This window comes from Burkholderia sp. Ac-20345 (assembly GCF_017104825.1).
Classification (GTDB): Bacteria; Pseudomonadota; Gammaproteobacteria; order Burkholderiales; family Burkholderiaceae; genus Burkholderia; species Burkholderia lata_B.
Genome location: NZ_JAAGPO010000041.1, coordinates 1 through 54,442, shown reverse-complemented (window position 1 = coordinate 54,442; position 54,442 = coordinate 1). Strand labels below are relative to the sequence as shown.

The window sequence follows — 54,442 nt, the reverse complement described above, 5'->3', positions numbered from 1 at the left end:
CGCAGGTGATGCCGGCGTCTGAATATTCCGCAATCCGTGTGCAGTGTGGCCAGTCGGTGCACACGCAGCCGTGCATGTGGAAAGCAAGAAGCCCGCTTGCTTTCGCAGAGCGGGCTTCGGTATTGGTTGCGGGGGTAGGATTTGAACCTACGACCTTCGGGTTATGAGCCCGACGAGCTGCCAGACTGCTCCACCCCGCGGCGCGAAGTGTACTAGGGCTGATGTGGAGAGTCAATCGATTCCGGAAGACGGTCGACATGCACGGTATTGGGTGGCGCGCAGGTCAAGAAGTAAATCCCGGTCGTTGCGGTACGCGAGAGTGATCTTGAGGCGCCTGTGGAGCGTGATTCGCGTCACTACCGGCATTTCGATTCAGTCTCGACTTGCTTCGATGATCTGTTCCAGCGCATTGGCATCGTCAGTTGGCTCCTCCGTTCCACGAAAAGTGCAAACCTCGGTGTGCCCATCCGGGAACACGTCTACTTCGACCCGCATCCCAACCACGGTAACCGAAACCAATACGGTATCTGGTCGATTGCGGCTCAGCGTGTAGTGAATTTTTGCGGAGTCGAGCCGGTCGAGCAGATCAAACAATGTATGTGTGGTCATATCGTGCTCCTATTTCTTGAAGCGGTTACGCGCCAGACGGAACCGGGCGGGCGGCTGCCGATAATCTTGCCGCCACCGTAACAATCCAGCCCGGTTTATCTCCAGTATCTCCAGCGTTCTCCAAATCGTTTGGAGACACGCGAAGCCTTACCCCACAAGGCTTTGCGGCCGATTCAGGCGCTTATCTCCAAATCTCCAACTCGTTTTGCACTGAGCGGACAGGCGTCGACCGACTGTAGCGACCGTCAGCCAGACGGGGCGCGGCTCTCCGGGATTCGAAGGGCATCGACGACGTGCTTTCGAGGGGGGGCCACGATGCGCCCCGATCAGGTATTGTCGCGCCGGTCGCAAGTGTCGGGGTGGCCGGAAATCGGGGGACCCTGCGTCTAGGGCAAAGACGCGGGGGCTCACACCGGCGTGTTTTTCCTACTCCCGGCCCGCCTAAGGGGGGGCATATTCATACCGAAATGCAGGGAGTCGGCAGTGCGATGCCAACCCTGATAAATCGGTGGGAGGCGCGCAGCAACGGGGGCATAACCATGAGGGGGGCGGTAGCGGGCTCGTCGTTCGCGTTCGACCCGTTGGAGGTCTTCGACACCATTACCAAAATCGTCCACAATCTGAGCGCGATCACCGCAAACACGCGTAACAAGAAAATTGGGTTGCCTTCGCACAGAGACCTGTCAATCGGCAACGCACAAGACGAAGCGGATAAATCGGGGGATGCATGACAATTTTGAGCGCAGTTGTCAGAGCGGCTGCATTAGCGGCGGTGCTGTACGCCGCTAATCGCCATATGGAGCGGCGAAACGTGGTGGACATTTCTCCCGCGCCAAGGAAAGTCACGACGCAGCGTGTCGCAGGCATTGTTACGGGCTTGGCTTTGCTTGCTTTGTACGTCTATTTCGAGCGACATGTAATCGCCGCGACGTTTCACATTCAGTGACAACGGACGCCCACTCCCATCGCTGGCAGTGACGCGGGGTGGGCGAACCGGTGAGGACGACGTCAACCCGCTATCGGACCGACGCGATACGAACGACCTCCGCTCCTGCCTTGAGGCGGTCGAGATGATCGCCCCACGCCTGCATCATTTGCCTGCGCTCCGGCAGATACTCGGCGTGGACGTAGGCGGCCGTCACCCGATTGCGTTCGGCGTGTGCCATCTGGCGCGCTACAACGTCCCGCCCGAAGCCGAGTTCACGCAGAGCTGTAGCCGCCAGCCCGCGAAACCCGTGCCCCGTCATTCGCGACTTGTAGCCCATGCGATAGAGCGCATAGAGCATGGTGTTGTTCGAAATGTGGCTCCGGCCTTGCACGCTGTAGAACACGAATCGATGCTGGCCATTGAGCGCTCGGAGTTGGGCGAGCACATCGAGCGCCTGCAGTGATAGCGGCACTATGTGCGGGTCGCGCATCTTCATGCGCTCCGGCGGTACGCGCCATTCTGCGGCGACTTCGTCAAACTCCGACCACTCCGCACGGATCATTTCCGTTGTCCGCACGAAGGTCAGCGCCATCAGGCGCAGCGCGAGCCGGGTGACTAGGTCGCCTTGGTAAGCGTCGATGTCGCGCACGAGTTGCGGAATCTCAGTCGCCTTAACGCGGGCCATGTGCTGCACGCCGGGACCTTTCTTCAAGACCGTCTGCGCATCGATGTCTGCCGCCGGATTCCTGGAGCATCTACCGGTCATGATTCCGTACTGGAAGACCGCGCGGGAGCGCTGGAGGATTCGCTTCGCCGTCTCGCGCACGCCGCGCGTTTCGATCTCACGAACGATACTGAGCATCTGTGGCGAATCGATCTCCGCGATCGGGCGAGGGCCGATCTTCGGGAACACGTCGACCTCAAGGGAATTCAGCACCTTCTCCGCGTAGCCGTCGCTCCAGCCCGGACGCTGGGAGTCGAACCACTCGCGGGCTACCGTTTCGAACGAGTTTGCCGCCGCAATTTCGGTGGCCCGTTTCGCGTCCTTCTTCGCCTCGCCCGGATCGATGCCGGCCGCGATCTGCTCGCGGGCTTCGTCGCGCTACTTCTGCTTGCCAAGGAAGCGGTAGGACAAGCGCCTGTACTTCGCGCCGTTCGGTTGGACGAGCAAGAACATTCCATTGCCGTCCGTGAGTTTGTACGGGGCCGCGCTGGCCTTCGCGTTCCGTACCTGCACGTCAGTGAGAGGCATTGTTGGTATCTGTGTTGTTGGTATCGGCTGATACCAACAAAAATTCCAGCACTTTCTCCGGCTGTCACTGAGCAACCTTGGGTAACGATGTGAGCTGGAGGTCCGCCAGACGGGCTTGAGCGGGGGATTTCTTGTGAATCTTGGGGATGGTTTGGGGCTTGGCTGGTCCCCCCGACAGGAATCGAACCTGTATCTAGCGCTTAGGAGGCGCTTGTTCTATCCATTGAACTACGGGGGGCGGATAGTTTGAGCGGGATGGATCAAAGCCTTTTGAATCAGGCTCTTGGCCTTGTCCCGCTTGCCTTTCAGGGATTTTGGCCCGCTCGCGAATGACGCGAAATGACGGGTCGTGAAGCATAGTTTAACGCCCCGCCTGCTACAATTCTGCTACAAATCGACCCTGTAGCAGCGTATGTGGATGACGCATTGCTACAGTCCACATGCGGGGAATTTCATGGCTTCGATCCTCAAGATCGGCGACCGCTGGCGGGCACAAGTCCGCCGGCGGGGACAGAGTATAGCAAAGACGTTTCGGACCAAGGGTGCGGCCGAAGCATGGGCGCGTGAGATTGAGGGCGGAATTGATAAGGGGCAGGCAGCCGTTGACGAGCAGACGATCACGGTCGGCGAGTTGGTTCGCTTGTATCGTGCCGCTCGGGAGGACTCCGGGCGGGCGGTGGCCGACAAGTCGAACGAAGACTACATGCTCAAGCGACTGCAAAGTCACTTTGATGATGAGGTGGCAGCGAAGCTGTCGACCAAGCGGCTAGTGAAATTTGCGCAAGAGCGGAAGAAAGAGGGGGCGGGGCAATACACGATCGACATGGATATTTCCAAGCTCGGGACCGTGTACAAGCATATGGCGTCGCTTCTCGACTTGAGATTGCCGCATGCACCTAGCATCGCGCGGCCGACGCTCGATCACCTCCAGCTTATCGGCCCTGGCAAGCATCGGGACCGCCGGCCGACTCGCGACGAGATCGTGAAAATCTTCCAGTGGTTTGCGGAGCATCCGGAACGGGAGCAGGCGGTGCCGGATGTGATCCGGGTTGCGATGAGGAGCGCGTTTCGCCGTGGTGAGCTGTTCCGGTTGACGTGGTCGGATCTTGACGTCGAGCGGCGGCTCGCTCTCGTCCGCGATCGGAAGCATCCGCGACAGAAGAAGGGTAACGACGAGTGGGTGCCGTTGATCGGTGACTCGCTCGAAGTGTTGCTGCGTCAGCCGCGTTATCCGGTGCCCCCTACGTACGAGGCAAAGCGTAAGGCGGACCCTGCGACCGAGCCGCACCCGAACGAGTACATCTTCCGGTTTGACAAGAGCACGGCCAGCAAATACTTCAAGCTCGCGTGTGACGACAAAGGGATCGTCGACCTACGGCTGCACGACATGCGGCACGAAGCGACGAGCGCGCTTTTTGAGGGCGGGTGGGACATCCCGGAAGTGGCGACGGTGACGGGACACAAAGATTGGCGCAACCTGAAGCGGTACACGAATCTGAGCCCTGAAAAGGTTGCAGAGAAGGGCCGCTTGAGGGCGATGCCGGATATGACACAATCGGACATCTCGTAACCAGCTATCGTCACGGGGGCAAGAATGGCGAAGCATTATCCGGCAGAGCATCGGGCAAACCAATTTAATTGCGTGCATTGCGGAGTGTTTTCGGTGCAACACTGGCAGTCGTTCCAGTGGCGGCCACATGGCACTCTGGTCGTTAATCAGAAGTGGGACGTCTGCATATGTGGGCACTGTAGAAAAAGCTCGTATTGGTACGAAGAGAGGATGCTAGTCCCGTCGACGTCGAGCGTGTCGTTGCCGCATGAAGATTTCCCTGAGGGGCCACGCAACGATTACGACGAGGCGCGCGATATCTTCGGGCGATCGCCCCGAGCGGCGGTTGCCCTGTTACGTCTCGCGTTGCAGAAGTTGCTAAAGGAAGTTGGGCAGAAAGGTACCAACATCAACGATGACATTGCGGCACTCGTCAAGGTCGGCCTGTCGCCTCACGTACAGCAGGCGCTCGATTATTGTCGCGTCGTAGGTAACAACGCTGTCCATCCCGGTGAAATCAGTTTGGACGATACTCCGGAAATGGGAGTGGTGTTGTTTGAGATGCTTAACTTGATCGTTGAGCAGTTGATTGCGCAACCTAAGCGAGTCGAGAGCTACTACGCTGGTTTGCCGGAGGGCGCTCGGGCGGCGATTGAGAAGCGCGACGCGCCGGCTCTCGAAAAGCCTGCGCGGGATGGCACGGGGCCGGCGAAGGCTGCCGGCCCTGAAAAGTAACTATGCAGCACGCTTTCGAGCCTGCGCGGACATTCCGTCCAAGTAGTCGGCGACAGCATCATAGGCGGCGAATCGCCCACCTCCTTCCTTGTAAGTCGGGATCGGGAACGTCTCGGCGCTGATCTGATTGCGGATGGTTCCTTCGGACATCAGCAGTAGCTGTGCGAGCTGCGCGAGCGTCATGCGTGGACCGTACTTTTCAAGGATGTAGGCGCGGGTCAGCAGGCTCAAAGCGCCCCCCCGTTCAGGTTGTCAGGTGCGGAGTGAAGTCGCGCTTCGGCGCGCATGTTGAGTAGGTGGTTGATGACTTCAGCCAGCGCCTCGTCGGAGGTGTGTGACGGGATCGTCGGTGACAGCAACTCGAAAAGCGCGCTGCCGACGTTCGCGAGACCTGCGATCGTCCGCTGATCATTCGGCTCGAAGGCTAGGTCGGCATCGTAGACGGCGTGGAAATGGTCGATCGCCCGTGTCGCATGAAGGTATCGCTCTGCCTGCTCCATCAGATCGATGCAGTCGACGTGAGCGGCACGCAGGCGCTTCACGGACGCGACCACGATCTCCCGAGCTTTGGCGATGTGTGCGGCATAGAGGGCTTGATCAGTCATGTTGAGTTTCCAGTGTGACGGGGTTGGGGAACGCGCGTGCGAGTTGCATGAGGCCGGTTTCGAGCGTGATGCCGGCGGTTGCTGCCCAGGTGCGCGCGTCCTGCGCCGCTTTGTGGCGAGCGAACGAACCGATCTCGTCGGCCATCAGGTCCAGCAGCTCGACGTCGGCCGCGTGCGAGATCTCGATGACCAGCGCGCGGATCTCGGTGCGAAGGGCGTCGAGGCGCGTGAGCCTGCCTTGGCGGGCATCCGCCAAGGCTTCGTTCGTCTGGATAGGTTTGCGCCGCGTGAGCGGCGCTTCGTTGCTCTGGATCGTTGTTGCGGGCGTCAGCCCGCCGCTGTTCAGCTGCGTCGAAGTACCGTTGACGCTTACCAGTGCGATAGCCGAGCGCTTCTTCGCGTGTTCCCGCTTTCGCGGCAGCGGACGTGGGGTAGAAAGGGCCGGGCGAGAGGTCATTTAGCTGCCTCCTGCGCCATTTCCGACGTCCAGTCGGGGTCGGGTGACTGGAGGATGTCATCGAGCCATTGCACGGCGAGCGGAAGGTCTTTCTGGCGCTTGACGTTCTCGCGGTCGAGCGTCTTTCTCAGCCACCGAGCGCCTTCCTGTGCAGCTTGCATTCGCGTCGGGTAGGTCGTAGTGCCTGCGCCGAACTTCAGTGGCGTCGATGCGAAGCTGTCCCCGAAGTTGTACATCGCCGCGCAGATCCACTGATCTGCCTTCGGTTGAGCTACGTAGATTTCCGCCATCGGCTTTTTCGTCCGCTTGCTGACGGGGGCGCGAAGAGTATCGGCAGGCACGCAGCGGCCGTCTTGATCCGGTGCTGTTACGGGGTAAATCCGTGCCTTCTTCGGAGAGTCGAGGAGGTCGGCTACCGGCAAGAGTGCCGCGTGTACGGCGCGAATCGTTCCGGGAGATAGTTTGCCGAATACGGGGTCATGCAGTACCGCCTGAAGCGCCTGCAAAAGTTGCTTTGACTGCTTCTCGTTGATCTTGGCGGGGGTGCCTTGGCGCGGGGCGGCCGGTGTTGGCGCCTGCGTGTCGGCCGTGCCTTCCGCGTCCGTCGATGTGGCGACAGGCTCGGCGCTGTTGGTGGCGGCCGCGGATGTTACCTGCTCCGTTGATGATGCTGGGTCCGGAAGCGTATCGAGCAGGGGCGCGGCTTCGAGATATTTCTTCGTTACCTTCGACTTGCCGGCCTCTGCTGCTTTGGAGATCCCGACGACGATGCGTTCGAGCGCCTTGTCGCCGCCGTGCAGGCGGATCTGTTCGATCGCCAGTGTGCCGGTGCATTGTCCGTCTCGTACGAGCTGATGCAGTTCAGCCGGTGCCCGTTCGAGCAGGCCGACGTCGCGGATCGTTTGGTCGGAGACATTCAGGCGCTTGCAGATTGCGGCAAGCGTCATGCCATGAATGTCGCGTAGCTCTGCAACAGCAGCGGCCAGATCAAGCGGCGACGATTGTTTGCCGTTGTTGCTGAGATAGCCGTCGATCACCATTTCGGCGCGGTTGACGTTTTTGGCGTCGCGGACGACGACCGGAATCTTCCCCAGACTCTTGCCTGTTGCAATCACGTGCCCGGCAGCGAGATAGCGGTGCTGCCCTTTGTAGACGTAGAGAAGATCCTTGCCGTCGACCTTCCGAGCATAGCAATGGAGCGGGGAGCCTTTGTCGTATCCGTTTTCCCGCATCAGCGCCGCTAGGTGCGCCACCCATTCGGTGTCAACCGCACGGATGTTGTCCGCCGGATCATAGTGAAGCTGGTCATAGGGGACCATCCACAGGTCCGCCGACGTTGCGCCGGCCGCTGCGGCTGCGGCCTTGATGTTGCCGGTCGGGATGGGCGCGGTCAGGTCGAGCTGTTGCGTGCGATCGTCCATTACGCAACCTCCCGCGTCGCTGCTGTGCGGACCTTGCCGGGCTTCTTCGCCTTGTCGATCGCCCTCGATGCCTCGATACCCGCCGCGCGCTTCGCCGCACGGAGACGTTTGATCGCGTCGGCGCAGTTGCCTTCGTCCGGGATCGAAATCTGCTTGCCGGCGATCTCGGTGCCGTCGAGGATCAAATACTCCGTATGTACGCTGTCCGCCAAGGGGCGGCGACCAACAACGTATTTGCCGACGAGGATCGGTGTTGAGGGGCGTCGAGCGTTCGGGTCATAGCGGACGATCGTGCGAAGCGAGAGGGTGTCGCGACGCTCGACGTCGACGAGGGGGAGGGTTCGGGCTTTGATTCGCGGCATGGTGGTCTCCATGACGCCGGGAGCGCATGCCCCGGCAGGATCGGGGTGGATTAGACGGCTACGCGGTAGGCGGTCGGCGGTACGACGACCGGATCGTCTTGGAACACGTTCACGGCGACAAACAAGAGGCCGGCGACGACCGTCCAGCGAAAGATCGGCGACTTTTCAAAGTTGCTTTGGCGGGCAGGTTCGGAAGGCGTGATGCGGGGCGTTTGTTCGTCGCGGAGCCAGTCCTGACGGGCTTCCGCATTCAGATCGGTAGGTTTCATGGTGGGATCTCCGGTTGAGCGTCGGGCGACGCGACAGCCGGAGTATCCCCGTTAGGATATTTCCGTGTCAATCCCTATCGGGATATTTTGTGCGGAGAATACCCCGTAGGGGATGGTGGAGTGTTGTGGCTATTTGCGTGGAGTGCGCTTGCGGGTGCTAAACGGGGCGAGAAGCTGGCCCGCGAGTACGGTGACGCAGTCGAGCCACGGCGTCTCGTTGACGTACGCGAACGCGAGCAGCGCAATGGCTGCCATTAGGCCAACTGCGGCATATCCGCCTTGCCGGCTCCCGAGTTTGGTTTTTCCCTTGGTGTGATGGCGAATGCGGGCCGACAGGTGCCCCAGTCCGTCGAGCATGTCGTCGGCGAGGTCGGCTTCGATTCCTTTGGCGGAGATGTTGACCGTCCCATCTGCCTGCATTGTCACGCAGGCGATTGCGACGATCGACTCTTCGGCGTGCCGGGCCAACTGGTCGCGAAGGTGCTCGCGAATTGCCCGGTGCCGGAGATTGAGGTCGTGATTCGAAAGGTGGTAGACGTTATCGGCGCTGTTTTCTGGTCTCTCGGAATGCTGCTTCGCGGCGTGGTTTCTCATTGCTCACCGTTTCATTTGATAATGGACGTTGAGCAGCCACACCCGCACGGCGTCTGGATTCGCTGGTTGCAGGGACTTCTTCCGAGATACTGAGGGAGCCGTCGCTTTCGATGTGAACGGCTTCCGTCTGGCTTAAAACGAATTCGATGTAGCTCTCGATCTTGGCTTTCTCAGAGGCGGGTAGTGCGGCCACGAGCGATCGATTGAATCGAAGCAATTCCTGCTCGACTTCGTCATCCATGAGGAGCGACCCAGGTGGCACGCCTATCGCCTCGGCGATCGCTTCAATAACGAAAAGCTGGGTGTCTACCTCGCCCTTAAGCACGCGGGCAATACTGCTCTGTGCCACGCCAGCGGCTTTGCCGAGCTGCACTTGCGTGCGGATGTCTTCGTTCGCCTCCATGTGCCGGCGAATGTTCCGCGCCAAGATTTTCCGAAGCGGCATCTTATTCATGGCTGCATATTGCCGGGAAAATACAATCCCTTGCGAGATATTGGGCCAGCCGTATGCATTGAGAGAATATCCCGAATGGGATATTATTTGGGCGGTCATCATCCAAGGATCGTCCAATGCGGAACAACAATGAACCGATGCTCGCTACCGTGCTGCGCAACCTCGACGCAGCCAAGGGTGCGTGGCCGGAAATCTCCCGCCAGTGCGGCATCCCCTACCAGACGCTGACAAAGATCGCCCTGCGCATCCATCGTGATCCGCGCGTTTCGACCGTCCAGACCCTTTACGACCACTTCTCCAATCACCCGGTCGCGGGCGCTGCACAACCTGCGGTGCATTGACGTCGTCCATTTATCCATCCGCTGAATCGTAATCGTGGCGTGTGCGCCGCGACAGGATGAAAGCCGCTTCCGCTCAATACTCAACATGACCTGCCGATACGACAGTACCGAATGGCTGGACGTCCTCTATACGTCCGTTCGCAACACGCCCGGCGGTGTCGCCGACGCGGCGAATCACCTCACGATCCGGCGCGGTAAGAACATCACGGCGGAATCGCTTCGCCTGCGTCTGCGTGGCGTCGGCGACAGTCGCTTGTCGATGGAAATGTTCGAGCTGCTGATCGAGTGGATGCAGGAAAAGGCAGAGGGCGAGGTGTACGCGCTCGACGCGCTGCATGCGCTGAATTCGCGATTCGGTCTGGTGGCCGAACACGTCGACGATCACGTCGCTGACGACGTCAGCGAACCCGGCACGCTGCGTCTCGTTTCGACGGCGCTGCACCTGCAGGCGCATGTGGGTCTCGTTGCTGACGACGTGACACGGGCATTGGTGGATCAGCGGATCGACGAGCAAGACGCCGAGAAGATCATTGCGACTGGCCGCAAGGGCCAGCGTCTGTTCCAGCGTCTGATTCACGCTGCTCGCAATCTCGCCGCACGTCGCCGCCGTCGTCATGGAACGGTTTAAGTCCGGCATGGGGTGCTGCCGGCCCGAACGTGAACATATCGGCCTCTGTTGCTCACCTGAGCAGCGTTTGGCCTGCGCTGTAACGGCACTCGCATTCCGCTTCGAGTGTGCTCCCGCAGAAGCGGGGCGCTTGCTGTCCGAATTGATCGCCACGTTCCCCGATCGCCTCGCTTCGATTCTTGCGGAAGCAATCGCGGCGGGGTGTGCGCGCGTGTTCGTCGAACGAGCTGCGCGCGCATGCGCCGCGCTCGCAACCAAGGCGGAGCGTCATGCGTTCCGCGACCAGCTTACCGATCGTCTCTGCGCGCAGGATCTTGCCGCGTTCGACGATTCCATGTCGGCGGAATGGCGTCGACTGCGCGGCAAATAAACGGAGACCCCTGTGAACGTGAACGGAATCAGTAGCGCGTTGCGACGTGGCACATCGCAGTACAGCCGCTCGCCGAGTGGACGGCAGTCCTATGCAGCCGGGCGGGGCGCGTGGCGCAGCTTCTCTCACAAGGTCGCACGCGACCGCCGCCTCGCCGAGCTGGATCTGGCCCGACGTGCGAGCTAACAGGGCGTAGCTCAACGAATTGTGATCTGGCCGCGACATGCGGCCAAAGTGACTTTGATAGAGGAATTTTTCATATGGCGACACTGGACCAGATCATTCAGCAATTGCGCGCGGCGGGGCATCCCGACTTGCCCGCCGGCCATCCGGTAGCGGACGGCAAACATCATCGGTATGGGCCGCGCAAGAAATACTGGTATCAGCTTCGTGAGGTTGTGAGCAAGGGCGCAGTGATCGGCTACGGCGGTACGTTCGGCCACTTCGCGGGCGACGATCCCGGCACCGAGCGCTTCGAGTGGAGCGGCGCACCCATGAGCGAGGAAGTGCTCGCGGAGACGCGTCGACGGCAGGAGGCGGCCGAGCGCGAGCAGGCCGAACGTGATGCACGACAGGCGCAGCTCGCCGCGAACCGCGCGCGCGATCAGTGGAACCGTGCAGCCGAGCATGGCGAATCCGCGTACCTGGGCCGCAAGCGCATCACGGCCGAAGGCGTGCGCTTCGACGCTGACGGCACGATCTTCGTGCCGATGTATCAGTATGGCGACGACGCCCGTCTCGTCGGCCTGCAGAAGATCACGCCGGACGGCGCGAAGCGCTTCAACAAGGGCATGCAGAAGAAGGGCGCAGCGTACTTGCTCGGTGACATCGAGCCGGACGACAAGATGGTCATGGTGGCCGAAGGTTATGCGACCGCCCGTTCCATTCGCATGGCAACACGCCGAGCATTTGCGTTGTCCGTGTGCTTCGACGCCGGTGGAATCCTGCCGACAGTGCAGTATCTGCGCGCGGCATATCCGGACGTACACATTCTTGTTTGTGCCGACGACGACTGGAAGATCGAGCAGCGCATGCGTGATTGGCTCGCCGACGAATTCGCTTTCCGTGGCGAGCTGGTGTTTGGTGCCGACCCGGTGCGGATCGAGGCGAAGAATACGTGGTACATGATTGCCGTGTCGCGACGTCGTGACGACAACGGCGTTCCGTACGTCGAAGTGAGCTACGGCAACGACGTGATGCCGCAGCGCCGTAAGCGGTTCGAGAACACGGGCCTGAAGCGCGCGTACGAGGCGGCAGCGACGGTCGGCGACGTCAGCGTCGTCTATCCGGTATTCGCGAATCGCGGCGAGCGCAAGCTGACCGATTTCAACGACCTGCACGTCGAAGAGAGTTTCGAAGCTGTCGAGGCGCAGGTGCAGTCGGCAATCTTGCGCGTCATCGCGCCAGCGAACGAAGAGATCCGGCCGGCGACGGTCGACGTGTCGACCGCGGACGTCACGCCGTCGAAACCTGTCGCGACGTCCGCTGCCGCAAAACAGCCGGAATGGGATGGCCGCGAGGCAGAGAACGGCGCACACACGTGGGAGCAGGATCTGGCGCGGTCGGATAAGGGCACGCTGCTGCCGACGCTCGGCAACGTGCACATGATCCTGTCGAATCACAAGGCATGGCAGGGCGTTATCGAGCAGGACGATTTCGGTGGCCGCGTGATGAAGCGCAAAGCGCCGCCGTTCGTGCAAGGTGTGAAGGGCGAGTGGACCGACATGGACGACCAGCGCTGCGCGCTCTGGTTGTCGCAGCGATACGGCCTCTCGGTGCGTACCGATGTCGTAATGAACGCGGTCCTGCTGGTGGCGGACGCGACCCACTTCCATGACGTGCGTGAATACCTCGAAGGGCTGAAATGGGACGGCGTGTCGCGCGTGCGATCGATGCCGTCGACATACCTGCGCGTGGCCGACAGCGACTATGTGCAACTCGCGTTCATGAAGTGGATGATCGCGGCCGTCGCGCGCGTGATGGAGCCGGGCTGCAAGGTCGACAACGTCCTGATTCTCGAAGGCAAGCAGGGGCACCGCAAATCGACGGCGCTGAAGGTGCTGGCCGGCGCTCCGTGGTTCACCGACACGCCGATTCAGATCGGGAACAAGGATACGTATGCGGTGCTGGCCGGCAAGTGGGTGATCGAGCTGGCCGAACTGGACTCGTTGAACAAGGCCGACTCGTCGGCGGTGAAGAGCTTCTTCGCGACGGCCGTCGACCGCTTCCGCAACTTCTACGGCAAGCGTGCGACCGACGTCCCGCGTCAGTGCGTGTTCGCGGGTTCCGTCAACTTCGACACGTACCTGAAGGACGAGTCGGGCAACCGGCGCTACTGGCCGCTGCGTGTCGGTGGTCTGGTCGACATCGACGGCATTGTGGCCGTTCGTGAACAGCTTTGGGCGGAAGCCGTGCATCTGTACCGCTCGGGCGTCGTGTGGCACGTAGAAGAGCATGAGCGCCCGCTGTTCGAGATCGAACAGGCGGAGCGATACGAAGGCGACGTGTACGAAGACAAGATCGCCAAGACCCTGGAATTCGTGTCGCGCACGACGATGGAAGAGATCCTCGCGGACATCCTGAAGCTCGATACGTCGAAGTGGACATTGGCGGAACAGCGCCGCATCGGCAAGGCGTTGAAGTCGCTCGGTTGGGTGCGCAAGCGTGAGTCGACCGGATCGCGCGGTTGGTACTACGTGAAGGAAGAGCAAGAGCTGGAAGCAGAACGCGAACTGGTCGCGGCGGGTGATGACGACAGTCCGCTTTGATCGCGTGGCGCGCTGTGCCTGCACGGTAAGCGCGCCACTTGCCCCGCCTTGGCGCGCTGCGGACGTCCCATGTCCCAATGTCCCAAGGCGCGGTCTCGGGCGCGGGTGCAGGGGCGCGACATGCGCGACGTGAGCGGCGCATGTCGCATGTCGCAGGCGCGCACCCCTGCAAGCCTTATCCCTTGGGACATTAGGACATTAGGACGAATAGGAGAGAGTGATGATCGATTTGAAAGAGCGGGTAGGCGTTGCTGTGAGCGTTCGTGGTCAGTTCACCGACCCGATTGCCGATCCTAAAGTTACTTTGGGCGCGCTCGCCTTTGCGAACGATCTCGGTAGCTCGCTTGCCCGAATCAAGGCCGGGCCGCTGCCGACGCCTGCAATGATTCGACGTGCAACGTTGCTGTTGGCGCAGATGATCCGGACGTCGGGCCGTTTCAAGCGTGCGCGGTTCACGGGCCTTTCACGCGACGAGCGTCGCGAACAACGTGCGGGGCATGCTGTCGAGCGATCGAAGGTCGACATCGTCGAGCGGTTCGCGCTGCGGTTGCTGGACGAGTGGGTGAACGACCAGTGTGTCGAGTGCGAGGGGCGGGGCGTCGTGCGCCGTGCGCGTCCCGTCACGACGTCGACGCGTGCGTGTGATGTATGCGGTGGCAGCGGGAAGGTGTGTATATCGGAGGAGCGCATCCCGTTCTTCGAAGGCCGTAACGGGCCGCTGGTCTTTCGGGAATACGAACCATGCGACGACTGCGGCGGGATGGGGCGGATCGCCGCGTCGCCGGTTTCGGATGCTAAGGGCCGGCACATCTGCCCCGACTGTTCCGGTTCGGGTAAGCGGCAGGTCGACGACGCTGGCCGTGCGCACGCGCTCGGCGTATCGCTCGACGAGTATCGGCGGAACTGGTCGTGGCGCTTTCACGACATGCTCGCGTTGCTGGATACGGTAGATGGATCGGTGTACGACACATTGCGTCGGCAATTGCGAGGATGAAACGTATTCCATTTCAAGAGCGGATCGCTTACACTCTGCACATCCTTTACCGCGTCACTGGATACGTGAGCGACCGCACACTCGTGTCGCAACAATCGCCCGACAGGCGTACTGAATCGCGGGAGCGCCGCGACCAACAACGATAACTGTCAGTCGGGATCTGTTGGGAGGGCGCACGCCCTTACGAAATGAATATCGAAGCCCTGAGTGCGAAAGCTCTCAGGGCTTTTTGCATTGGGGCGCTGAAATGCGAATCGAGTCGACGAGCGCCGGGCCGAGCGAGGTCTGGTCGACGTGGGATGAAGATCGAAGCATGGGGCGCGTCACCGCGCGGTGCTTCGTGTTTGACGATGCGATGGACCGTGTCGTGTGGGCGATGGACCGCGCGGGCGACGGCGCGAGTGCCGATGTCGCGATCGGGGCGGGTCTGCCCACTTTTTGAGCGGGCGGGGACCCTACGGGCATCGCCATACGCGGGGGCTCGCACCCGCGCTTTTTCTCTACTGGCGAGTTTCCATAGGGGGTCATATTCATGCCGACTCAGCAGCAGATCGCCGACCATCTCGACCTTGATCAGTCGGCCGTTTCGCGGTTCGTCGACAAGGTCCGGCTCGATTACCGTGCGGTGTCGATCGACGAGATCCGCGTCGCCTACATTCGGCACTTGCGTGAGGTCGCGGCCGGCCGCTCCAGCGAGACCGGGATCGATCTCGTCGCCGAGCGGGCGATGACGGAGCGCGTCGATCGCGAGATCAAGCTGTTGACGCTGGCCGAGAAGAAGGGGCAGCTCGTCAATGCGGCGCAGCTCGAACAGGCGTACGGCCTGATGGTCGGCGCATTTCAAACCGAACTGCTGTCGCTGTCCGACAAGCTGGTGCTGGAGCTGCAGACGCTATACGGCGTCGAGGTTGACGTCGAATGGTTGAACGAGCACATATATGGATGCCTTGAGCAGCTTTCTGAATACGACCCAGACAGTCCGCGCGGTGATTCGCCGGATCGCGACGATGCTGCGCCCGCCGGAGAAGATTGGGACGACGGAATGGGCGCGCAAACGTCGTAGGTTGAGCGCCAAGGGATCGGCCAGTCCCGGCCGGTATAACCCGAATATCACGCCGTGGGTGTTCGGTATGCACGAAGCGCTCGACGATCCGACCGTGCAGAAGGTTGTGTGCATGAAGTCTGCGCAGGTTGCGTGGACCGATGGCGTCCTGTTGAACTACATCGGCAAGCGGATCGACGTCGACCCGTGTCCGATGATCATCATGTTCCCGAAAGAGAAGACGGCGAAGAAGTTCAACCTGGAGAAGTTTGAACCGATGGTCGAGGTGACGCCTCGCCTGTCGGCAAAACTGCCGGTTCACGCGGCCCGCGACAAAAACAACTTGTGGGATCACAAGACGTTCGCGCGGGGCTTCCTGAAGTTCATCACGTCGAACGCACCGGATGATGTGAAGTCGACGCCGGCCCCGGTCGTCGCGGTCGAGGAGCCGGACGACGCGAACACGAACGTGCGCGAGCAGGGTGATTCGATCACGCTGCTCGAAGAGCGGAACAAGAGCTATTCGGACCGGCGGCGCAAGATGATCTTGGGCGGCACGCCTACCGTCGACGGCCTGTCGCGCATTCAGCAGGGTTACGCGGCATCGGATCAGCGCGTGTATCTGGTGCCGTGCCCTGATTGTGACGAAGAGCATGAGCTGGCGTGGGAAAACGTCACCTGGAGCGAAGGCGCCGATGTCGCGCATGAGGTCTATGGCCGTGCGCAACCGGAGTCGGCCCGCTACACGTGCCCGCACTGCGGGTCGTTGTGGGATGACGCGACGCGCATCCGTGCTGTCCGTCGTGGTCGATGGGTTGCGACGGCACCGTTTCACGGTGTTGCCGGCTTCCGCATCAACGAGCTGGTATCGCCGTTCCCCGGCTCGAACATGGCGGCACTGGTCAAGAAGTGGCTGACGGCCGACAAGGCGTTGCGCGAGGGCGACGACACGAAGATGCGCTCGTTCGTGAACAACTCGCAGGGCCGGGCGTACAAATACAAGACGGATCTGCCCGAACTGGACGTGCTGGCGGAACGTGCGCTGCCATACGAGGAGCTGACGGTGCCGGTCGGCGGTCTGCTGTTGACGCTGGGCGTCGACGTGCAGCACGACCGGCTCGCGATCGTGCTGCGCGCGTGGGGGCGCGGAGAGGAAAGCTGGCTCGTCTTGTGGGGCGAGATTTACGGAAACGTGACGGAGCAGCAGCAAGACCCGATGACGGGCGGAGTATGGGGCGCGTTGACGATGCTGCTGTCGCACGCGTACCGGCATGAGAACGGCTGGCTGATGCGCGTACGTGCGATGTCGATCGACTCGTCGGACGGCGCAACGTCGGACGCGGTATATAAGTATGTGCGCGCGGCGCAGCAGGCCGGTTACAACGTGATGGCCGTCAAGGGCAGTAGCAACGTCGACGCGGAGATCTTCAGCGTACCGAAGGCGTCGATCGACTCGACGCGCAACAACAGCAAGGCGGCGAAGTATGGGCTGCGGCCGTATATGGTCGGCGTGAGCCGTGCGAAGGATCTGATCCTCGAAAACCGCCTGAAACTCGAAGGCGACGGACCGGGCCGCATGCACTGGTATAGCGGCGTGCGCGGCGACTACCTGTCGCAGCTCACCGCAGAGGTAAAGGTGCCGGGGCCGCGTGGTGGTAAGCGCGTATGGAAGAAGGTCAGCCCGAGAAACGAGGCGCTGGACTGCGAAGGGTACGCGTTGCACGCGGCCCGCAGCGTGAAGGTGCACCTGATGACCGAGGCGCACTGGCAGGTCGAGCAGCATCGTGCGTCGCAGGTCTCGCTGTTCGATGCGGTTCCGGTGCTGGAGGCTTTGCCTTCGGCGCTGCCTGTCGAGGTGCCGCCCGAACCTCCGGACGTGCCCGAGGTTGTCGAGATTCCGCGGCCGTCGCCGCCTACAGTAAAACCCGCCGAAACCCCGCCACTGAGCGGGGTTTCGCGCATTCAGGGACGTCGTGTTGCTCGGTCGACGTACCTGAAGCGCCGCTAAACGAGGGAATCGCATGGCATACACAAAGCAGGATCTGGAGCGCATCCAGTCGGCAATCGCGAAGGGTGAGCTGGAAGTCCAGTATGCCGACCGGCGAGTGAAGTATCGCTCGATTGGCGAACTGCGCGAAGCGCGCACCGAGATCATTCGCGCTCTGAACGGCGCGGCCGGACGCTCGTCGATTGTCCGGATTCGTCACGCCGGCAAGGGGGTGCGATGAAACAAGGCTTTCCGTCACTCGCGCGGCGCGGATTCGTGGTGCCTACGCGGCTGAAGGCGGCGGCGTACGAGTCGGCGAGCACAACGGGCGCGCGGGCGAAGTCGTGGCGGGCGTCGAGCGCGGGACCGAATGCGGCTGCGGCGCAAAACCTGCCCCTGTTGCGGTCCCGTGCTCGCGACGCGATCCGCAACGATCCGTGGGCGAAAACGGCAATCGCGCGACTCGTATCGAACACGATCGGGAACGGTATTCAAGCGCACCCGCAGCATCCGACCGACGCGGTGCGCAAGCTGCAAAAGCAACTTTGGGAGGATAGCTGCGAGGAGATCGACGCGGACGATCTGTTCGACATGGGGGGCGTGCAGACACTCGCTGCGCGTGCGTTCTTCGGCGACGGCGAGGTGCTGGTGCGTCGCCAGTTGCGCAACCCGAGCGAGGGCTTGGCGGTTCCGATGCAGATCCGGCTTATCGAAGGCGATCTGCTGCCGATGGAGAAGAACGAGATCGTGCCGGGCGGTGGCGAGATCATCAACGGCGTCGAGTTCAACGCGGACGGCCGACGTGTCGCGTATCACTTGTTGCAGCGTCATCCCGGCGAGTACGGGCGTGCATCGACGTCGAGCATGCAGACAGTGCGGGTGCCGGCCGGCGAGATCGCGCACGTTTTCCTCGCGCTGCGGCCCGGCCAGGTGCGCGGGGTTCCCGAGCTGTCGACCGTGCTGCTGCGGCTCAAGTCGCTGGATAACTTCGACGACGCGGTGCTGTTCCGGCAGGAGGTCAGCAACCTCTTCGCGGGGTTCATCACGAAGCCGCCGGCCGAGCCGGGGTTTCCGGGTGACCCGGTGACGGGCGGCGAAATGCAATACGACGTCGACGGCTTCTCGCCGGTGGTGTCGCTCGAACCGGGGAGCATGCAGGAACTGGCTCCGGGTGAAAGCGTTACGTTTGCAGAGCCGCCGGGCGCAGGGACCGACTACGGCCCGTTTATGCGTCAGCAACTGATGGCCGCTGCGGCATCGGTCGGCATGCCGTACGAAGTGATGACCGGCGATCTGCGCGACGTGAGCGATCGCGTGCTGCGGGTGATCTTGAACGAGTTCCGGCGGTCGATCGAGCAGATCCAGTGGAACGTGTTCATTCATCAGTTTTGCCGGAAGGTCTGGCGCTGGTGGGTCGACGCGTGTGCGTTGTCCGGTGCGATGCCGATGCCGGACTACTACCGCCGACGTCGCGACTATCTGCGGGTGCGGTGGGTGCCGCAGGGCTGGCCGTATATCCATCCGGTGCAGGACGTCACGGCGAAGCGGATGGAGATCCGCTCCGGGCTGGCGAGCCGGACAGGTGCGGTGCTGTCGCGTGGTGACGATCCGGAGCAGGTCGACCGGGAGAACGCGGAAGATCTCGCGCGCGAGCGTCGGCTCGGGATTCGATATGACACGCTCGATCCGGTCGACGGGGCGGGCGATCTTTCTAATGGGGATGGCGAATGAAAGGGAAAAAGCGGTGGTGGGACATCCGCGCGCAGGCGAACGCGGCGGGCGGGAGCGAGGTCGAGATCCGGATTTACGGCGACATTGGATTCTGGGGCACCGATGCCGATCTGTTTGTCGCAAAGCTCGACGAGGTGGCGTCGACCGCGACATCGATCGTCGTCGCGATCAACTCGATGGGCGGTGACGTATTCGACGCGTTCGCGATCTACAACGCCGTGCGCCGGTATGCCGGCAAGGTGACGGGGCGCGTCGACGGTGTTGCGGCGTCGGCAGCTTCACTAATCCTGATGGCATGCGACACGATCGAGATGCCGTCGAACGCGAGGCTGATGATTCACAACCCGCACACGGTCGCTGCCGGCGAGTCCGGGGATCTGCGCAAGCTCGCCGATCTGCTAGACAGTATGTCCGACAGCATGATGGCAGCCTATGTCGAGCGCAGCGGCCGGACCGAAGAGGAGGTCCGCGCGATCATGGATGCCGAAACGTGGCTTACGGCCGCGCAAGCGAAGGAACAAGGCTTCTGCGACGCGATTGTCGATCCGATCCGCATCGCTGCGTATGCGGGCGCAGCGCGGCTCGCTGCACGTTATGCAGCGGTGCCCGCCGAAATCGTCGCCGTACTGGAGGGCGATTGCGAGGTGCCGCCGGTCAATCCACCTGCCGATCCCTCGCCGCAGTCACCGCCGCCGGTAGCGCCGGACGTCACGGCGCTGGCGTCGCATGTGTACGCGTCGTGTCGTGATGCGCGGATCGAGCACTGCGCCGAAGGCATTGTGCTGGCGACCGGCCTGCGTGATCGCGTGACTGTCGATGCGGCTATCCGCAGCGCACAGGACATCGCCGGTATCTGTCTGGCCGCGAGCTTGACCGAGCTGACGGCCGGCTTCGTGGCAGACGGACTGAGCGCAGATCAGGTCCGCGCGCGGCTGTTCGAGCGCGTGACGGCTTCGCAGAAGCCGATCAACCATCGTGCTGCCCCGGTTGCGTCGGAAGACGCGCCCGTGGTCGCGAAAGCGCCGCGTGCGGCGTCCATCTACGCGGCTCGCAAGAGCGGCAAGTAACTTTGACGTAACCCGAGGAGGGGAAACATATGTCGAACTGGAAGGTACAGGCAAATCTCCCGGCCGAATTTCTCGTGTCGGAGGGTAACGGGCAGATCTCGCGCGAGCAGATCATCGTGAAGGCCGGTGCGGCGCTGCCGTCTGGCCAGGTGCTCGGTGTGACGAGTACCGGCGAATATGCGCCGTACGACAACAAGGCGAATGACGGTTCCGAAGTCGCGGCCGCAGTGCTCTACGCGCCGCTGGTGGCGTCCGAAGCGTCGCGCCCGGCAACGGGGATCGTCCGGCTCGCGGAAGTCGCTGGCGGGCTGCTCACGGGCCTCGACACGGCCGGTCGTGGCGATCTCGCCGAGCGACACGTGATCGTCCGCTGATCACCACGCACCCCATTCAAGGCCACGCAGACCGCGTGGCCTTTTTTTGTATCCATTTTCATGTCGGAGGTTGTATGGCGGATATCGCCCTGTTTCAAGACGACGCGTTCTCGCTGTCGTCCCTGAGTGCTGCGATCAACGAGCAGCCGTATGTTCCCGGCCGGATCGGCACGCTCGGGCTGTTCGAAGAGGACGGCATCACCACGACGACGATCCAGATCGAGCGCGACGGCGACACGCTCGCACTCGTAGCGGCGGGCGAGCGTGGATCGCCGGCCGCCGTCGTCGGTGGCAGCAAGCGCGGCATGGTTCCGATCAACGCCGTGCACCTGCCTCAGCGTGCGGTGATCAAGGCGGACGAGATCCAGAACCTGCGCGCGTTCGGTTCCGAGACCGAGCTGGAAGCGCTGCAAACCGTCGTGAATCGCCGGCTCGCGAAGATGCGTCGCCAGCTCGACGCGACGCACGAATTCCATCGCATCGGCGCGATCAAGGGCATGGTGCTGGACGCGGACGGCAAGCGCGTGCTGATCGACCTGTGGAAGTACTTCGACATTGACCAGACGGTGATTCCGTTCGAGCTGGGCAAGACCGATACGGAGCTTCGCACGAAGTGTCTCGAAGTGCAGGACGCGATCGAAGATGCGCTCGGCGCGACGACGTACACGGGCGTACGCGCGCTCTGTGGCCGCACGTTCTGGAACAAGCTGATCAGTGCGAAGTCGGTCAAGGAGACGTATCTGGCGTCCGTGATGGCGGCGCAACTGCGCGGCGACGCGCGCGACGCGTTCGACTTCGGCGGAATCACGTTCGAGCGCTATCGTGGCCGCGTCGGTGACATCGGCTATGTGGCCGACGACGAGGCGCACGCGGTTCCGGAAGGTGTTCCGGATCTCTTCATCTCACGCTTCGCGCCGGCCGACTACGTCGAGTCGGTGAACACGACGGGCATTCCGTACTACGCGAAGCAGGAACTGATGCAGTTCGGCAAGGGTATCGAGATCGAGGCGCAGTCGAACCCGGTCCACATGTGCACGCGCCCGAAGGCACTGATTAAGCTGAAGGCGTGACATGGCGTTCCGGGATCTGATGGCCGATGTCGACACGGCCGTGAAGCGCGACCTGTCGGACGAGGTCAAGATCGACGGCAAGCCGCTGCAGGGCATGTTCAAGGCGCCGTGGCTCGGTCCGGATCTCGGAACGCAACGCACGCAGCTCGTTGCGCCGATCCTCGACATCACGGACGACGATGCGGCCCGCGTACGCGAAGGCAGCATCGTCGAGGCGGGTGGCGAGCGGTTCCGTGTGCTCGACATGCGCCCGGCCGGCACTGGCTGGACGATCCTGATTCTGAGGTGACGATGGATCTGCTGAGAATCGAGATCGACGTAAAGAAGGCGCTCGAAGTGCTCGCGGGCCTGCCGCCTGCAGCAATGCAGGCGGCATGGCGTCGGACGCTGCGCAAGACGGGGGCATGGATCAGGAGCCAGACCGCGAAGGAGGTCGGCAACGCGACGGGCATCCAGCAGAAGCTGCTGCGGCAGCGCATGTACTTCTTCATGCGGTCGGCCGATACCGGGAAGGTGTGGCTCGGGTTGAATCCGATCGAGGCGCACCGGCTCGGCGCGGTTCGGCGCACGAAGCAGGGCATCCGGGCCGGCAAATCGCTGTTCGAGAGCGCGTGGCGCAAGACGACGCGTCAGCCGGACGGGCCGATCTATCGGCGAACCGGGAAGGCGCGAACGCCGTTCGAGGTCGTGACGGTCGAATGGTCGCAAACGGGCGACCCTGCGTTTCGACGAGCCGCCCGCGCGTGCGAAGCGCGACTGATGACGGTGCTGCGGCAAGAGGTCAACTATGAACTGCAAAAGGCGATGAACCGTGCTCGATAACCTGAAACAACTGCACGACGGCATCGAGGCCGGCCTGCGCGAGCGGCTGCCGGATCTGGAACGCATCCACGCGTATCCGAAGATCGGCAAGGCGATCGACACGCCGTTCGTTGCGATCGAGCTGTCGGAGCTGGAGCCGGGGCACGATGACGGAACGGGGCGAGTGCCGCTGGTTGCGCGTATGCAGGCCCGCGTGATCGTCGACCCGTTGGTCGAGGATGCCGACGTCCAGGTGCGCGAGCTGTCCGCGCGTGTGCTGCAAAAAGTGCACGGCGCAACGTGGGGGCTGCCCGTCACGCCCGGCAAGCAGGTCGGGTCTGCCGGTGAAGATCCGTTCCGGCCCGAGCTGGACACGTATCTCGTTTGGCTCGTCGAGTGGGTGCACGAATTTGACCTGGGCGACGCGTACGAGCCGCCGACGAAGGGGCGCGCGGTGTTGTGGGGCGTCGACCCGGAGACGGGGCCGGGGCGCGAAGACCGTTACTGGAATCCGGCGGATCACAGAGGAGGGTGACGTGTGAGCGACTTCGAGCTTGGCGAGATGGATCGCCGCATGGCTTGTCTGACGCAGTCGGCTATCGTCGAGGCGGTCACGTACGATCCGCCGCGCGTGAAGGTCCGCATTGGCGATTGGGTCAGCGACTGGTTGAAGTGGCAGGCCGGTGCCGCCGGCAAGGTTCGGCAGTGGCGTCCGCCGTCCGTCGACGAAGAGGTCGCGCTATGGGCACCTTCCGGGGATCTGGCGGGCGCGTTCGTTGCGCCCGGTTACTACACGGTGCAGCACGGCGGCTCGGGTCGGTCGAGTCCGGACGAAACTGCGACCGATTACCCGGACGGTGCGTTCGAGCAGTACAACCACGCGAGCCATGAATACGTGCTGTCGGTGCCGTCCAGCGGCCGGATCGTGTTTCGCATCGGCGGCACTGAGTTCGAGCTGAAGGCGGACGGTGCGACGCTGCGCAGCGCGAAGCTGCTGGCGGATGTTCCGGACTCGACGTTCACAGGCAACACGACGACTGAGCAAATGCTCACGTTCAACGGCGGTATGCAGGGCAAGCCGGGCGAGGGCGGTGGTGTCGCGATGAAGATCGCGGGAAGTGCGGAATATACCGGTGACGTCACGGCCAGCGGTAAGTCGCTCACCAAGCATCAACACCGTGAACAAGGCGACGGCGAGCTGGTCAGCCCGCCAGTGTGAACCTATCAAAGTAACTTTGGACCCCGCCCGGTGCGGGGTTTTTCGTTTGTGGGGGTGGTTATGGCGAAAGACGCACAGCAAGGCGGGGCGGTAGCACCCGTGACGTACATCGATACCGAGTTCCGCAGTCGCGTGATCGTGTTTCCGGATGGCTCTTACGTCGCGGTGTTGGCGGGCAAGGCGACCGTAACGGAGTCGGCACACATCCGATACATGGACGGCCGCGCAGACTTCAGGCGCATTGACGTGAAGGTGATCTGATGGTCGCGCTGGTCGGTATGTGTCGCCGTACGGGCCGACTGATCGGCGGACTCGATCATCTCGTGCAGAGCATCGCGGACATTCTCAGCACGCGCAAGGGAACCCGTCGCGAGCGGCCCGACTACGGCTCCGATCTCCCGGCGATGATCGACCTGCCCGTGACGCGCGGGTGGATATCGGCGGCACAGGCTGAAGCCGCGCGAGCGATCGGGCGGTGGGAGCCGCGTATCGCGCTGGATCGTGTGAACGCGCTGTCGGTCGTGGACGGCAAAGTAACTTTTCGAATCGCCGGACGCTACAGCGGCGATGACGTTGTATTCGAGGTGACGATATGACAGTGATCGATTTGTCGGCGCTTGATCCGCCGGACCTCGTCGAAGCGCTCGACTTCGAGGAGCTGTACCAGCGCAAGCTGGAGCACTTCAAGCGCATCTATCCGGACTGGACGGCGGCACTGGAATCCGATCCGGTCGTCAAGCTGCTGGAGCTGGCTGCATACGAGGATGTCCGGTTTCGGGCGCGCGTCAACGATGCGGGCCGAGCTGTGTTGCTGGCCTATGCAACGGGCGCGGATCTTGAACACCTTGCGGCGCTCTGGAACCTGAAGAAAGAGATCGTGGACCCCGGCGATCCGGAGGCGCACCCGCCGATTCCGGTCACGTACGAGCGCGACGAGCGGCTGCGGTTGCGGACGCAGATGGGGATCGAGCGCGCTTCGACGGCGGGTCCGTTCGGCGCGTATCGATCGCTTGCGATGGACGCGTCTGCGGATGTCGCTGACGTGCGCGTCGACCGGCCGGAGGGCGGTGTCGTGCGCGTTGTAGTGAAGTCGTACTCGAACAGTGGCGTCGCAAGCGCTGCGCTGCTCGATACGGTCCGCCGGGCGCTTTCTCCCGAGGATCGTCGACCCCTCAATGACACGCTGCACGTAGTGCCGGCACGGCCGGTCGAGTACACGATCGTCGCTGACGTGTACATCGGGCGCGGACCAGATCCGGGCGTCGTGCTCGCCGCGCGACGGCAGGATCTCGATATCGCGGTCGCTGCGGGCGAAGCCCTGCGGGTTGGTATGCCCCGGTCGGCCGTAACAGGGGCGCTGCATCCCAAAGCGTCGGGTGTCGTGCGGGTCGACCTGAAGGCCCCGGTGGCGGACGTCGTGTGCGCGATCGACCAGTTCGCGCGGTGCACATCGATTGTGCTGAATCCGAAGGTGAACGATGACGACTGAAGCGCTGTTGCCGACGAACCAGACGATTCTGGAGGCGGCGCTCGCGCAGGTAATGCGGCCGACCGTTGACCCGGATGTGATTCGTACGCTGTGGGATGCGGATCGCTGTCCGGCTGCGTTCCTGCCGTGGCTCGCGTGGTCACTCGCGGTCGACGGATGGGAGCTGGCGGAGTCCGAAGAGGCGCGACGCGAGCTGATCAAGTCGTCTCTGGCGATCTATCAAAAGAAGGGCACGCCATGGGCGATCCGCGAGATCGTTCGCCGTCTCGGGTTTGGCGAGGTCGACATTCAGGAGGCGCGGCAGATCAAGCGGCGCGACGGCTCGGCGAAGCGCGACGGTCGATATCTGCACGGCGGGTCGACTGCTTGGGCCGAGTACATCGTGAAGCTACGGCAACCGGTGACGCGAGATCAGGGCGAGAACCTGAAGCGGGCGATCGAGCGCTACGCGCCGGCTCGTAGCCGGCTCGCTTGGCTCGATTTTTCTGAGGTTGCGATCCGACACAACGGTGTCGCGACGCGCAACGGTCAATTTACGCGAGGGGTGATCGGTACATGGCCAATCTGAAAGAAGAAAGTAAGTGGGAAGAGGGCGTCTATCAGTTCGAGACGTCGGACCCCGTGCAAGGCGGTCCCGATGGGATCGACAACATGCCGACAAAGCAACTTGCAAATCGAACAAGGCACCTGAAAGACCGGGCGGACGCCAACGACAAGCGGGTCGGGGATGTCAGTGCGCAGGTCGATGCACTCGGCAAGCGAACCGACGCGCTCGGTAGCGACAAGCTGCCGTACACGGGCGGTACGTTGAAGGGCGTGCTGATGGGGAAGGTCGGGGCAATCACGCCGAACAACGCCAACGGTGCGGGTTACGGGTTTGCCAACGATCCGGATACAGGCATGTTTTCGCCGAGCGATGGATATCTGCAGATCGGCGCACAGGGTGTTTCGCACCTGGAGATTCAGGGCAATAACTGCTTTGTCGGACCGGCCGCCGCGAGTGGATGGCTTGCGCTCATTGCAGGCGGTGCCGAGCGGATGCGTGTCACTCGCGAGGGGCGCGTGCTTTTCGGGACGACGTCGGACAATGGGCGTGACGGCATGCAGGTCGCGTACCGGGCGTCATTCGCGAACGGTGTCCGTTCGACCGGGATGGACCTCGACGGCACACTGGGAGGGCAGTATCGAGCTACGTCCGCGAACTACGGCGTCATGCTGCGCAACGACGATCGAGACTGTTACCTGCTCCAGACAAAGAAGGGCGACCCGCTCGGGCCATGGAATGACTACCGACCGATCTTGTGGAATCTCGATTCTGGATTCTTGCGGCTCGATGACACAGGAAGCGGAGCGTCTTTCGGTGGGTCAGTTGAAATGCGTGGCGACTTAAGGGTGAAGCCGGCATGGGGGGAGGGCCGAGTGTTTCTCGGTGCGAGTGACGGCTACTTCTACGCGAATGCAGACAATGCTGGGTGGTATTCGGCAACGAAAGGTTCGTTTCAGTATTTCTACAGCAATCGAACATTTCGCATCGATGGCGCACCGGTCTTTCACACAGGCAATCTGGCGCCGCTCGACTTGAACAACGGCGGGACCCTCAAAGGTGCGCTTTGGCTTGCTGCCGGTGCGCGGATTTTCCTGTCGGAAGGCACGCCGCAGAATCCATCGTTGGCGTTTGACAAGGACGGTGCCCCGGATACGGGTCTGTACCACATCGCTGACGGTGCGTTCGGTGTCACATGCAACGGGATCGTGACGGCTCGCTTCATCGAAAACAAGGGCACGATTTTCGATCGTCCGGTTCAGGTTCCGACGCCGGCCGCTGGTGACCGATCGAACAATGCTGCGTCGACGGCCTACGTCGTCGATGCCATTGCGTCGGCATCGATCGGGCAGATCATCTTCGAAGTGCGATCGAGTGTCCGGGCAGGCTGCTTGAAGCTGGACGGTGCGCTACTCAATCGAGCCGATTATCCGCAGCTCTGGGCATATGCGCAGGCGAGCGGTGCGCTCGCGACAGAGAAGGATTGGGCCGCTGGTTGGTGGGGGTGTTTCTCTACCGGTGACGGGGCGACGACGTTCCGCATTCCCGAATTTCGCGGCGAAGGTATCCGGTGTGCTGACGGCGGGCGAGGTGTGGATGCCGGTCGCGGTGTCGGCTCTTGGCAGGATAGCCAAAACCGATCGCACGCACACGGCGCATCGGCCGCTGCAGTAGGCGACCACTCGCACAGCGCGTGGACAGATGTGAGGGGCTATCACGGACACGGCGTGAACGATCCGGGGCATGACCATTCGATCCCCATTGCATCCGGCGGCGGATACATCGGTGAAATCAACTTGAACGGCGGCAGCCGTAGTGAAAAGCGAACCGGTGGCAGCGGCACCGGCATCTCGATTAACGGTGACGGTGCGCACGAGCACGGCGTCGGTATCGGTGGGGCTGGGAATCACTCGCACGCGATCAGCGTCGCGGCTGATGGCGGTGCGGAAGCACGTATGCGCAACGTCGCCGTGCTTGCCATGATCCGTGCATATTAATTCGAGGGGTAGTGCATGCTTTGCAACCAATATGACAGTTTGACGGGGCAGTACGTCGTGAGCTTTCTTGCCGATGTCGATCCGATGAATACGAGCCGCTATCTGGTTCCCGCGTTCTGTACGCTCGAACCGCTGCCCGAGCGTGGCCCGCGTACCTGGCCGTTCTGGCGTGACGAAAAATGGCAGATGCTGCCCGACTATCGCGGTGTTCGCCTCTATCGAACGGAGTCCGGCGCGGCCGCTGAGATTACCGTGGCCGGCGTGACACCCGATGACGCGGCGCTGACCGAAAAGCCGCGTCCTTCGGATGCTCACGTTTGGCGAGATGAGAAGTGGGTTGTCGACGAGAAGATCGTCGCAGACCGGGCGCGTGAGTCGGCGATGAATGACTTCTTTGCGCGGCTGGAAAAGGCTCGTCAGCAGAATCGCGGCAAATCGGACGCGCGGATGACGGGGCGGCTGTCGGATCTCGAAGAAGCGACGTTCGACGCGTGGGCCGACTATCAGGTCGCGCTGGTGAATGTTGTCGAGTCGCCGACATTCCCGGCGAAGATCGCGTGGCCGGCCGAACCCGATTCGGCCGTGATTCTCGCGAAGGTCGAGGCAGAGCGAGCGGCAAAGGCGGCACGTGAAGCCGAAGAGGCTGCGCAGCGCGAGGCTGCGCTGAAGCAAGCTGAAGCGGATCGCGCTGCAGCCGAGGCCGAAATGCAGCGTCGAGCTGAAGGCTCGGCCGCGTCCGACGTCGCTGTCGATTCGGAGCAGCCGAAGGCATCCGATACGCCCGCCAAAAAGTAACTTTGCCGACGCAGCACGCGTCGTTTCGTTTCAAGCCGCTCCGATGAGCGGCTTTTTTATTTCCGGAGATCCGCATGGCAGCGACTTCCTTTTTTCACGGCATCACGACGACGATCGTCGATAGCGGCCCGCGCACGATTGCGGTGCCGTCGTCGTCGGTGGTTGGCATGACCGATACCTATACGCCCGGCCCCGATCTGGCGCAGCCGAACGTACCGGTACAACTGACGAGCTATGGCGAGGCGGTTCGTGCGTTCGGCGAGACGAGCGCAATCGCGCGAGCCGCCCGAGCGATCTATGCGCAGAGCAGCGCGATCGTTGTCGCTGTTGGCGTGCCGGCAGCGGCCGACGCGGCGCAGCTCACATCGGCGATCATCGGCGGTGTATCGGCCGGCGGCGCACGAACTGGCATGCAGGCACTGCTCGACGCGAAGTCGCGCTTCAATGCGCAACCGCGGCTGCTGATCGCACCTGGGCACTCGTCGAAGCAACCTGTCGCAACGGCAGCCGATTCCCTCGCCGGCAAGCTGCGCGCTGTGGCCGTGATCGATGGTCCGAACGTCGACGACGAGGCAGCGATCGCGTACGCGAAGAATTTCGGCAGCAAGCGCCTGTACATGGTCGACCCCGGTGCGAAGGCATGGGACAACGCGACGAACGGCGAGATCTCGCTGTCGGCGTCGACGTACGCAGCGGGGCTGTTCTGTCAGACCGACGCGAAGATCGGCTTCTGGGCATCGCCGTCGAACAAGGAGATCGTCGAGATCACGGGTACGGGCCGGCCGATCGAGTACCTCGACGGCGACGAGACGTGTCGCGCGAACCTGCTCAACAACGCGAACATCACGACGATCATTCGCGACGGCGGGTTCCGCCTGTGGGGGAACCGCACGCTGTCGGCCGATCCGAAGTGGAAGTTTGTCACGCGCGTGCGCACGCTCGACATCGTCATGGATGCGGTGCAGGCCGGCCACAAGTGGGCGGTCGATCGCGGCATTACGTCGACGTACGTCAGCGACGTGACCGAGGGCCTGCAGGCGTTCATGCGCGACCTGAAGCGTCAGGGCGCCGTGATCAACTTCGAGGTCTATCCGGACCCGATGCTGAACACGGCGAGCCAGCTCGAAGACGGCAAGGTGTACTGGAACATCCGCTTCACGGATGTCCCGCCTGCCGAAAACCCGATTTTCCGCTTCGAGGTCACGAACCAGTGGCTGACCGAAGTGCTCGACAACCAGATCTAAGGGGCGGCGATGATTCCGGAAACTCTGTACAACTGCAATACGTTCGTTGATGGTCGTAGTTACGCGGGGCGTGCGACGAGCATGACGCCGCCGAAGCTGAAGATCAAGACGGATGACCACCGGGCGGGCGGGATGGACGCGCCAATCAAGGTCGATCAGGGGATGGAAGCGCTCGATGCGTCGTTCGCCATGTCGACGATGGAATACGAGGTGTTGCGCTTTTTCGGTCTGGTCGATCAAGGCGCGTTCAACGGCGTCTTCCGTGCGGTGTTCATGGACCGTAGCGGCAAGACGAAAAGCGTCGCTGTCTATCTGCGCGGCATGCTGTATGAAGTCGATCCGGGCGACTGGAAGCCCGGCGACAAGGTCGAAGCGAAATTCAGCGTGTCGTGCGACTACTACAAGCTGGAAGTCGCGGGGGCGATCGTGCACGAGATCGATATTCTCGCGTGCAAGCGCGTGATCAACGGTGTTGATCAGCTCGCCGAAGTTCGTAAGGGACTCGGCATGTAAGTGCCTCGCGTTCGTCATTCGACGGACACGCAGCAAAGCTACTTTATTCAATCAATGGCGAGCCGATGGCTCGCCATTTTTCATTTCAGGAATCGCAATGGAAAAGGTCACTGTCCCGCTCGTCTATCCGATCAAACTCAACGGCGTGGAGTGCGACAAATTCACGATGCGCCGGCCGAAGGTGCGTGACATGCGCGGTGCGCAGAAGCTCGCGCCGAACGATACCGAGCAACAGGAGCTGATCCTGTTCGCGACGCTTGCTGAAGTTGCGCCGGACGACATCGAAGAGATGGACATGGCCGATTACGAGCGCGTGCAGGACGCCTACTACTCCTTTCGATCCGTACGCAAGGGTGGACAGAAAGACGCTCAAAGCGCTGGCGAAGCGGCTGGTGCGTGAATACGGCATGTCGCCGACGTCCATCGACGAGATGACGATCGACGACATGCTCTGGTGGCTGACGGATTGAGGGGGCCGGGATGGCGAAAGACTTAGCGCTTGGCATCGTGATCGGCGGGGCCGTGTCGGCGACGTTCGGAAAGGCGATCGCCGACACGTCGTCGAAGATCGACGCGATGAAGAAGCGGGCGAACGACTCGCGGCTCTGGCAGCGGCAGGTCGGCGAGACGATGCGCCTGCAGGAAGAGTTCCGCCGGTTGCATTTGGCGGGCGACAGCGCGGCGGATGGCATCCGTCGCAAGCTCGAAAGCAATCTGAAGGCACTGAGAGACGCGGGCATCGAGGTCGGCCGGCTCGATCGCGCATACGCGCAGCTCGGCCGGACGGCTCGGGGGCTGGATCTGCAGGCGTCCGGCCGTGCGCGGCTGGCAGTCGGGCAAGAGGCCGGGCGTGGCGTGATCGGCGACGCGATGAAGCTAACGGCAGCCGTCGCGGTGCCGGCGACGATCTCGGCCAACTATCAGGCGATCATTCGCGACATCGCGATCAAGGCCGGCATCGCGCGCACGCAGGAAGAGGCGGCGATGGCCGCGCGTATTCGACGCGACGCTGGAGCGAACGGCATCGGTCGCAACGAGCTTGCCGACGCCGTGAACCAGATGGTTGCGGGCGGTATGGATCTCGGGAAGGCGCTCAACTTCGCGCCGCTGGTCGCGAAATTCTCGATCGGCCAAGGGGCGACGACGGTCGAGACCGCGAAGATGATCCAAGCGCTGCAGCAAAACGCGGAGATCGTCGACCCGCGCCAGATGTCGAAGGCGCTTGAAGCGATCGCGTATCTCGGCAAGGAAGGGTCGTTCGAGTCCGTCGACATGGCGCGGTGGTTCCCGGTGCTGCTCGCCGAAATGAAGAAGATCGGCATCACGGGGCAGGACTCGGTGACGCAGCTCGGAGCAATGCTCCAGGTGCAGATGAAGACAGCCGGCAGTTCCGACGAAGCGGCGAACAACCTGAAAAACTGGTTCTCGAAGATCGGTTCGGGCGAGACGGAACGCAACTATGAGAAGGCCGGCGTCGACTATCAGGCAAAGATGCGCGAGGCGATCGGCAAGGGCTGGTCGACGCTGGAGGCGTCATTTGTGCTCGCCCGCGCGTACATCGAGCGTGTCGACCCGGCCAAGGCGAAGCAGCTTGCGGCGGCGGCGAAGCAGTTCAATTCGGAGATGGACCCGGCCAAGCGTCAGACGCAGATGGCCGCGTTTGCCGACACGATGAAGACCGGCGACCTGTTCAACGACATGCAAGTCAAGGCGGCGCTGACGGCTTACATGCAGAACGCCGAGCTGTATTCGAACCTGAAGCGCAACGCGCAGCAGGCGAGCGGTGAGATCCAGAAGGACCTGGAGGACCGTCGCGAGACTTCCAAACAGGTTTGGAGTGAGGTCCGGCAGCAATGGGACGACGCGATGCGCAGCATCGGCGACGCTCTGCGTCCGATCACGGATCGCGTTGGCGAGGCTACGAAGGGGGCCGGGAGCGGTATCCAGTCCGCAGCGGATAGCGCTCCGAAGGCGACGGCTGCTGTCGTCGGCATTGCCGGCACGGCTCTCGCGGTGCGCGGAGCAAAGGCACTTTGGGGCATCGGGCGCGGCTTGTTCGATATCGCGCGGGGCACGCTGCTGGCGCGTGGTGGTGGTCGAGGGGCCGCAGGAAGGGCGGGGGCTGCTGGCGGGGCGGTCGGGCGTGCGTTGGATGCGCTCGGCGGGGCCGCTGGTGCCGCTGCCGGGGTGCAGCGCGTGTTCGTCGTGAACATGCCCGGCGGTGGCTTCGATGGTGGTGGGCTTGACGACCTGGGGGGTGGGGGGCGAGCCGCGCGTCGAGCTGCGCGTCGTGCGGCAGCTCGGGCGGGGCGAATCGGGAGGATCGGGCGGATCTTCAACGCGGGACGTGCTTTGTTCGGTCGAGTTGCGCCGTGGGCAGGGAAGCTGGCCATTGCGGGAACCGCGCTGAAGTTCGGCCTTGCGGCTCGCGATGCGTACGCCGTCGCGTCGAGCACCGATACGAACGAGAAGAAGGCGACTCGCTTTGCGGGTATCGCGGGCAGTCTCGCGGGTGGCGTGATCGGCGCGAAGGTCGGGGCGGCGATCGGAGCGCTCGGCGGCCCGATCGGATCGGCCGTCGTCGGCGTGCTTGGCGGGGCGCTCGGGACGTTCGTGGGCGACAAGGCATTGAGCGCCATCGCGAGTAAGTTTCTGGGCCAAAAGCCTGACGAGACGCCCGCGAACGCCGAAGCGGCAGCCAAGGCTGCGAAGGCTGCCGAGACTCCGGCGGCTGATGCCCGCTTTGGGCCGCGTATTGATCAGCAGAACACGTTCGCGCCGGTCTTCAACGTGAAGATCGAAGCGAGCGATACCGAGATGGCGAACAAATTTCTTGCGCAGGTCAGTCCGCAGTTGACGCGGATGATGGAGGAGCAACAGCGCAAGGCGAACAGTCGAACGGCAATGTTCGACTCTCCGCATATGTAAGGGAGGTGCTATGGACGTGATTCGACAGATCACGGGGGCGGCGACGCAGGCGGGGATCGCGACGGAGCGCGTGCGGCAGATGGTTCGAATATTCGATCGAAACCGCGCGGCGAGCATGGCGACGATCGACGTGCTGCAGCGTCTTGCGACCGGCAACCTGAGCAGCGCAGCCGAGCTGCTGACGGGCGCGACGAGCGCGCTGTCGGTGGCGTCGGATTTGTTTCCACAGGTCGGCGCTGTCTTGCGCAGCTTCAACGCGACGCAGGCGTCGATCGGCTCGATTCTGAAGGCCGTCGACGGATCGAATTTCCCCCTTGTGCGGGCTGCCGCCGACAGCGTGAAGTCTGCATTGGGTGGTGCGTGGAATCAGTTCAACGCGGCGGTCGGCCTGAAGGACTCGGCGGTGCTCGATGTGATCAAGTCGACGGGCGTCGGCTCGATGCTGTCGGGTCTCGTTGACGGAGCGTCGTCGAGCACGCCGCACCTGATGTCGATGACGACGGATGCCGGCGACGCATTCCACTTCAACCTGTCGACGGCCGCTCACGACAAGCTGCGGAGGGCGACGCGGTATCGCGTCGCGTCGCAGGAGCGTCTGAACCGTCAGGAGGCGCTGCAGGCCGTTAGCGAAGGGGGCGAGACGATCACGCTATCGGGCGTCGTGTTCCCGTCGCTCGGGGCCGGCACGAAGCAGATCACCCGGCTGCGAGCGATCGGCGGCCGGATGAAGCCAGTGCAGCTCACGACCGGCGACGGCGAAGTGCTCGGCCGCTGGTTGTTGCAGGCGATCGAAGAGGAGCAGGACGCGCTGCTCGCGGACGGCTTGCCGCGTAAGCAAACATTCTCGGTGGAGTTCGGCCGCTATGGCGAAGACTTTAAGAACGTCTGATGGTGACGTGCTCGACACGCTTTGCTATCGCTTCTACGGAACGCTGCAGGGCACCGTCGAGGCTGTCTATGAGGCGAATCCGGGGCTGGCGAATCGACCGCAGCCATTCCCGTCCGGCGTCGAGATCCTGATGCCGGATCTTGATGCGCCGCGTGTCGAATCGGTCCAGCTCTGGACATAGTGAGGTGCGATGGAAGCGATCTTTCAGGTCGTCGCGAACGGCTCGGACGTGACCAAGGTCATTCAGGATCGCGTGCTCGAGATTCGGGCGATCGACAAACCCGGTCTAGACGCAGATGAATGCACGATCACGCTCGACGATCGCGACGGCCGCATCGAGTTTCCTCCGAAGGGCGCGACGTTGAAGGTGTCGATCGGATGGGAGGGACAGGGGCTGTCGATGCTCGGCGAGTATGCCGTCGACGAGGTCGGTGTGCGTGGGCCGCCGGCCAGCGTCGTGATCAAAGGAAAGCCGGCGAACATGCGCGCGACGTCGAAAACGCAGCGAAACGGGAGCTGGTCGAATGCGAAGCTGGCCGACATCGTCGGCGACGTCGCGCGTCGTAACAAATGGTCGGCCGCGTGCGACGTCGACGTCGTCGTGCCGCGTATCGACCAGTTTGGCGAAAGCGATCTGCACTTCATAACGCGCGTTGCTCGCCTTTACGGTGCGACGGCGACGGTCAAGGCCGGCAAGCTGATCGTGCTGCCTCGCGGCGCTGGTAAGAGCGCGAGCGGCAAGCCGCTGCCGATCGTAACGCTCACGCCCGGCGATCTGCTCGACTACGACATCAACTTCCCGGATCGCGCGAGCTTTGCGGCCGTTCGCACGAAGGTGCACGACCGCAAGACGGGGAAGAAGATCGATCTGACGATCCCGAATCCGGATGCCCCGCCAGGTGCATCCGCGGTGCATACCGAACGGCATGCGTTCGCCAGTCCGGAAGCCGCGAAGGCCGGTGCGACGTCGCGACTTGCGACGCTCAACCGCCATACGTCGACGAGCCGGCTGACGATGCGCGGCCGCGCTGATCTGTCGGCGGAAAAGACGGTCGCGCTGAAGGGGTTCAAGACCGGTGTGGACGGCGAGTTTCTGATCGAGTCGGTCGAACACACGTTCGCGTCGCGCGGGTGGATCACGGTCGTCTCATTGAACGGAGGGAACAAGGGGAAGGCGAAGGTCGGGCACAAGAAGAAGTCGGGCAAGAAAATCACTCTGGTGGTGCCGGCGCCGCAGTAACGCGTCGCGCATTCTATTTACAGGCCGCTCACGGGCAACCGTGGCGGCCTTTTTTTATCGGAAAGGGGAACCGATGCAAGACCACGAAAAGACGATTCTGGAGCTGATCATCATGGGCGGATTGATCGGCATCGCGAAGGTGTTGGTAGGCGGAGAGCAACTGACTTTTCGGCTCATTGCCGGCCGGGCCATGCTCGGATCGGCGACGTCGATGGTGGCCGGCATTGCGCTGCTGCAGATTCCGGATCTGCCGCCGATCGCGCTGTTGGGTCTCGGGAGTGCGCTCGGCATTGTGGGGTCGCAGTACCTCGAAGTGCTGCTGCGTCGGAATGCAAAGCGTGTGTTTGGGGGGAAGTGACGATGGCGCGAATCAGTGTTGCCGCCGCAGGCGGAAAGAACCGTGTGGCGTTTCTCGATGTCCTTGCGGTAAGCGAGATCACTGCGGCGCTGCTGGCGAAGTCGGACGACGGCTACAACGTGCTGGTCGGGTCTACGTCGGCACGGCCGTTGCTGTTTGCGAGCTATGCGGCGCATCCGAACGTACTCAACCGACAGATTCGAGTGCCATCGACGGCGGCCGGCCGTTATCAGATTCTCACGCGCTGGTGGCGGATCTATCAGGTGCAGATGAAGCTGCCCGACTTCGGGCCGGTTTCGCAGGATCGATATGCGCTGCAGCAGCTCCGCGAGCACGGTGCGTTGCCGTTGATCGACGCGGGCCGGTTTCGCGAGGCCGTGGCGAAGGTATCGAACGTGTGGGCCAGTCTGCCGGGGGCCGGTTATGGCCAGCATGAGAACGATATCGAGCAATTGCTGGCGGCTTATCGCGCGGCCGGCGGGGAGGTGACCGCATGACGTGGATCGATCCGCGTATCTGGCTCCTCGTCGTGGCCGGCGTGATAGCCGGCTCGGCCTGCGGGTACTTCAAGGGGCATCGAGACGCAGACCAGTCCGCGAAGGTTGCGGATCAGGCGAGGCAGATCGACGACCTGGTGAACGAGCGTAACGAGTTTCGCCGCCGACTGGCGGCACAACAGGAGATCGCAACCGATGCTGCGAAAGAACGTGATCAGGCGGTGGCTGATGCCGCTGCTGCTGGTGGAGCTTCTGACGGGCTGCGTAAGCAGGTTGCCGCGCTTGTCGTCGACGTCCGGCGTGCCGGCGCTACCGGTGGAAGCAAGGCAGCCGATGACGCCCTCGATCTGCTTGCCGACGTGTTCGGCCGGGCTGACGACCGCGCGGGAGAGTTGGCGAGGATCGCTGACGAGCGCGGCATTGCCGGTCGCCAGTGCGAGCGCAGTTACGACGCGTTGATCGGCGACACGCAAACCAATTTGCCGCAGTAGCGCGGCAATCGAGGCCGAGCGGTCTCGAAAGAAACAGGGCGGCCGGCGGGATGTTCGAGCATCCTGCCGGCCGCCTTTCCACTGTCTGAGCCAGTGAATCAGCCAAGGCCCTGCTTACCTACGTAGGCGGGCCGGATTCTACACCAAGTTTAAAAACGGCTTTCACAATGGCAAATCCCATCATTCCTTGGATCGGCGGTAAGCGCCGTCTGGCAGATCACCTCATCCCGCGTTTCCCGGCACACGACTGCTATGTCGAAGTGTTCGCGGGCGGGGCCGCGCTGTACTTCATGCGCCCGCCGGCGAAGGTCGAAGTGGTCAACGATATCAATGGAGAGCTGATCAATTTGTATCGTGTCGTGCAGCATCACGTCGACGAGTTCGTGCGCCAGTTCAATTGGGCGTTTACGAGCCGTGAGCTGTTCGGCTGGTTGAAGCATACGATCCCGGAAGCACTCACCGATATCCAGCGAGCTGCACGCTTCTACTACCTGCAGAAAAGTTGCTTTGGCGGGAAGCTCGAAGGGCAGACGTTCGGATCGAAGACGCTGGCACCGCCGGGATTGAATCCCATTCGGCTCAAGGAGGAGCTATCCGTCGCGCATCAGCGGTTGGCGAATGCCTTCATCGAGCGTTTGGATTGGGCTGCGTGTATCGACCGATACGATCGACCGCACACGCTGTTCTATCTCGATCCGCCGTATTACGAGACACAGGGGTACGGTGTGCCGTTTCCGTTCGCTGAGTATGAAAAGATGGCCGAGCGGCTGCGCCGTCTCAAAGGTCGCGCGATTGTGAGTCTCAACGATCACCCGGACATTCGACGCGTGTTCGAAGGGTTCTACATCGAGACCGTGCCGATCCAGTATACGGTCGGCGTTGAGGCCGTCGACCGGAACGAGTTGATCATCTTCAGTTGGGATGACGCGGCGCAGCCAGTGGGGCTGTTCTAGCCGAAGATGCCGGTGCGATTTATCGTGCCGGCATAGCGTTCACGGGTTGGCGCAGGCCGGCAGCGTCAATCGAAGCGAGCGCCGTCAATCATGCGGCGGAGCTGATCGAGTGCGAACGAGTCGGGATAGCCGTTCTTCTTCAATTCCAGCTCGGCGGCGCAGACCATTTTCTCCATGAGCCGCAGCGTCCGGCGCACATGCACGACTTCCAACACGAATCGCTGTTCGAGTGTCAGCGCGCGATTTTTCTTGTAGTTGATCGCGCTCCACGTGTCGCGCAACTCCTCCCATGTCAGGCGTTGGAACTCAGGCAGCTTCGTTGCCTTGTCGGAGCCGGGATCTGGTTCGCCGGGGACGTCGTGGAGCCTACATTTCATGGCTTCGCGAGCACGCCACTCGTCGGAGAATGGGGCAACCGATGCGCGTGGATTGCCCATTCGTCCTGCCCGCGTTATCTCCTTGTCGATCTTGATCGACAAGCGACGCAGCGGGGCTGCGTATTGCAGCTCGTCGGCACGATCGAGGTACGCGATCATTCTCGTGGCGTTGCCGGTAAGAGTGCCCATCTCACGCAGCGTAATTCGCAGGTGTAGCACTTCGAGAATCAGCCGATGGACATCTGCGTACGTGCACGTGAGCCACCATTCCGACATCGCGTCGTACTGAGGAGGGTCGAATGGGGGCAAGATCATGATGCACGCAAAATACTGTATGGATGTACAGTTTATCGCGGAGTAAGATGAGGCCGTCAAGTCTCAAAAATGGGGGCGGGCAGTGTGCACAAATTACAAGGCACCAACCGAAGATCCGGGCATCAACGAGCTGAAGGTCGGCATCGGCGATCTGTACCGCCGCGACCCGTGGGAGCCGGATGTGTACCCGGACTATGCCGCTCCGATCGCATGGGCGGATGGGCACGGCCTTGGCATCGTGAAGGCCGTGTTCGGCTTCTGGCCGAAGTTCATGCAACCTGAGCGCGTCGACGACAACGGCAAGAAGCGGAGAAAGCTCGACACGGTCAACGCCCGTTCAGAAACCGTCGGCGAGTCCCGGCTGTATGGCAAGGCGTGGCGAGATGGGCAGCGCTGCTTGATCCCGGCCCGATGGATATACGAGCCTTGTTACGAAACGGGCCGGAATGTCTGGCAGCGGATCGGGCTTACAGATTGGCAATCGTATTGCGTCGCCGGCATCTGGCGGCTCTACGATGGCGACGACGGCCGTACGCTGGTTGGTATGTCCATGCTTACCGTCAACGGCGATGGCCATGCAGTGATGGGGCGCATGCACAAGCCCGGCGACGAAAAGCGATCGGTGGTCATCCTGCGCCCGACCGACTATGACGAATGGCTGCATACGACGAATGTCGAGGCTGCGCGTTCAATGCTGCAACTCTATCCCGCAGGCGAGATGGCTTCAGAGCCAAAGTGACTTTCCGTGTACTGCCGGGCAGGCGGCAAAGAGAGGTTGCTGGCCTCCACGCTGCCTCAGCGTTTCACAACTGAATCTTCCGCTCCGATCGTCCCGTATTCCGTGCGCATCGGCTTGAAGGTGCGTTGCGCCGCCGACAGAAAGTCGATGCTTCACGGTTCAAGTCTGAAACATTTCCCGCACCCCCGTCCATTATTTCTCCGTCTCGCAAGGTTCCATCTCCGCGCGTCAACGGTTTGGAGCCGGTGGTGCGCATTTTGCATACTCGTTGACCATATACGGGGTAGTGCTTGTTGGGCGAAGTAAGTTGCGACACGTACTGCTGTGTCGCCGCAACATTCATAGAAGATACGAGGCAAGACATGGATCGCTACTGTACGATCGAAAAAGAATTGGGGCATGTCAGAAGCGCGATTCAAACAATTGATTTGAAACGAGACGAGTTTCCTTGTGGGACGGTCATTGCCGATCCCATGTATTGGCGTGCGAGACTTTATTCGATTCGCGGTATGGCTGAACGCTACAACTTCGAGAGGCTCAGAGATCAAGCTGACGAGATGCTCGTCCAAATCTCGAAACTGAAACGTAAGGTCGCTTGGTAAAAAATGAAAGAGAGCCTGCCTAGAGCGCGCGATAAAATCGAAATTGTGACGGCCCGCAGAGCCGCTTAGGCCGGCCTAACTCCGGCTCACGCCTACGAAAAAGCCCGCAGCGAGCGGGCTTTTTGCGTGCTACGGATTTGCTACAGCAGCGGGCGGGAGCCTTGCTGGACAAGCCATGCATTTGTCATTCCGTCCCCTGAACTACGGGGAGAGCCATGTCCGGGGGATCGCGTGGAAAAACGCGAACCGGACGGCAGTGTGGACAGCGCGCAGAGTATAGCAAACGCGCGGCGCGTCGGCGGGGCGGAATGCGTGCCGACGCGCGTGATCGCGCGATCAGCCGCGATCAGAAAACCAGGGAATCAGCGAATCAGAAATCGACGACGACGAAATCTTCCTTGCCCACGTCGCACAGCGGGCAGCGCCAGTCGGCGGGGATGTCGGCGAAACGGGTGCCGGGCGCGATGCCTTCGTCGGGCAGCCCTTCCGCTTCGTTGTAGACCCACCCGCAAATCAGGCAGACCCAGCTCTGGTATTCGGTTACTTCGCTCATGTAGCGCTCGGGAAAAATGGAAATCCGGTGATGCCGTCCGCGGCCTGGCCGGCGGACGAAAGGCGCAATGGTACCGGAATTTCGCCGAACGGCTCCGCAACGTCGTTTTAAACGTACGCATCGCGAACAACGCAACCGAAACACATATGCCGTGCGTGCGGTGTATGCTTCCCGGGCTGTCCAATCATAAGGAGAATGCGATGCTGAACAGAAAGTGGATCGCAGGTGCGGTGTGCGTGGCGGCGATGGCCGTGTCGACGATGGCGCGGGCCGAGGCGCGCGTGTATTTCGAAGCGCCGAGCGAGGGCGCGACGGTGTCGAACCCGGTGCACGTGAAGTTCGGGCTTGAAGGGATGGAGCTTCGGCCCGCCGGCGACATGACGCCGAATACCGGCCATCATCACCTGCTGATCGACGGCCGGCCGATTCCGAAGGGCGACGTGATCCCTGCGAGCGAGCGTTCGTTGCACTTCGGCAAGGCGCAAACCGAAACCGAGATCAAGCTGCCGCCCGGCCAGCATACGCTGACGCTGCAGTTCGGCGACGGCGCGCACCGCTCGTATGGCCCCGAAATGAGCTCGACGATCATGCTCAACGTGAAGTAATCGCGCATGCCGCGTACGGGCGCCCGAGGCGTCCGGCGCGGAATGGTCGATCGGCCGGCCGCAGGCATCCGGTCGGAATTGGACCTTTCACATAGAGCCTGCGCGCGGCGTCCGCTACCGGAAGCCGGGCGCACCCGATGGGCCATCGCATCGCGCCGATGCGCCTCGATGGACACCGCCAGCCTGCCGCCAAAAGCACGATCCAACCCGCCTCTCAACCCGTTTGCCGGCCTTATCCATCCGGCCATACCGGTGGCGCCGCCCGCGACCGGTACAATGGGCGCTTCCGATTTCTCTCTTCGCCGTCTCCCCATGTCGCTCTATTCCATTTCCGGCGCGCAGCTCGCGTTCGGTCACGTCGCGTTGCTCGATCACGCGGATTTCTCGCTGGAAGCCGGCGAGCGCGTCGGCCTGATCGGCCGCAACGGCGCGGGCAAGTCGTCGCTGCTGAAGATCGTCGCCGGGCTCGCGAAGGCCGACGACGGGCTGGTCACGCGCCAGCAGGAGCTCGTGACCGTCTACGTGCCGCAGGAGCCCGAATTCGAGCCGGGCGCGACGGTGTTCGATGCAGTGGCATCGGGGCTCGCGCACACGCGCGAACTGCTCGAAGAATACGATTCGATCGCGCACCGCCTCGCGGATATACCCGAAGGCGCCGAGCACGATGCGCTGCTCGCGCGGATGAACGCGCTGCAGTCGTCTCTCGATGCACACGACGCGTGGAGCTGGCGCACGCGCGTGTCGATGACGCTCGCGCAGATCGGCCTGGCGGACGTCGATGCACCCGTCGACGCGCTGTCGGGCGGGATGCAGAAGCGTGTCGCACTGGCGCGCGCGCTGGTGCTGCAGCCCGACGTGCTGCTGCTCGACGAACCGACCAACCACCTCGACTTCGACGGCATCCGCTGGCTGGAAGAGCTGCTCGTCGCGCAGCGCGCGGGCCTGCTGTTCATCACCCACGATCGCGCGTTCCTCGACCGCGTCGCGACGCGTATCGTCGACCTCGATCGCGGCCGGCTGCTGTCGTACCCGGGCAATTTCTCCGCGTACCAGACGCGCAAGGCGCAGCAGCTCGAAATCGAGCGCGTGGAAAACGAGAAGTTCGACAAACTGCTCGCGCAGGAAGAAGTGTGGATCCGCAAGGGCGTCGAAGCGCGCCGTACGCGCAGCGTCGGCCGCATCGCGCGGCTCGTGCAGATGCGCAACGAGCGCGCGGACCGCCGCAACACGCTGGGCAACGTGAAGCTGGATGTCGCGCAGGGCGAGAAGTCCGGCAAGATCGTCGCGGAGCTGACCGACGTTACGAAGCGCTACGGCGGCCGCGCGGTCGTCGATCGCTTCTCGACGACGGTGATGCGCGGCGACAAGATCGGCTTCATCGGCCCGAACGGCGCCGGCAAGACGACGCTGCTCAAGCTGATTCTCGGCGAACTGAAGCCCGACGAAGGCACGGTGCGCATCGGCACCAACCTGCAGGTCGCCTATTTCGACCAGATGCGTGCGCAGCTCGACCAGGAAAAGAGCCTCGCGGATACGATCAGCCCCGGCAGCGAATGGGTCGAGATCGGCGGCGTGCGCAAGCACGTGATGAGCTATCTCGGCGATTTCCTGTTCGCGCCGGAACGCGCGCGTTCGCCGGTGAAGTCGCTGTCGGGCGGCGAGCGCAACCGGCTGCTGCTCGCGCGCCTGTTCGCGCGTCCGGCGAACGTGCTGGTGCTCGACGAACCGACCAACGACCTCGACATCCAGACGCTCGAACTGCTCGAGGAGCTGCTGGCCGACTACGACGGCACGGTGCTGCTCGTCAGCCACGATCGCGCGTTCCTCGACAACGTCGTGACGTCGGTGATCGCGGCGGAGGGCGACGGCAAGTGGCGCGAATATGTGGGCGGCTTCACCGACTGGCAGATCCAGAGCGCGCGTGCCGATCAGCTCGCGCAGCAGGACGCGGCGAAGCGCGTGGTCAAGGACGCGGCACCCGTCAAGGAAGACGCGGCGAAAAGTGCCGCGGGCCGCAACGCGCAACGCACGGTGAAGCTGTCGTTCAACGAGCAGCGCGAGCTCGATTCGCTGCCGGAGAAGATCGCCTCGCTCGAAGAGGAGCAGAAGACGATCAACGCCAGGCTCGAAGACGGCTCGATTTTTGCGAAGGATCCGCAGGAAGGCACACGCCTGACCGAGCGGTTCGCGGCGATCGATGACGAATTGCTCGAAGCGCTCGAACGGTGGGAAACGCTCGAGGCGAAGCGCAAGCCCGCGTAATCCGCAGACGTGTCGCGCGGCCGGCGGCCGCCGCGCGCGATTCCGCGATTGGCGTGCCACGCGGAACCAGTAAAATACCGCGCGTCCCGGGCAGCGCAGCGCACGCCGCGCGCCCGCTTTCGGAGCAGTCCAAGCACACCGTTGTTTCGATTCGCTTTTTTACGGAACTCAACGTTTTGTCCACGACGTTATCCACACGAGGTGTGGACAACGTCCCGATGAATGACGAAATTCAGCGCCTATGTCAACGAAGAAACCCAGCGCGGCCTATAGCGAAGCATCGATCAAGGTGCTCAAGGGTCTCGAGCCGGTCAAGCAGCGTCCCGGCATGTACACCCGTACCGAGAATCCGCTGCACATCATCCAGGAAGTCATCGACAACGCGTCCGACGAGGCGCTCGGCGGCTACGGCAAGCAGATCACGGTCACGCTGCATGCCGACCAGTCGGTATCGGTCGAGGACGACGGCCGCGGCATCCCGTTCGGCATGCACCCGGAAGAGGGCGTGCCGGTCGTCGAGATCGTATTCACGCGCCTGCACGCGGGCGGCAAGTTCGACAAGGCCGCGGGCGGCGCCTACACGTTCTCGGGTGGCCTGCACGGCGTCGGCGTGTCGGTGACGAATGCGCTGGCGACGCGCCTCGACGTAACGGTCTGGCGCGACGGCAAGATCGCGGAGCTCGGCTTTGCCGAAGGCGATGTGGTGAAGCCGCTCGCAACGCAAGGCGCGGGCCGCGGCGAGAAGAAATCCGGCACGCGCGTGCAGGTGTGGCCGAATCCGAAGTACTTCGATTCGCCGAACCTGCCGCTCGGTGAACTGCAGCGCCTGCTGCGCTCGAAGGCCGTGCTGCTGCCGGGCGTCGAGGTCGTGCTCGTCAACGAGAAGTCGGGCGAGCGCCAGACGTGGAAATATGAAGACGGCCTGCGCGGCTACCTGCTCGACGAGATGAACGGCAGCGAGCTGCTGATTCCGCTGTTCGAAGGCGAGCGTTTCGCCGATTCGCGTTCGGGCGACGACACCTTCGCCGAAGGCGAGGGCGCATCGTGGGTCGTCGCATGGAGCGAGGAAGGCTCGCTCGTGCGCGAGTCGTACGTGAACCTGATCCCGACGCCGGCCGGCGGCACGCACGAATCCGGCCTGCGCGACGGTCTCTACCAGGCGGTGAAAAGCTTCGTCGAACTGCACAACCTGCAGCCGAAGGGCGTGAAGCTGCTCGCGGAAGACGTGTTCGCGCGCGTGTCGTTCGTGCTGTCCGCGAAGGTGCTCGATCCGCAGTTCCAGGGGCAGATCAAGGAACGCCTGAACAGCCGCGACGCGGTGAAGCTCGTGTCGTCGTTCTCGCGTCCCGCGCTGGAGCTGTGGCTGAACCAGCACGTCGAGCACGGCAAGAAGCTCGCCGAACTCGTGATCAAGCAGGCGCAGGCGCGCACGCGTGCGGGCCAGAAGGTCGAGAAGCGCAAGAGCTCGGGCGTTGCTGTGCTGCCCGGCAAGCTGACCGACTGCGAGACGGAAGATATCGCGCGCAACGAACTGTTCCTTGTCGAGGGCGATTCGGCAGGCGGCTCCGCGAAGATGGGCCGCGACAAGGAATACCAGGCGATCCTGCCGCTGCGCGGCAAGGTGCTGAACACGTGGGAAACCGAGCGCGACCGCCTGTTCGCGAACAACGAGGTGCACGACATCTCGGTCGCGATCGGCGTCGATCCGCACAGCCCCGATGAAAGCGTCGACCTGTCGAACCTGCGCTACGGCAAGATCTGCATCCTGTCGGACGCGGACGTCGACGGCTCGCACATCCAGGTGCTGCTGCTCACGCTGTTCTTCAAGCATTTCCCGCAACTGATCGAGCGCGGCCATGTGTGCGTCGCGCGGCCGCCGCTGTTCCGCGTCGACGCGCCCGCGCGCGGCAAGAAGGCCGCGCAGAAGCTCTATGCGCTCGACGACGGCGAGCTCGAGGCGATCCTCGACAAGCTGCGCAAGGACGGTGTGCGCGAGACCCAGTGGAGCATCAGCCGCTTCAAGGGTCTCGGCGAAATGAGCGCCGAGCAGCTGTGGGATACCACAATGAACCCCGACACGCGCCGCCTGATGCCGGTGAAGCTCGGGGAGCTCGACTACGAGGCGACCGTCGCGCGCATGACGATGCTGATGGGCAAGGGCGAGGCAGCCGCACGGCGCGGCTGGCTCGAGGAAAAGGGCAACGACGTCGAAGCGGACATCTAAGCCGAGCACCTGCGCGGCCGGGCCTCACGCCACTTACGAATACGGAATTCAGATGGACGACAATACTTCCGATCTCTTCGCCGCGTCCGACGCACCGGATGCCGATGCGCTGACGCTCGGCAACTACGCGGAGCAGGCGTACCTCAGCTACGCGGTCAGCGTCGTGAAGAGCCGCGCGCTGCCCGACGTCTGCGACGGCCAGAAGCCGGTGCAGCGCCGGATTCTCTACGCGATGAACGAAATGGGCCTCGGCCCGGACGCGAAGCCGGTGAAGTCGGCGCGCGTGGTCGGCGACGTGCTCGGTAAATACCACCCGCACGGTGACCAGTCGGCATACGACGCACTGGTGCGTCTCGCGCAGGATTTCTCGCTGCGCTACCCGCTGATCGACGGGCAGGGCAACTTCGGCTCGCGCGACGGCGACGGCGCGGCGGCGATGCGATACACGGAAGCACGCCTCACGCCGATCGCGAAGCTGCTGCTCGACGAGATCGACCAGGGCACGGTCGACTTCATGCCGAACTACGACGGCTCGTTCGAGGAGCCGAAGACGCTGCCGAGCCGCATGCCGTTCGTGCTGCTGAACGGCGCGTCGGGCATCGCGGTCGGTCTTGCGACTGAAATCCCTTCGCACAACCTGCGCGAAGTCGCGGCGGCGGCGGTCTCGCTGATCCGCAATCCGAAGCTCACGCACGCGGAGCTGATGAACCTGATTCCCGGCCCGGATTTCCCGGGCGGCGGCCAGATCATCTCGAGCGACGCGGAAATCGCGGCGGCCTATGAAACCGGCCGCGGAAGCCTGAAGGTGCGCGCGAAATGGAAGATCGAGGATCTTGCGCGCGGCCAGTGGCAGCTCGTCGTCACCGAGCTGCCGCCGAGCACGTCGGGCCAGAAGGTGCTCGAGGAAATCGAGGAACTGACGAACCCGAAGCTCAAGCTCGGCAAGAAGACGCTCACGCCCGAGCAGCTCAACACGAAGAAGGCGATGCTCGACCTGCTCGACGCGGTGCGCGATGAGTCGGGCAAGGAAGCGGCGGTGCGGCTCGTGTTCGAGCCGAAGTCGCGCACGATCGACCAGACGGAATTCGTGAACACGCTGCTCGCGTACACGAGCCTCGAATCGAACGCGACGCTGAACCTCGTGATGATCGGCGCCGACGGCCGGCCGGGCCAGAAGGGCCTGCTGACGATCCTCGACGAATGGGTGAAGTTCCGCCAGCTGACGATGACGCGCCGGTGCCGCCATCGTCTCGCGAAGGTCGACGACCGCATCCACATCCTCGAAGGGCGGATGATCGTCTTCCTGAACATCGACGAGGTGATCCGCATCATCCGCGAGTCGGACGAGCCGAAGGCCGCGCTGATGAGCGCGTTCGGCCTCACCGACCGGCAGGCGGAAGATATTCTCGAAATCCGGCTGCGCCAGCTCGCGCGGCTCGAGAAGATCAAGATCGAGAAGGAACTCGAAGCGCTGCGCGACGAGAAGGCGAAGCTCGAGGAACTGCTCGCGAACGAAAGCGCGATGAAGCGGCTGATGATCAAGGAGATCGAGGCCGACGCGAAGCAGTACGGCGACGATCGCCGCACGCTGATCCAGCAGGAAAAGCGCGCGACGTTCGAGGCGAAGGTGGTCGACGAACCGGTGACGGTGGTTGTGTCGCAGAAGGGCTGGGTGCGTGCGCTGAAGGGCCACGGGCTCGACCCGGCCAGCTTCTCGTTCAAGGCCGGCGACAGCCTGTACGCGGCGTTCCAGTGCCGCACGCCGGATCGCCTGATCGCATGGGGCAGCAGCGGCCGTGTGTACTCGGTCGACGTGTCGGTGCTGCCGGGCGGGCGCGGCGACGGCGTGCCGGTCACGTCGCTGATCGAGCTCGAATCGGGCTCGCACCTGATGCACTACTACGCGGCGCCGGCCGATCAACAACTGCTGCTCGCGTCGAGCAACGGCTTCGGCTTCCTCGCGAAGGTCGGCGACATGGTGAGCCGCGTGAAGGCCGGCAAGGCGTTCATGACGATCGATTCGGGCGCGGCGCCGCTCGCGCCGATGCCCGTGCTGCCGAACGCGACCCAGGTTGCGTGCCTGTCGAGCGGCGGCCGCCTGCTCGTGTTCGGGATGGACGAGATGAAGACGCTGTCCGGCGGCGGTCGCGGCGTGATCCTGATGGCGCTCGACGACAAGGAAACGCTCGTTCAGGCGCTTGCGATCGATCCAGCGGGCGTCGTGCTGATCGGCACCGGCCGCGGCGGCAAGGCGATGGACGAGACGCTGTCGTATGCAGGGCTCGCGCCGCACGTCGGCAAGCGCGCACGCAAGGGCCGCACGCCGGAGACAAAGGTCAAGGTCGTCAACGAACTGCGTCCGCTGCTCGGCTGACGCCGCGTACGTTCGATCGTCCGGTTCGGCCGCGATCGAAGGCCGCACCTCCGCTTCGGCGGACGTGCGGCCTTTTCTTTTGGCATGGGGATTCGGGTAAGCAAGTGTGGCGCTGTCACGCGGAACTTGCAAAATAGTGTGAAATCGCGCCTGGGGTCTGAACCGCGAAGCGACAATCCGGTCGAACGTCGCTCGATGCCGCGTGCGACGCGGCCGTTCGCCGCACCCAACTCCTCACAGGATTGCCGTCATGTCCCATGCTGTCTCCGTCGCGCTGTTTCTTCATCTGCTGGCCGTCGCCGTGTGGGTGGGCGGGATGGTCTTCGCCAACTTCTGCCTGCGTCCGGCGCTGTCCGACCTGTCGCCGCAGCTTCGGTTGCCGCTGATCGAGGGCGTGTTCGGCCGCTTCTTCAACTGGGTATCGGGTTCCGTGATCGTGATCCTGCTGTCCGGCGGCTTCCTGCTCGTGAAATTCGGCGGCGCGCACGCGACGTGGTCGCTGCACGCGATGGCCGGGCTCGGCGTCGTGATGATGCTGATCTTCGGGCATATCCGGTTCGCGCTGTTCCCGCGCATCCGCCGCGCGGTGCAGGCGCAGAAGTGGCCTGACGGTGCGCGTGCGGTGAATACGGTGCGCCTGCTCGTCCTCGTGAACCTCGTGCTCGGCGTCGTCACGATCGGCGCGGCGGTGCTGTCGCGCGGCTTCTGATAGACCGGGGCCGGCCGCCGGCGCGCAGCCGCCGGTGTGTCGGCAAACGCCGCTAAGCGGCCAGCATCGCATCGAGCAGCCATGAGCCGACCGGGCCGAGCGGCCGGTTGCGCGACCAGACCGCATCGACCCGCACACGGCGCGGCCAGCCGCGCGCACGCAGTTCGCACAGCCGATCACGCGCAAAGTGGTCGACCATCCAGCGCGGCAGCTCGGCCCAGCCGAACCCCAGCACGGCCATCTCCAGCAGCATCAGGTAGCTCGGTGCCAGCCAGTGCTGCGTGCCGACGACGATCCGGTCGTCGGCGCCGCGGCCTTCCGTTTTCACATAGGTATTGAGGCGCAGTTCGCGCACGTCGCGCAGCGCGGCGTGCGGCACGTCGGCGTCGCCGTATTCGGCGAGCGCATGCGTGCGGCCGACGAACAGCCCGATCTCCGATTCTTCCGCGATCGTCGCCGCGCCGATATCGGCCGGGTAGGCCGCGCGCGCGGCCATCAGCCCGAGCTGCGCGCGCCCCTGCTGGATCAGGTCGAGCACGTCCTCGTGCTCGGCGATCTGGCATTCGAGCTCGAGCGCCGGAAAGCGCCGTTCGAGCGCCATCAACGTTTCCTCGTAGCGCTTCGACTGGTACGTATCGGACACGACGAGCGTCAGCCGCGCTTCCTCGCCACGCGCGAGCCGCGCGGCCGTGCGGTCGATTGCCGCGCCGGCCTCGAGCGCGCGCTGGACCTGCGGCAGCAGTGCGCGCCCGGCGTCGGTCAGCGTCGGCGCGCGCGTCGAGCGGTCGAACAACTGCACGCCGAGATCGATCTCGAGGTTCGCGATCGCCTCCGACACGGTTGACTGGCGCTTGCCGAGCTTGCGCGCGGCGGCCGTGAACGAGCCGAGCAGCGCGGCTTCGGCGAATGCGAGCAGGGCTTCGGGGGCGTGGCGCATGCGGCGTTCCTGGCAGTGATGTATCGGTAAAACCGATGATATCAAACTGGATTCATACGGTTGCGCCGATCAAAATGGCTGCCATGAACGAAGTAGACGAATCGGAGGGAATCATGAAACAGGTCAATAAAACGGTGACGGAACGGCTGCTGCATGCACTGACGTTCGAACTGGTCGCGATCGCGCTGTGCGCGCCGATCGGCGCTTGGCTGCTCGACATGCCGGTGTCGCACGTCGGCGTGCTGACGGTGATGGTGTCGCTGATCGCGATGGCGTGGAATATGGCGTTCAACACGCTGTTCGACCGCTTCGAGCGCCGCGCGGGGTTGTCGCGCACGCTCGGCATGCGGATCGCACATGCGGTCACGTTCGAGCTCGGCCTCGTGGCGATGGTGGTGCCGGTAGCGGCGTGGTGGCTGAACGTGAGCCTCGTCGAGGCGCTGGTGCTCGACCTCGGCATCGTGCTGTTCTTCCTGCCTTACACGTTCTGCTTCAACCTCGCATACGACGCGCTGCGTGCCCGCTGGATGGCCCGCCGGGTCGCGGTGCAGGCAGGTTGAGGATGGGCGGAACGGGCGAGATGGGCGAATGCCGGTAGAACCCGGCGGGGCGGCGGCGGTCGCCCGTCAGCGCGCGGCGGCCCACAGCCACACGCCGCACGCAACCGCGACCGTGCCGTACACGGCATAGACGGGCACCTTGAAGCGCGCGAAGCACAGCGTCGCGAAGGCGCCCGTCAGCCAGTAAACGGGGTCGGCTGGTTCGCGATGCAGGATCCTCACGACGGCCACGACGAGAAAGCCCGTGGTCGCCGCACGCAGCAGGCGCATCCCGTGTTCGAAGCGCGAATGGCGCTTGAGCCGGGAAAGGTGGTTCTGCGCAAACACGACGAGGCACCCGGACGGAATGAACAGCGCGGCCGTCGCAAGCAGCGCGCCGACCCAGCCGTCGGTCAGGTAGCCGAGAAACGGCACAACGTTCAGCAGCGGCCCGGGCGCAACGGGCGACAGCGCGAACGCCAGCGTGAAGTCGTGATCGGAGATGCCCGTTGCCGGCGTGACGAACAGCGTCTTGAGCACGGGCAGTGCGGAAAAGCCGCCGCCGAACAGCGTCATGCCCGCGCCGGCGAGGCGCGGCCACAGCAGCGTCGCCTGGTAATCGCCGGGCAACGGCACCGCGAACAGCACGACCAGCACGCCGAGCAGCACGAGCAGGTTGCGGTCGCGCTTCGACAGAGCGAAATCGACTGCGTCCTGTTGCGTCGGCCCTGTCAGCCAGCCTGCCGCGAATGCCGCGAAGAGAATCCCGACGAAGGCGGCCGGATTATGTGCGAAAGCGAGCAGAATCGTCGACAGCGCGGCGATCAGCTGCTCCCGCCGCGTGCGCGCAAGCGAACGCACTTGCTTGACCCACGTGACGCCGATCAGCGCGGCGAGCACCATCCCGAAGTGATTGATCAGCATCGGCGCGGCAAGTGAACGCACGAGCGGCGTCTGATAGAAGATCGCGAACAGCGTCATCAGGAAGGAGAACGGCAGCACGCTCGCGATGCCGGCGACCCATGCGCCGACGCGGCCGTGCAGGATCTGGCCGACCTGTACCGCCACGTTGCAGCCGACGGGGCCCGGCACGAGCCAGGCAAGCGCGACGAGGTCGCCGAAGACGTGGGGCTCGATGCGCCGCAGACGTTCCACGTAGTGGCGTTCGAGCTGCGCCATCATCGAAAGCCCGCCCCACGAGACCGCCGAAATGCTGGCCACGACCTTGAACAGGTCCCACAGGGAAGCCTGTGCCTGTTCGACATCAGCGGTCGCTTCGATTTCGACGGTTGTCATGTTGGTGGTGTGGGCACGGGGCCCGATCTCTCGCGTGTGACCATGCCGGCGGCCCGCCGACACGTCGGCCCTCCTGATTGTCCGCTGCGCGCAGTGACACTGCCATGCGCGAAAACGCTAGTTTATGAACTAAACAATCGGATCGGAAAACGAAACAATGACCGCGCGCGCAACGCCTGCCGCGGCCGCGACGCGCTTACGCGCCGGTGCTGCCGGTCGCGCGGTGCGCAATCACGTTCGGCGGGGCGCTGCGCACGCCGAAGCGTGCGATCAGCGCGGGAATCGCGTCGGCCGGCACCGGTCGCGAGAACAGGAAGCCCTGCGCCTCGATCTCGCCGAGCGCGGCCAGCCACGTGATCTGCTCCTCGGTTTCCGTGCCTTCGACGACGACGGTCAGGCCGAGCGAGCGCGCGAGATGAACGATCGACGACACCATCACGCACACGCTGCGATCGTTCGGGATCGCCTGCACGAACGAGCGGTCGACCTTCAGCGTATCGACGGAGAAGCGGTGCAGGTACGACAGCGACGAATACCCGGTGCCGAAATCGTCGAGTGCGATCCGGATGCCGAGCTTCTTCAGTGCGACGATCTTCTCGGACACGAGTTCCGGATACTCCATCATCGCGGTTTCGGTGATCTCGATCTCGAGCCGGTTCGCGTCGATGCCGGTTTCCAGCAGCGTGCGCGAGATCGTCTCGATCAGGTCGCCGCGCCAGAACTGCACGGGCGAGATGTTGACCGCGAGCGTCAGCGTGTCGTGGCCCTCGTCGCGCCAGCGTGCGATTTGCTCGCACGCGGTGCGGATCACGAAATCGCCGATCGGCACGATCAGGCCGGTCGATTCGGCAATCGAAATGAATTCGTTCGCGGAGATGATCCCGTGCTCGGGGTGATCCCAGCGCGCGAGCGCCTCGAAGCCGGTGATGTAGCGGTGCGTGAGGTCGATCTTCGGCTGGTACGCGAGGAACAGTTGCCCCTCGGCCAGCGCGACGCGTAGTTGCTGCTCCCAGCGCATCAGGTGGTCGGCGCGGTGCGACAGGTGCGGCGCGTAGAACTGGTAGCAGTTCTTGCCGGCGTCCTTCGCGCTGTACATCGCGAGATCGGCCTTCTTCAGCAGGTCGATCTCGCTTTCGTTCGCAACCGAATGCAGCGCGATGCCGATGCTCGCATGCAGCACGAACGAGCTGCCGCGCACGTCGAACGGTTCGCCGAACATCCGGATGATCGCCTCCGCGAGCCGCACCGCGCGCCGCTCGACGTCGTCGCCTTTCATCACCACGACGAATTCGTCGCCGCCGATGCGCGCGAGCGAGCCTTCGTCGCCGACCGCATCGGACAGGCGCGACGCGGTCATCTGCAGCACAATGTCGCCGGCGTTGTGGCCGAGCGTGTCGTTGACGGTCTTGAAGTTGTCGAGATCGATGAACAGCAGCCCGAGCCGCGACAGGCTCGTCGGCATCGACACGTCGTTGCGCAGCCCGCGCAGCGTCGCATAGCGGTTCGCGAGGCCCGTGAGCAGGTCGAATTCGGCGAGCTGCGTCATTTCGCGCTCACGGCCGAGCAGCTTGCCGATCAGGCCCGTCGCGACGCCGAAGAACGCGAGCATCGCGAGCGTGATGAAGCTCGTCATCAGCAGGTAGACGTTGCGCGTATGGTAGTAGTCCGCGAATTCCTCGGTTTGCGACAGCCCGACCATCACCGCGAGCGGGTAGCCGTCGAGGTGGCGGTACGACACGATGCGCGTCACCCCGTCGATCGGGTCGATGATCGTGCCCGTCACACGCTCGGCGATCGGGTAGACGCCCGACGCCGAAAACGCGCCGGGCGCGTTGCTGACCGAGCCCGTGCGCCGCGCGAGTACGGCGCCCGTATCGGACACGACCGCGATCACGCCTTCCTTGCCGATCGCCGCGTTGTTGTAGAAGTCGTTCGTGAAGTAGCTCGGGTCTTCCGACACGACGACGATGCCCGCGAAGCTGCCGTCCGGGTTGTTCAGGCGCCGCGTCATCTGCAGCGTCCAGTGGCTCGATACGCGGCCGAGGACCGGTTTGCTGATGAAGAGGCGGTCGTCGTTGTGCGAGAGGTGAACCTTGAAGTGCTCGCGGTCGGACAGGTTGATCGGCTGCGGATGAAGCTCGGCCGTGTTCGCGAACAGGATGCCTTTCGCGTTGACGAGCGACACCTGGATCAGCGTGTCGCTCGGCACGACGCCTTTCTCGACGGCGCTGGCGAGATTGAAGCGCGCGGGCGACTTCTCGAATTCGAACTTGACGAAGCGGGTGATCTGGTCGACCTGGTGGATGGCCTTGACCGTATGCTGCTCGAGCGCGGAGGACAGGATCGCCGCGGAAGCCGCTGCTTCCTTGTACGCGCTGTCCTTTTCCACCGACAGGCGCGCGATGATCACGGCCCACAGTAGCGCGAGCGCCAGCATCCCGAGCAGCGGGATCGCAAATAGCGCACGCCGGCGCGATTTGCGCGGCGCGCGTAGCGGCCGGGTCGGCGGCGTGTGGTTGGACCGGGCGGAGCTCATCGAAGAGGGTGGCGTCCTGCTCGCGTGCGCCATCCGTCTGGATGGCTGACTATGATTGGGGTTGTCCCGACGTCTGTTCGTTCGCGGGACACGCAACCATGGACAGACCTCCGAAACAACGGATTAGGCCCGATATTACTGGCTGGAACGTTTTTGCGATAGTTGGGCGAATCGTAGGGGGCGCCGGACGGGCCGGCGCCATCGCACATCGCGAAATGTCAGGCGGGTGACAGGAAGGTGCCGTCGACGACCGTGACGACATGGCCGCCGATCCACGTGGCGCCGTTTTCGTCATAGCTGACGAAGATGCGGCCGTCGCGGCCGATCGCCGTACCCTGGCGGGCCGTATACGACTGGCCGGGGCGGCGTTCCTGCCGCGTCAGCAGCCCGGCCAGCGCGGCGTTTGCGCTGCCGGTGACGGGATCCTCGCCGAAGCCGAAGCTTCCGCCCGTCATCAGGCAGCGGATTTCGAACGTCGTGGGGCCGCCTTCGGCGTGCGGTGCGTAGACCGCGAGGCCGTCCGTGCCGTAGCGGCGCGTGAGCGCCTCCAGCGCGGCCGGATCGGGCGTCAGGCCGATGCAGGCATCGGCCGACTTCAGCCGCACGACCAGCCACGGCGCGCCGTTGTCGACCGCGCACGGCTCGGCCTCCAGGTCGATCGCGTCGCTGCGCAACGCGGCAGCCAGCGCTCGCTGTACGACGCGCAGCAGAATCTCGTGAAGGTCCGGCTGGCGAGGATGTCGAACACGGTCGACCTCTACCGCGCATTGGGCGGCGGCTGGCAGGACCGGACGGTGAAAGCCGACGTG

General features: G+C 63.4%; 60 protein-coding genes, 2 tRNA genes and 1 pseudogene. 45 read left to right on the top strand and 18 right to left on the bottom strand.

Annotated features, from left to right (window positions below; genetic code table 11):
* Positions 1-123: 123 nt before the first annotated feature.
* Both G3O06_RS16960 and G3O06_RS16955 read right to left on the bottom strand, forming a co-directional pair.
* Positions 124-200 (bottom strand) — tRNA-Met (locus G3O06_RS16960).
* A gap of 172 nt (positions 201-372) precedes the next feature.
* On the bottom strand, positions 373-609 hold the full coding sequence (locus tag G3O06_RS16955; protein WP_205816851.1) for a hypothetical protein: 237 nt from the start codon (positions 607-609) through the stop codon (positions 373-375).
* 727 nt (positions 610-1,336) lie between these two features.
* On the opposite strand from G3O06_RS16955, the gene G3O06_RS16950 reads away from it, so the two are divergent.
* The gene (locus tag G3O06_RS16950; RefSeq protein ID WP_205816850.1) at positions 1,337-1,555 is read left to right on the top strand and encodes a hypothetical protein; all 219 of its coding nucleotides are present in this window, start codon (positions 1,337-1,339) and stop codon (positions 1,553-1,555) included.
* A gap of 70 nt (positions 1,556-1,625) precedes the next feature.
* Here G3O06_RS16950 and G3O06_RS16945 read toward each other — a convergent pair.
* Positions 1,626-2,789 (bottom strand): annotated as a pseudogene (locus G3O06_RS16945) (tyrosine-type recombinase/integrase).
* A gap of 163 nt (positions 2,790-2,952) precedes the next feature.
* Positions 2,953-3,027, bottom strand: a tRNA-Arg gene (locus tag G3O06_RS16940).
* 174 nt (positions 3,028-3,201) lie between these two features.
* Between G3O06_RS16940 and G3O06_RS16935 the strand changes: the two genes are divergently transcribed.
* Together G3O06_RS16935 and G3O06_RS16930 are read left to right on the top strand one after the other, a co-directional pair.
* Complete coding sequence (locus tag G3O06_RS16935; RefSeq protein ID WP_205816849.1) at positions 3,202-4,359, top strand: site-specific integrase; 1,158 nt, start codon at positions 3,202-3,204, stop codon at positions 4,357-4,359.
* A gap of 210 nt (positions 4,360-4,569) precedes the next feature.
* Positions 4,570-5,073 carry a DUF4145 domain-containing protein gene (locus G3O06_RS16930; protein ID WP_205816848.1) on the top strand — a complete coding sequence of 168 codons (504 nt, stop codon included), beginning with the start codon at positions 4,570-4,572 and terminating at the stop codon, positions 5,071-5,073.
* Here the strand turns inward: G3O06_RS16930 and G3O06_RS16925 are convergent, their stop codons facing one another.
* The 8 genes from G3O06_RS16925 to G3O06_RS16890 all read right to left on the bottom strand — a co-directional run bounded on the left by G3O06_RS16925 (position 5,074) and on the right by G3O06_RS16890 (position 9,337).
* Positions 5,074-5,304: a hypothetical protein gene (locus G3O06_RS16925; protein WP_205816847.1), complete on the bottom strand. Its 231-nt coding sequence runs from the start codon at positions 5,302-5,304 to the stop codon at positions 5,074-5,076. It lies immediately after the preceding gene.
* On the bottom strand, positions 5,301-5,678 hold the full coding sequence (locus tag G3O06_RS16920; protein WP_205816846.1) for a hypothetical protein: 378 nt from the start codon (positions 5,676-5,678) through the stop codon (positions 5,301-5,303). The genes G3O06_RS16925 and G3O06_RS16920 overlap by 4 nt, the downstream gene beginning before the upstream one ends.
* Positions 5,671-6,135, bottom strand: coding sequence for a hypothetical protein (locus tag G3O06_RS16915; RefSeq protein WP_205816845.1), 465 nt, complete (start codon positions 6,133-6,135; stop codon positions 5,671-5,673). The genes G3O06_RS16920 and G3O06_RS16915 overlap by 8 nt, the downstream gene beginning before the upstream one ends.
* Positions 6,132-7,556, bottom strand: coding sequence for a pyridoxal phosphate biosynthetic protein PdxJ (locus G3O06_RS16910; protein ID WP_205816844.1), 1,425 nt, complete (start codon positions 7,554-7,556; stop codon positions 6,132-6,134). The genes G3O06_RS16915 and G3O06_RS16910 overlap by 4 nt, the downstream gene beginning before the upstream one ends.
* Positions 7,556-7,918, bottom strand: coding sequence for a beta-hexosaminidase (locus G3O06_RS16905; RefSeq protein ID WP_205816843.1), 363 nt, complete (start codon positions 7,916-7,918; stop codon positions 7,556-7,558). Before G3O06_RS16905 ends, G3O06_RS16910 begins: the two co-directional genes overlap by 1 nt.
* Positions 7,919-7,968: 50 nt before the next feature.
* Positions 7,969-8,187, bottom strand: coding sequence for a hypothetical protein (locus G3O06_RS16900; RefSeq protein ID WP_205816842.1), 219 nt, complete (start codon positions 8,185-8,187; stop codon positions 7,969-7,971).
* 129 nt (positions 8,188-8,316) lie between these two features.
* Positions 8,317-8,781, bottom strand: coding sequence for a hypothetical protein (locus G3O06_RS16895; RefSeq protein WP_205816841.1), 465 nt, complete (start codon positions 8,779-8,781; stop codon positions 8,317-8,319).
* Positions 8,726-9,337 (bottom strand): helix-turn-helix transcriptional regulator, encoded by a 612-nt coding sequence (locus G3O06_RS16890; protein WP_241020080.1) that lies wholly within the window; start codon positions 9,335-9,337, stop codon positions 8,726-8,728. The genes G3O06_RS16895 and G3O06_RS16890 overlap by 56 nt, the downstream gene beginning before the upstream one ends.
* Positions 9,338-9,351: 14 nt before the next feature.
* Between G3O06_RS16890 and G3O06_RS16885 the strand changes: the two genes are divergently transcribed.
* The 34 genes from G3O06_RS16885 (at position 9,352) to G3O06_RS16720 (ending at position 37,565) form a co-directional block, all read left to right on the top strand.
* On the top strand, positions 9,352-9,576 hold the full coding sequence (locus tag G3O06_RS16885) for a hypothetical protein (RefSeq protein WP_241020079.1): 225 nt from the start codon (positions 9,352-9,354) through the stop codon (positions 9,574-9,576).
* Between the two features lie 85 nt (positions 9,577-9,661).
* Positions 9,662-10,204 (top strand): hypothetical protein, encoded by a 543-nt coding sequence (locus G3O06_RS16880; protein WP_205816860.1) that lies wholly within the window; start codon positions 9,662-9,664, stop codon positions 10,202-10,204.
* Positions 10,191-10,574 (top strand): hypothetical protein, encoded by a 384-nt coding sequence (locus G3O06_RS16875; protein ID WP_205816840.1) that lies wholly within the window; start codon positions 10,191-10,193, stop codon positions 10,572-10,574. Before G3O06_RS16880 ends, G3O06_RS16875 begins: the two co-directional genes overlap by 14 nt.
* 260 nt (positions 10,575-10,834) lie before the next feature.
* Complete coding sequence (locus G3O06_RS16870; RefSeq protein ID WP_205816839.1) at positions 10,835-13,342, top strand: VapE domain-containing protein; 2,508 nt, start codon at positions 10,835-10,837, stop codon at positions 13,340-13,342.
* A gap of 220 nt (positions 13,343-13,562) precedes the next feature.
* Positions 13,563-14,336, top strand: a complete 774-nt coding sequence (locus G3O06_RS16865) for a zinc finger-like domain-containing protein (protein ID WP_205816859.1) — start codon at positions 13,563-13,565, stop codon at positions 14,334-14,336.
* Between the two features lie 247 nt (positions 14,337-14,583).
* Positions 14,584-14,778: a hypothetical protein gene (locus G3O06_RS16860; RefSeq protein WP_205816838.1), complete on the top strand. Its 195-nt coding sequence runs from the start codon at positions 14,584-14,586 to the stop codon at positions 14,776-14,778.
* A gap of 90 nt (positions 14,779-14,868) precedes the next feature.
* Entirely contained in the window at positions 14,869-15,399 is a 531-nt protein-coding gene (locus tag G3O06_RS16855) for a MarR family transcriptional regulator (RefSeq protein WP_205816837.1), read from the top strand.
* Entirely contained in the window at positions 15,344-17,386 is a 2,043-nt protein-coding gene (locus G3O06_RS16850; RefSeq protein ID WP_346779534.1) for a terminase gpA endonuclease subunit, read from the top strand. The genes G3O06_RS16855 and G3O06_RS16850 overlap by 56 nt, the downstream gene beginning before the upstream one ends.
* Before the next feature lie 13 nt (positions 17,387-17,399).
* Positions 17,400-17,606, top strand: coding sequence for a hypothetical protein (locus G3O06_RS16845; RefSeq protein WP_048248427.1), 207 nt, complete (start codon positions 17,400-17,402; stop codon positions 17,604-17,606).
* Complete coding sequence (locus tag G3O06_RS16840; RefSeq protein WP_205816835.1) at positions 17,603-19,096, top strand: phage portal protein; 1,494 nt, start codon at positions 17,603-17,605, stop codon at positions 19,094-19,096. Before G3O06_RS16845 ends, G3O06_RS16840 begins: the two co-directional genes overlap by 4 nt.
* The gene (locus G3O06_RS16835) at positions 19,093-20,163 is read left to right on the top strand and encodes a head maturation protease, ClpP-related (protein ID WP_205816834.1); all 1,071 of its coding nucleotides are present in this window, start codon (positions 19,093-19,095) and stop codon (positions 20,161-20,163) included. Before G3O06_RS16840 ends, G3O06_RS16835 begins: the two co-directional genes overlap by 4 nt.
* A 29-nt stretch (positions 20,164-20,192) precedes the next feature.
* On the top strand, positions 20,193-20,537 hold the full coding sequence (locus tag G3O06_RS16830) for a head decoration protein (protein WP_205816833.1): 345 nt from the start codon (positions 20,193-20,195) through the stop codon (positions 20,535-20,537).
* A 74-nt stretch (positions 20,538-20,611) separates the two neighbouring features.
* On the top strand, positions 20,612-21,607 hold the full coding sequence (locus G3O06_RS16825) for a major capsid protein (protein WP_205816832.1): 996 nt from the start codon (positions 20,612-20,614) through the stop codon (positions 21,605-21,607).
* Between the two features lies 1 nt (position 21,608).
* Positions 21,609-21,896: a hypothetical protein gene (locus G3O06_RS16820; protein ID WP_205816831.1), complete on the top strand. Its 288-nt coding sequence runs from the start codon at positions 21,609-21,611 to the stop codon at positions 21,894-21,896.
* Between the two features lie 2 nt (positions 21,897-21,898).
* On the top strand, positions 21,899-22,429 hold the full coding sequence (locus tag G3O06_RS16815) for a phage tail protein (protein WP_205816830.1): 531 nt from the start codon (positions 21,899-21,901) through the stop codon (positions 22,427-22,429).
* Complete coding sequence (locus tag G3O06_RS16810) at positions 22,419-22,943, top strand: hypothetical protein (protein WP_205816829.1); 525 nt, start codon at positions 22,419-22,421, stop codon at positions 22,941-22,943. Before G3O06_RS16815 ends, G3O06_RS16810 begins: the two co-directional genes overlap by 11 nt.
* A gap of 3 nt (positions 22,944-22,946) precedes the next feature.
* On the top strand, positions 22,947-23,627 hold the full coding sequence (locus G3O06_RS16805) for a phage baseplate assembly protein V (protein WP_205816828.1): 681 nt from the start codon (positions 22,947-22,949) through the stop codon (positions 23,625-23,627).
* 60 nt (positions 23,628-23,687) lie between these two features.
* Positions 23,688-23,888 (top strand): hypothetical protein, encoded by a 201-nt coding sequence (locus G3O06_RS16800; protein ID WP_205816827.1) that lies wholly within the window; start codon positions 23,688-23,690, stop codon positions 23,886-23,888.
* Entirely contained in the window at positions 23,888-24,223 is a 336-nt protein-coding gene (locus G3O06_RS16795; protein ID WP_205816826.1) for a GPW/gp25 family protein, read from the top strand. Before G3O06_RS16800 ends, G3O06_RS16795 begins: the two co-directional genes overlap by 1 nt.
* The gene (locus tag G3O06_RS16790; protein WP_205816825.1) at positions 24,220-25,116 is read left to right on the top strand and encodes a baseplate J/gp47 family protein; all 897 of its coding nucleotides are present in this window, start codon (positions 24,220-24,222) and stop codon (positions 25,114-25,116) included. Before G3O06_RS16795 ends, G3O06_RS16790 begins: the two co-directional genes overlap by 4 nt.
* Complete coding sequence (locus tag G3O06_RS16785) at positions 25,106-25,684, top strand: phage tail protein I (protein ID WP_205816824.1); 579 nt, start codon at positions 25,106-25,108, stop codon at positions 25,682-25,684. Before G3O06_RS16790 ends, G3O06_RS16785 begins: the two co-directional genes overlap by 11 nt.
* A complete protein-coding gene (locus G3O06_RS16780) occupies positions 25,672-27,657 on the top strand; it encodes a phage tail protein (protein ID WP_205816823.1) in 1,986 nt (661 codons plus the stop codon). The genes G3O06_RS16785 and G3O06_RS16780 overlap by 13 nt, the downstream gene beginning before the upstream one ends.
* A gap of 186 nt (positions 27,658-27,843) precedes the next feature.
* A complete protein-coding gene (locus tag G3O06_RS16775) occupies positions 27,844-28,452 on the top strand; it encodes a tail fiber assembly protein (RefSeq protein WP_241020078.1) in 609 nt (202 codons plus the stop codon).
* Positions 28,453-28,526: 74 nt separating this feature from the next.
* Complete coding sequence (locus tag G3O06_RS16770) at positions 28,527-29,696, top strand: phage tail sheath family protein (protein ID WP_205816821.1); 1,170 nt, start codon at positions 28,527-28,529, stop codon at positions 29,694-29,696.
* A gap of 9 nt (positions 29,697-29,705) precedes the next feature.
* Positions 29,706-30,209 (top strand): phage major tail tube protein, encoded by a 504-nt coding sequence (locus tag G3O06_RS16765; RefSeq protein WP_124616780.1) that lies wholly within the window; start codon positions 29,706-29,708, stop codon positions 30,207-30,209.
* A 97-nt stretch (positions 30,210-30,306) separates the two neighbouring features.
* Entirely contained in the window at positions 30,307-30,609 is a 303-nt protein-coding gene (locus G3O06_RS16760) for a phage tail assembly protein (RefSeq protein ID WP_205816820.1), read from the top strand.
* 80 nt (positions 30,610-30,689) lie between these two features.
* Entirely contained in the window at positions 30,690-33,137 is a 2,448-nt protein-coding gene (locus tag G3O06_RS16755) for a phage tail tape measure protein (protein WP_205816819.1), read from the top strand.
* A 10-nt stretch (positions 33,138-33,147) separates the two neighbouring features.
* Positions 33,148-34,026 (top strand): phage tail protein, encoded by an 879-nt coding sequence (locus G3O06_RS16750; RefSeq protein WP_205816818.1) that lies wholly within the window; start codon positions 33,148-33,150, stop codon positions 34,024-34,026.
* A complete protein-coding gene (locus tag G3O06_RS16745; protein WP_205816817.1) occupies positions 34,001-34,207 on the top strand; it encodes a tail protein X in 207 nt (68 codons plus the stop codon). Before G3O06_RS16750 ends, G3O06_RS16745 begins: the two co-directional genes overlap by 26 nt.
* A gap of 9 nt (positions 34,208-34,216) precedes the next feature.
* A complete protein-coding gene (locus G3O06_RS16740) occupies positions 34,217-35,266 on the top strand; it encodes a contractile injection system protein, VgrG/Pvc8 family (RefSeq protein ID WP_124647115.1) in 1,050 nt (349 codons plus the stop codon).
* Positions 35,267-35,339: 73 nt separating this feature from the next.
* The gene (locus tag G3O06_RS16735) at positions 35,340-35,624 is read left to right on the top strand and encodes a phage holin family protein (RefSeq protein WP_205816816.1); all 285 of its coding nucleotides are present in this window, start codon (positions 35,340-35,342) and stop codon (positions 35,622-35,624) included.
* Between the two features lie 2 nt (positions 35,625-35,626).
* On the top strand, positions 35,627-36,121 hold the full coding sequence (locus tag G3O06_RS16730; RefSeq protein ID WP_205816815.1) for a glycoside hydrolase family 104 protein: 495 nt from the start codon (positions 35,627-35,629) through the stop codon (positions 36,119-36,121).
* Positions 36,118-36,612 (top strand): DUF2514 family protein, encoded by a 495-nt coding sequence (locus tag G3O06_RS16725; protein ID WP_205816814.1) that lies wholly within the window; start codon positions 36,118-36,120, stop codon positions 36,610-36,612. The genes G3O06_RS16730 and G3O06_RS16725 overlap by 4 nt, the downstream gene beginning before the upstream one ends.
* A 167-nt stretch (positions 36,613-36,779) precedes the next feature.
* Entirely contained in the window at positions 36,780-37,565 is a 786-nt protein-coding gene (locus tag G3O06_RS16720) for a DNA adenine methylase (protein ID WP_205816813.1), read from the top strand.
* Between the two features lie 65 nt (positions 37,566-37,630).
* Here G3O06_RS16720 and G3O06_RS16715 read toward each other — a convergent pair whose 3' ends face one another.
* Positions 37,631-38,101 carry a hypothetical protein gene (locus tag G3O06_RS16715; RefSeq protein WP_205816812.1) on the bottom strand — a complete coding sequence of 157 codons (471 nt, stop codon included), beginning with the start codon at positions 38,099-38,101 and terminating at the stop codon, positions 37,631-37,633.
* 238 nt (positions 38,102-38,339) lie between these two features.
* On the opposite strand from G3O06_RS16715, the gene G3O06_RS16710 reads away from it, so the two are divergent.
* Complete coding sequence (locus G3O06_RS16710; protein WP_205816811.1) at positions 38,340-38,996, top strand: SOS response-associated peptidase family protein; 657 nt, start codon at positions 38,340-38,342, stop codon at positions 38,994-38,996.
* A gap of 362 nt (positions 38,997-39,358) precedes the next feature.
* Positions 39,359-39,598 (top strand): hypothetical protein, encoded by a 240-nt coding sequence (locus G3O06_RS16705; protein ID WP_205816810.1) that lies wholly within the window; start codon positions 39,359-39,361, stop codon positions 39,596-39,598.
* A 370-nt stretch (positions 39,599-39,968) separates the two neighbouring features.
* On the opposite strand, the gene G3O06_RS16700 is transcribed toward G3O06_RS16705, so the two are convergent.
* Positions 39,969-40,151, bottom strand: a complete 183-nt coding sequence (locus G3O06_RS16700; protein WP_006398668.1) for a rubredoxin — start codon at positions 40,149-40,151, stop codon at positions 39,969-39,971.
* 200 nt (positions 40,152-40,351) lie between these two features.
* On the opposite strand from G3O06_RS16700, the gene G3O06_RS16695 reads away from it, so the two are divergent.
* From G3O06_RS16695 to G3O06_RS16675, 5 genes are all read left to right on the top strand, one after another.
* Complete coding sequence (locus G3O06_RS16695) at positions 40,352-40,756, top strand: DUF4399 domain-containing protein (RefSeq protein WP_174915795.1); 405 nt, start codon at positions 40,352-40,354, stop codon at positions 40,754-40,756.
* 276 nt (positions 40,757-41,032) lie between these two features.
* Positions 41,033-43,018, top strand: coding sequence for an ATP-binding cassette domain-containing protein (locus tag G3O06_RS16690; protein WP_205816809.1), 1,986 nt, complete (start codon positions 41,033-41,035; stop codon positions 43,016-43,018).
* A 241-nt stretch (positions 43,019-43,259) separates the two neighbouring features.
* Positions 43,260-45,242 (top strand): DNA topoisomerase IV subunit B, encoded by a 1,983-nt coding sequence (locus G3O06_RS16685; RefSeq protein ID WP_011352819.1) that lies wholly within the window; start codon positions 43,260-43,262, stop codon positions 45,240-45,242.
* 52 nt (positions 45,243-45,294) lie between these two features.
* Positions 45,295-47,616, top strand: a complete 2,322-nt coding sequence (gene parC, locus G3O06_RS16680) for a DNA topoisomerase IV subunit A (RefSeq protein WP_205816808.1) — start codon at positions 45,295-45,297, stop codon at positions 47,614-47,616.
* Positions 47,617-47,866: 250 nt separating this feature from the next.
* Positions 47,867-48,325, top strand: coding sequence for a CopD family protein (locus G3O06_RS16675; RefSeq protein WP_174915798.1), 459 nt, complete (start codon positions 47,867-47,869; stop codon positions 48,323-48,325).
* Between the two features lie 52 nt (positions 48,326-48,377).
* Here G3O06_RS16675 and G3O06_RS16670 read toward each other — a convergent pair whose 3' ends face one another.
* Positions 48,378-49,262, bottom strand: a complete 885-nt coding sequence (locus G3O06_RS16670; protein ID WP_039370345.1) for a LysR family transcriptional regulator — start codon at positions 49,260-49,262, stop codon at positions 48,378-48,380.
* A gap of 113 nt (positions 49,263-49,375) precedes the next feature.
* Between G3O06_RS16670 and G3O06_RS16665 the strand changes: the two genes are divergently transcribed.
* Positions 49,376-49,822: a multidrug/biocide efflux PACE transporter gene (locus tag G3O06_RS16665; protein WP_174915799.1), complete on the top strand. Its 447-nt coding sequence runs from the start codon at positions 49,376-49,378 to the stop codon at positions 49,820-49,822.
* A 66-nt stretch (positions 49,823-49,888) separates the two neighbouring features.
* Here G3O06_RS16665 and G3O06_RS16660 read toward each other — a convergent pair whose 3' ends face one another.
* From G3O06_RS16660 to G3O06_RS16650, 3 genes are all read right to left on the bottom strand, one after another.
* Positions 49,889-51,097: a chromate transporter gene (locus G3O06_RS16660; RefSeq protein ID WP_174915800.1), complete on the bottom strand. Its 1,209-nt coding sequence runs from the start codon at positions 51,095-51,097 to the stop codon at positions 49,889-49,891.
* A 196-nt stretch (positions 51,098-51,293) separates the two neighbouring features.
* Positions 51,294-53,633, bottom strand: a complete 2,340-nt coding sequence (locus G3O06_RS16655) for an EAL domain-containing protein (RefSeq protein ID WP_174967755.1) — start codon at positions 53,631-53,633, stop codon at positions 51,294-51,296.
* 218 nt (positions 53,634-53,851) lie between these two features.
* Positions 53,852-54,442: PhzF family phenazine biosynthesis protein (locus G3O06_RS16650; RefSeq protein ID WP_241020077.1), on the bottom strand; the 591-nt coding region annotated here is incomplete at its 5' end.

What these genes read in the sequence shown, in the direction of transcription:
- G3O06_RS16795 (WP_205816826.1), top strand. Translation starts at nt 23,888, where the DNA reads ATGGTCGCGCTGGTCGGTATGTGTCGCCGTACGGGCCGACTGATCGGC.
- G3O06_RS16715 (WP_205816812.1), bottom strand. Translation starts at nt 38,101, where the DNA reads ATGATCGCGTACCTCGATCGTGCCGACGAGCTGCAATACGCAGCCCCG.
- G3O06_RS16815 (WP_205816830.1), top strand. Translation starts at nt 21,899, where the DNA reads ATGGATCTGCTGAGAATCGAGATCGACGTAAAGAAGGCGCTCGAAGTG.
- G3O06_RS16705 (WP_205816810.1), top strand. Translation starts at nt 39,359, where the DNA reads ATGGATCGCTACTGTACGATCGAAAAAGAATTGGGGCATGTCAGAAGC.
- G3O06_RS16895 (WP_205816841.1), bottom strand. Translation starts at nt 8,781, where the DNA reads ATGAGAAACCACGCCGCGAAGCAGCATTCCGAGAGACCAGAAAACAGC.
- G3O06_RS16690 (WP_205816809.1), top strand. Translation starts at nt 41,033, where the DNA reads ATGGGCGCTTCCGATTTCTCTCTTCGCCGTCTCCCCATGTCGCTCTAT.
- G3O06_RS16700 (WP_006398668.1), bottom strand. Translation starts at nt 40,151, where the DNA reads ATGAGCGAAGTAACCGAATACCAGAGCTGGGTCTGCCTGATTTGCGGG.
- G3O06_RS16955 (WP_205816851.1), bottom strand. Translation starts at nt 609, where the DNA reads ATGACCACACATACATTGTTTGATCTGCTCGACCGGCTCGACTCCGCA.
- G3O06_RS16820 (WP_205816831.1), top strand. Translation starts at nt 21,609, where the DNA reads ATGGCGTTCCGGGATCTGATGGCCGATGTCGACACGGCCGTGAAGCGC.
- G3O06_RS16865 (WP_205816859.1), top strand. Translation starts at nt 13,563, where the DNA reads ATGATCGATTTGAAAGAGCGGGTAGGCGTTGCTGTGAGCGTTCGTGGT.
- G3O06_RS16790 (WP_205816825.1), top strand. Translation starts at nt 24,220, where the DNA reads ATGACAGTGATCGATTTGTCGGCGCTTGATCCGCCGGACCTCGTCGAA.
- G3O06_RS16755 (WP_205816819.1), top strand. Translation starts at nt 30,690, where the DNA reads ATGGCGAAAGACTTAGCGCTTGGCATCGTGATCGGCGGGGCCGTGTCG.
- G3O06_RS16665 (WP_174915799.1), top strand. Translation starts at nt 49,376, where the DNA reads ATGAAACAGGTCAATAAAACGGTGACGGAACGGCTGCTGCATGCACTG.
- G3O06_RS16775 (WP_241020078.1), top strand. Translation starts at nt 27,844, where the DNA reads ATGCTGCCCGACTATCGCGGTGTTCGCCTCTATCGAACGGAGTCCGGC.
- G3O06_RS16870 (WP_205816839.1), top strand. Translation starts at nt 10,835, where the DNA reads ATGGCGACACTGGACCAGATCATTCAGCAATTGCGCGCGGCGGGGCAT.
- G3O06_RS16785 (WP_205816824.1), top strand. Translation starts at nt 25,106, where the DNA reads ATGACGACTGAAGCGCTGTTGCCGACGAACCAGACGATTCTGGAGGCG.
- parC (WP_205816808.1), top strand. Translation starts at nt 45,295, where the DNA reads ATGGACGACAATACTTCCGATCTCTTCGCCGCGTCCGACGCACCGGAT.
- G3O06_RS16930 (WP_205816848.1), top strand. Translation starts at nt 4,570, where the DNA reads ATGCTAGTCCCGTCGACGTCGAGCGTGTCGTTGCCGCATGAAGATTTC.
- G3O06_RS16890 (WP_241020080.1), bottom strand. Translation starts at nt 9,337, where the DNA reads ATGATGACCGCCCAAATAATATCCCATTCGGGATATTCTCTCAATGCA.
- G3O06_RS16745 (WP_205816817.1), top strand. Translation starts at nt 34,001, where the DNA reads ATGGCGAAGACTTTAAGAACGTCTGATGGTGACGTGCTCGACACGCTT.
- G3O06_RS16935 (WP_205816849.1), top strand. Translation starts at nt 3,202, where the DNA reads ATGTGGATGACGCATTGCTACAGTCCACATGCGGGGAATTTCATGGCT.
- G3O06_RS16760 (WP_205816820.1), top strand. Translation starts at nt 30,307, where the DNA reads ATGGAAAAGGTCACTGTCCCGCTCGTCTATCCGATCAAACTCAACGGC.
- G3O06_RS16735 (WP_205816816.1), top strand. Translation starts at nt 35,340, where the DNA reads ATGCAAGACCACGAAAAGACGATTCTGGAGCTGATCATCATGGGCGGA.
- G3O06_RS16780 (WP_205816823.1), top strand. Translation starts at nt 25,672, where the DNA reads ATGGCCAATCTGAAAGAAGAAAGTAAGTGGGAAGAGGGCGTCTATCAG.
- G3O06_RS16910 (WP_205816844.1), bottom strand. Translation starts at nt 7,556, where the DNA reads ATGGACGATCGCACGCAACAGCTCGACCTGACCGCGCCCATCCCGACC.
- G3O06_RS16750 (WP_205816818.1), top strand. Translation starts at nt 33,148, where the DNA reads ATGGACGTGATTCGACAGATCACGGGGGCGGCGACGCAGGCGGGGATC.
- G3O06_RS16900 (WP_205816842.1), bottom strand. Translation starts at nt 8,187, where the DNA reads ATGAAACCTACCGATCTGAATGCGGAAGCCCGTCAGGACTGGCTCCGC.
- G3O06_RS16720 (WP_205816813.1), top strand. Translation starts at nt 36,780, where the DNA reads ATGGCAAATCCCATCATTCCTTGGATCGGCGGTAAGCGCCGTCTGGCA.
- G3O06_RS16840 (WP_205816835.1), top strand. Translation starts at nt 17,603, where the DNA reads ATGAAACAAGGCTTTCCGTCACTCGCGCGGCGCGGATTCGTGGTGCCT.
- G3O06_RS16950 (WP_205816850.1), top strand. Translation starts at nt 1,337, where the DNA reads ATGACAATTTTGAGCGCAGTTGTCAGAGCGGCTGCATTAGCGGCGGTG.
- G3O06_RS16880 (WP_205816860.1), top strand. Translation starts at nt 9,662, where the DNA reads ATGACCTGCCGATACGACAGTACCGAATGGCTGGACGTCCTCTATACG.
- G3O06_RS16730 (WP_205816815.1), top strand. Translation starts at nt 35,627, where the DNA reads ATGGCGCGAATCAGTGTTGCCGCCGCAGGCGGAAAGAACCGTGTGGCG.
- G3O06_RS16915 (WP_205816845.1), bottom strand. Translation starts at nt 6,135, where the DNA reads ATGACCTCTCGCCCGGCCCTTTCTACCCCACGTCCGCTGCCGCGAAAG.
- G3O06_RS16885 (WP_241020079.1), top strand. Translation starts at nt 9,352, where the DNA reads ATGCGGAACAACAATGAACCGATGCTCGCTACCGTGCTGCGCAACCTC.
- G3O06_RS16725 (WP_205816814.1), top strand. Translation starts at nt 36,118, where the DNA reads ATGACGTGGATCGATCCGCGTATCTGGCTCCTCGTCGTGGCCGGCGTG.
- G3O06_RS16875 (WP_205816840.1), top strand. Translation starts at nt 10,191, where the DNA reads ATGGAACGGTTTAAGTCCGGCATGGGGTGCTGCCGGCCCGAACGTGAA.
- G3O06_RS16825 (WP_205816832.1), top strand. Translation starts at nt 20,612, where the DNA reads ATGGCGGATATCGCCCTGTTTCAAGACGACGCGTTCTCGCTGTCGTCC.
- G3O06_RS16765 (WP_124616780.1), top strand. Translation starts at nt 29,706, where the DNA reads ATGATTCCGGAAACTCTGTACAACTGCAATACGTTCGTTGATGGTCGT.
- G3O06_RS16685 (WP_011352819.1), top strand. Translation starts at nt 43,260, where the DNA reads ATGTCAACGAAGAAACCCAGCGCGGCCTATAGCGAAGCATCGATCAAG.
- G3O06_RS16860 (WP_205816838.1), top strand. Translation starts at nt 14,584, where the DNA reads ATGCGAATCGAGTCGACGAGCGCCGGGCCGAGCGAGGTCTGGTCGACG.
- G3O06_RS16800 (WP_205816827.1), top strand. Translation starts at nt 23,688, where the DNA reads ATGGCGAAAGACGCACAGCAAGGCGGGGCGGTAGCACCCGTGACGTAC.
- G3O06_RS16660 (WP_174915800.1), bottom strand. Translation starts at nt 51,097, where the DNA reads ATGACAACCGTCGAAATCGAAGCGACCGCTGATGTCGAACAGGCACAG.
- G3O06_RS16695 (WP_174915795.1), top strand. Translation starts at nt 40,352, where the DNA reads ATGCTGAACAGAAAGTGGATCGCAGGTGCGGTGTGCGTGGCGGCGATG.
- G3O06_RS16850 (WP_346779534.1), top strand. Translation starts at nt 15,344, where the DNA reads ATGCTGCGCCCGCCGGAGAAGATTGGGACGACGGAATGGGCGCGCAAA.
- G3O06_RS16770 (WP_205816821.1), top strand. Translation starts at nt 28,527, where the DNA reads ATGGCAGCGACTTCCTTTTTTCACGGCATCACGACGACGATCGTCGAT.
- G3O06_RS16670 (WP_039370345.1), bottom strand. Translation starts at nt 49,262, where the DNA reads ATGCGCCACGCCCCCGAAGCCCTGCTCGCATTCGCCGAAGCCGCGCTG.
- G3O06_RS16675 (WP_174915798.1), top strand. Translation starts at nt 47,867, where the DNA reads ATGTCCCATGCTGTCTCCGTCGCGCTGTTTCTTCATCTGCTGGCCGTC.
- G3O06_RS16740 (WP_124647115.1), top strand. Translation starts at nt 34,217, where the DNA reads ATGGAAGCGATCTTTCAGGTCGTCGCGAACGGCTCGGACGTGACCAAG.
- G3O06_RS16920 (WP_205816846.1), bottom strand. Translation starts at nt 5,678, where the DNA reads ATGACTGATCAAGCCCTCTATGCCGCACACATCGCCAAAGCTCGGGAG.
- G3O06_RS16855 (WP_205816837.1), top strand. Translation starts at nt 14,869, where the DNA reads ATGCCGACTCAGCAGCAGATCGCCGACCATCTCGACCTTGATCAGTCG.
- G3O06_RS16905 (WP_205816843.1), bottom strand. Translation starts at nt 7,918, where the DNA reads ATGCCGCGAATCAAAGCCCGAACCCTCCCCCTCGTCGACGTCGAGCGT.
- G3O06_RS16845 (WP_048248427.1), top strand. Translation starts at nt 17,400, where the DNA reads ATGGCATACACAAAGCAGGATCTGGAGCGCATCCAGTCGGCAATCGCG.
- G3O06_RS16830 (WP_205816833.1), top strand. Translation starts at nt 20,193, where the DNA reads ATGTCGAACTGGAAGGTACAGGCAAATCTCCCGGCCGAATTTCTCGTG.
- G3O06_RS16655 (WP_174967755.1), bottom strand. Translation starts at nt 53,633, where the DNA reads ATGAGCTCCGCCCGGTCCAACCACACGCCGCCGACCCGGCCGCTACGC.
- G3O06_RS16835 (WP_205816834.1), top strand. Translation starts at nt 19,093, where the DNA reads ATGAAAGGGAAAAAGCGGTGGTGGGACATCCGCGCGCAGGCGAACGCG.